General features: G+C 39.4%; 45 protein-coding genes and 2 pseudogenes (1 of these 47 running past the window's edge). 1 reads left to right on the top strand and 46 read right to left on the bottom strand.

Features of this window, described 5'->3' with window-relative positions:
- The 8 genes from ABJL82_RS01785 to ABJL82_RS01750 all read right to left on the bottom strand — a co-directional run.
- Positions 1–324 carry the 5' portion of a TaqI-like C-terminal specificity domain-containing protein gene (locus tag ABJL82_RS01785; RefSeq protein ID WP_347272976.1) on the bottom strand. Its footprint begins 753 nt before the window's first position, so 324 of the gene's 1077 nt are visible here — the first part of the coding sequence; its start codon is at positions 322–324; its stop codon lies off the left edge, out of view.
- 162 nt (positions 325–486) lie between these two features.
- Positions 487–1323 carry a hypothetical protein gene (locus tag ABJL82_RS01780; RefSeq protein ID WP_347272975.1) on the bottom strand — a complete coding sequence of 279 codons (837 nt, stop codon included), beginning with the start codon at positions 1321–1323 and terminating at the stop codon, positions 487–489.
- Between the two features lie 411 nt (positions 1324–1734).
- Positions 1735–2697 (bottom strand): hypothetical protein, encoded by a 963-nt coding sequence (locus ABJL82_RS01775; protein WP_347272974.1) that lies wholly within the window; start codon positions 2695–2697, stop codon positions 1735–1737.
- Between the two features lie 7 nt (positions 2698–2704).
- A complete protein-coding gene (locus tag ABJL82_RS01770; RefSeq protein WP_347272973.1) occupies positions 2705–4102 on the bottom strand; it encodes a Fic family protein in 1398 nt (465 codons plus the stop codon).
- The gene (locus ABJL82_RS01765; RefSeq protein ID WP_347272972.1) at positions 4103–7300 is read right to left on the bottom strand and encodes a helicase-related protein; all 3198 of its coding nucleotides are present in this window, start codon (positions 7298–7300) and stop codon (positions 4103–4105) included.
- Between the two features lie 994 nt (positions 7301–8294).
- On the bottom strand, positions 8295–8864 hold the full coding sequence (locus tag ABJL82_RS01760) for an MBL fold metallo-hydrolase (RefSeq protein WP_347272971.1): 570 nt from the start codon (positions 8862–8864) through the stop codon (positions 8295–8297).
- 57 nt (positions 8865–8921) lie between these two features.
- Positions 8922–9566, bottom strand: a complete 645-nt coding sequence (locus ABJL82_RS01755) for a pentapeptide repeat-containing protein (protein ID WP_347272970.1) — start codon at positions 9564–9566, stop codon at positions 8922–8924.
- Positions 9567–9607: 41 nt separating this feature from the next.
- Entirely contained in the window at positions 9608–10810 is a 1203-nt protein-coding gene (locus ABJL82_RS01750) for an HD domain-containing phosphohydrolase (RefSeq protein WP_347272969.1), read from the bottom strand.
- Between the two features lie 529 nt (positions 10811–11339).
- Here ABJL82_RS01750 and ABJL82_RS01745 point away from each other — a divergent pair.
- On the top strand, positions 11340–13052 hold the full coding sequence (locus ABJL82_RS01745) for a hypothetical protein (protein ID WP_347272968.1): 1713 nt from the start codon (positions 11340–11342) through the stop codon (positions 13050–13052).
- Between the two features lie 246 nt (positions 13053–13298).
- Here the strand turns inward: ABJL82_RS01745 and ABJL82_RS01740 are convergent, their stop codons facing one another.
- From ABJL82_RS01740 to ABJL82_RS01555, 38 genes and pseudogenes are all read right to left on the bottom strand, one after another.
- Complete coding sequence (locus ABJL82_RS01740; protein ID WP_347272966.1) at positions 13299–14744, bottom strand: glycosyl hydrolase; 1446 nt, start codon at positions 14742–14744, stop codon at positions 13299–13301.
- Positions 14745–15161: 417 nt separating this feature from the next.
- The gene (locus ABJL82_RS01735) at positions 15162–16724 is read right to left on the bottom strand and encodes a hypothetical protein (protein WP_347272965.1); all 1563 of its coding nucleotides are present in this window, start codon (positions 16722–16724) and stop codon (positions 15162–15164) included.
- A gap of 362 nt (positions 16725–17086) precedes the next feature.
- Positions 17087–17218 (bottom strand): hypothetical protein, encoded by a 132-nt coding sequence (locus tag ABJL82_RS01730; protein WP_347272964.1) that lies wholly within the window; start codon positions 17216–17218, stop codon positions 17087–17089.
- A gap of 118 nt (positions 17219–17336) precedes the next feature.
- Entirely contained in the window at positions 17337–17483 is a 147-nt protein-coding gene (locus ABJL82_RS01725; protein ID WP_347272963.1) for a hypothetical protein, read from the bottom strand.
- A gap of 95 nt (positions 17484–17578) precedes the next feature.
- Complete coding sequence (locus tag ABJL82_RS01720) at positions 17579–18286, bottom strand: sulfite exporter TauE/SafE family protein (RefSeq protein ID WP_347272962.1); 708 nt, start codon at positions 18284–18286, stop codon at positions 17579–17581.
- Entirely contained in the window at positions 18267–19667 is a 1401-nt protein-coding gene (ccoG, locus tag ABJL82_RS01715; protein WP_347272961.1) for a cytochrome c oxidase accessory protein CcoG, read from the bottom strand. Before ccoG ends, ABJL82_RS01720 begins: the two co-directional genes overlap by 20 nt.
- 1 nt (position 19668) lies before the next feature.
- On the bottom strand, positions 19669–20250 hold the full coding sequence (locus ABJL82_RS01710; RefSeq protein ID WP_347272960.1) for a cbb3-type cytochrome c oxidase N-terminal domain-containing protein: 582 nt from the start codon (positions 20248–20250) through the stop codon (positions 19669–19671).
- Positions 20247–20417: a CcoQ/FixQ family Cbb3-type cytochrome c oxidase assembly chaperone gene (locus ABJL82_RS01705; RefSeq protein ID WP_099325326.1), complete on the bottom strand. Its 171-nt coding sequence runs from the start codon at positions 20415–20417 to the stop codon at positions 20247–20249. Before ABJL82_RS01705 ends, ABJL82_RS01710 begins: the two co-directional genes overlap by 4 nt.
- Position 20418: 1 nt before the next feature.
- Positions 20419–22551 (bottom strand): cytochrome-c oxidase, cbb3-type subunit I, encoded by a 2133-nt coding sequence (ccoN, locus tag ABJL82_RS01700; RefSeq protein WP_347272959.1) that lies wholly within the window; start codon positions 22549–22551, stop codon positions 20419–20421.
- 74 nt (positions 22552–22625) lie between these two features.
- Positions 22626–22778 carry a cbb3-type cytochrome oxidase assembly protein CcoS gene (gene ccoS, locus ABJL82_RS01695; protein ID WP_347272958.1) on the bottom strand — a complete coding sequence of 51 codons (153 nt, stop codon included), beginning with the start codon at positions 22776–22778 and terminating at the stop codon, positions 22626–22628.
- Between the two features lie 502 nt (positions 22779–23280).
- Positions 23281–23811 (bottom strand): hypothetical protein, encoded by a 531-nt coding sequence (locus tag ABJL82_RS01690; protein ID WP_347272957.1) that lies wholly within the window; start codon positions 23809–23811, stop codon positions 23281–23283.
- 123 nt (positions 23812–23934) lie between these two features.
- Positions 23935–24357, bottom strand: coding sequence for a hypothetical protein (locus ABJL82_RS01685; protein ID WP_347272956.1), 423 nt, complete (start codon positions 24355–24357; stop codon positions 23935–23937).
- A gap of 318 nt (positions 24358–24675) precedes the next feature.
- A complete protein-coding gene (locus tag ABJL82_RS01680; protein WP_347272955.1) occupies positions 24676–25035 on the bottom strand; it encodes a HEPN domain-containing protein in 360 nt (119 codons plus the stop codon).
- Positions 25036–25070: 35 nt separating this feature from the next.
- Entirely contained in the window at positions 25071–25352 is a 282-nt protein-coding gene (locus ABJL82_RS01675; RefSeq protein ID WP_347272954.1) for a nucleotidyltransferase domain-containing protein, read from the bottom strand.
- Positions 25353–25444: 92 nt separating this feature from the next.
- Complete coding sequence (locus ABJL82_RS01670; protein WP_347272952.1) at positions 25445–26020, bottom strand: Uma2 family endonuclease; 576 nt, start codon at positions 26018–26020, stop codon at positions 25445–25447.
- 345 nt (positions 26021–26365) lie between these two features.
- Positions 26366–35632, bottom strand: a complete 9267-nt coding sequence (locus tag ABJL82_RS01665) for a glycosyltransferase (protein WP_347272951.1) — start codon at positions 35630–35632, stop codon at positions 26366–26368.
- Positions 35633–35634: 2 nt separating this feature from the next.
- The gene (locus tag ABJL82_RS01660) at positions 35635–36429 is read right to left on the bottom strand and encodes a class I SAM-dependent methyltransferase (RefSeq protein WP_347272950.1); all 795 of its coding nucleotides are present in this window, start codon (positions 36427–36429) and stop codon (positions 35635–35637) included.
- A pseudogene (locus ABJL82_RS01655) lies at positions 36426–37535 on the bottom strand (DegT/DnrJ/EryC1/StrS family aminotransferase). Before ABJL82_RS01655 ends, ABJL82_RS01660 begins: the two are co-directional and overlap by 4 nt.
- A gap of 73 nt (positions 37536–37608) precedes the next feature.
- Positions 37609–38010 (bottom strand): hypothetical protein, encoded by a 402-nt coding sequence (locus ABJL82_RS01650; protein ID WP_347272949.1) that lies wholly within the window; start codon positions 38008–38010, stop codon positions 37609–37611.
- A 193-nt stretch (positions 38011–38203) separates the two neighbouring features.
- Complete coding sequence (locus tag ABJL82_RS01645) at positions 38204–38473, bottom strand: hypothetical protein (RefSeq protein WP_347272948.1); 270 nt, start codon at positions 38471–38473, stop codon at positions 38204–38206.
- A complete protein-coding gene (locus tag ABJL82_RS01640) occupies positions 38460–38816 on the bottom strand; it encodes a hypothetical protein (protein WP_347272947.1) in 357 nt (118 codons plus the stop codon). Before ABJL82_RS01640 ends, ABJL82_RS01645 begins: the two co-directional genes overlap by 14 nt.
- Positions 38817–38916: 100 nt before the next feature.
- The gene (locus tag ABJL82_RS01635; RefSeq protein ID WP_347272946.1) at positions 38917–40317 is read right to left on the bottom strand and encodes a glycosyltransferase; all 1401 of its coding nucleotides are present in this window, start codon (positions 40315–40317) and stop codon (positions 38917–38919) included.
- 78 nt (positions 40318–40395) lie between these two features.
- Positions 40396–43797 carry a sulfotransferase gene (locus tag ABJL82_RS01630; RefSeq protein ID WP_347272945.1) on the bottom strand — a complete coding sequence of 1134 codons (3402 nt, stop codon included), beginning with the start codon at positions 43795–43797 and terminating at the stop codon, positions 40396–40398.
- A gap of 243 nt (positions 43798–44040) precedes the next feature.
- The gene (locus tag ABJL82_RS01625) at positions 44041–44721 is read right to left on the bottom strand and encodes a PIG-L deacetylase family protein (protein ID WP_347272944.1); all 681 of its coding nucleotides are present in this window, start codon (positions 44719–44721) and stop codon (positions 44041–44043) included.
- A gap of 845 nt (positions 44722–45566) precedes the next feature.
- Positions 45567–46148, bottom strand: a complete 582-nt coding sequence (locus ABJL82_RS01620; protein WP_347272943.1) for a hypothetical protein — start codon at positions 46146–46148, stop codon at positions 45567–45569.
- A gap of 166 nt (positions 46149–46314) precedes the next feature.
- Positions 46315–47049 (bottom strand): class I SAM-dependent methyltransferase, encoded by a 735-nt coding sequence (locus ABJL82_RS01615; protein ID WP_347272942.1) that lies wholly within the window; start codon positions 47047–47049, stop codon positions 46315–46317.
- Positions 47046–47738: a WbqC family protein gene (locus ABJL82_RS01610; protein WP_347273184.1), complete on the bottom strand. Its 693-nt coding sequence runs from the start codon at positions 47736–47738 to the stop codon at positions 47046–47048. The genes ABJL82_RS01615 and ABJL82_RS01610 overlap by 4 nt, the downstream gene beginning before the upstream one ends.
- An 11-nt stretch (positions 47739–47749) precedes the next feature.
- Complete coding sequence (locus tag ABJL82_RS01605) at positions 47750–48619, bottom strand: formyltransferase family protein (protein ID WP_347272941.1); 870 nt, start codon at positions 48617–48619, stop codon at positions 47750–47752.
- Positions 48619–49671 carry an N-acetylneuraminate synthase family protein gene (locus ABJL82_RS01600; RefSeq protein ID WP_347272940.1) on the bottom strand — a complete coding sequence of 351 codons (1053 nt, stop codon included), beginning with the start codon at positions 49669–49671 and terminating at the stop codon, positions 48619–48621. Before ABJL82_RS01600 ends, ABJL82_RS01605 begins: the two co-directional genes overlap by 1 nt.
- Positions 49668–50672, bottom strand: coding sequence for a UDP-2,4-diacetamido-2,4,6-trideoxy-beta-L-altropyranose hydrolase (gene pseG / locus ABJL82_RS01595; protein WP_347272939.1), 1005 nt, complete (start codon positions 50670–50672; stop codon positions 49668–49670). Before pseG ends, ABJL82_RS01600 begins: the two co-directional genes overlap by 4 nt.
- A gap of 20 nt (positions 50673–50692) precedes the next feature.
- Entirely contained in the window at positions 50693–51391 is a 699-nt protein-coding gene (locus ABJL82_RS01590) for an acylneuraminate cytidylyltransferase family protein (protein WP_347272938.1), read from the bottom strand.
- The gene (locus ABJL82_RS01585) at positions 51385–52455 is read right to left on the bottom strand and encodes an N-acetylneuraminate synthase family protein (protein ID WP_347272937.1); all 1071 of its coding nucleotides are present in this window, start codon (positions 52453–52455) and stop codon (positions 51385–51387) included. Before ABJL82_RS01585 ends, ABJL82_RS01590 begins: the two co-directional genes overlap by 7 nt.
- A gap of 62 nt (positions 52456–52517) precedes the next feature.
- Positions 52518–53156 (bottom strand): pseudaminic acid biosynthesis-associated methylase, encoded by a 639-nt coding sequence (locus ABJL82_RS01580; RefSeq protein ID WP_347272936.1) that lies wholly within the window; start codon positions 53154–53156, stop codon positions 52518–52520.
- A 343-nt stretch (positions 53157–53499) separates the two neighbouring features.
- A complete protein-coding gene (gene pseC, locus ABJL82_RS01575) occupies positions 53500–54687 on the bottom strand; it encodes a UDP-4-amino-4,6-dideoxy-N-acetyl-beta-L-altrosamine transaminase (protein ID WP_347273183.1) in 1188 nt (395 codons plus the stop codon).
- Positions 54688–54783: 96 nt separating this feature from the next.
- A pseudogene (locus ABJL82_RS01570) lies at positions 54784–55092 on the bottom strand (hypothetical protein); the annotation flags it as partial.
- Between the two features lie 20 nt (positions 55093–55112).
- Positions 55113–55394 (bottom strand): hypothetical protein, encoded by a 282-nt coding sequence (locus ABJL82_RS01565; protein WP_347272935.1) that lies wholly within the window; start codon positions 55392–55394, stop codon positions 55113–55115.
- A gap of 76 nt (positions 55395–55470) precedes the next feature.
- Positions 55471–56454 (bottom strand): UDP-N-acetylglucosamine 4,6-dehydratase (inverting), encoded by a 984-nt coding sequence (pseB, locus tag ABJL82_RS01560; RefSeq protein ID WP_347272934.1) that lies wholly within the window; start codon positions 56452–56454, stop codon positions 55471–55473.
- A 932-nt stretch (positions 56455–57386) separates the two neighbouring features.
- Positions 57387–57671, bottom strand: a 285-nt coding sequence (locus ABJL82_RS01555) for a transposase (RefSeq protein ID WP_347272933.1), incomplete at its 5' end; no start/stop codon positions are given.

Raw genomic sequence — 57671 nt, 5'->3', positions numbered from 1 at the left:
GCAAAATGTTTCAAATGACTCATAACTTGAAGCAAGCCGATTGACCAGTTCTGATATCGCAGCATCGAAAGAAAAAATAGCATTGGGGGCTGAAAGAATATTCCTGTTTGTTGTTTTTGGAAAATTCTCCGTTATAAGCAATTTGGGCAAGTCTTCAAGCGCAGCTTTCCGCAAGTCGGCAACTGGGATTACATAATCATTCTGTTGTACTTTCATAAGGCAGATAACACAAGTTGGCACGATGGCTTCAAACACATCCCCACCAAGATTGATTGCAAAGAGAATTTGTGAATTTTCAAGATAAAACTTTCTAGCTTTTGTCATGTAAATTTGGAACAGTAATTCGTTTGGCAATATGAAACAGATAACACCATTTCACTTTGATTGATTGTATGCTTCTCCCAGAAAGTACAAGAAAGTGTTTCGGATTCTTTCAACAATATGTTCGTGGCGTTTTTTTAGGTATTTCTTTTGTTCTTCCAGTAACTAGGCCCCATACGGCGGATTCGCAATGACCACATCAAACCCTCCCCTGTGATGAAACACCTCAGAAAAATAAACCTCAAAGTCAAATTCTGTGTGTCCGTTTGTAATCTGGCTTATCAGTTCATCAATCTGCCTTTTATATTCCTGCTTTTTTGTGGGGTTGGTTTCATTAAAATAGAGCGGTTTTATTTTTTCAAGTTTAGAGAAAAGATGATTGTTAAACAGGGTTTTCTCCACTCCCAAGAGTGAATTTCCGCAGACAATCTTGTAATCCAGATTCGGCAGCGGCTTGATGTTTTTTATGTCATCTTCATCCACCACAAGCGATAGCCACAGCCGGAGTTTTGCAATCTCCACCGCGCCGGGGTCAATATCCACGCCGTAAAGAGATTTTTCGATGCATTGCCGTTTGAAATCGTAGGTTGTTCTTGGCGTATCTGACCTTAACCCTGACAGGGTTTCTGGGCTCAAGCTGCCTGCCTGTGCGTCTACACACGCAGACAGGGAAGCCTGATTTACAATAAAGGGCGCTAGCGCATTTCTCGCCTTTACAATTTCGCTCATCATACCAACGGGAAAGGCGCCTGAGCCAACTGCCGGGTCGCAGACGGTGATGTCCGCCAGTTTCTGGTCAATCAATACGGCATTCTTGCGTATGCTTTCGGGCAATTGTGATTTGTAACCGGAAGATTTCTGTTTGCCTTCTAAGATTTTTTGCTCTTTGATCAATGCTATTTCTTCATTTTCACTAACCTGCTCGCCGAAGTGTATCAGGGTCTCGACGTCTTTAACCCTGACAGGGTTGAGAGGGTTGGGAGCGATCAATTCTGTATGCAAGTAATTGATCAGGCTCTGCTGGCACATATAGTGGACAATCTCACGGGGGGTGTAATAAACGCCGTATTGCTTGTTGAATTTGCTTTCTTCGCCTTTTTTACCGCTCTTTAATGCTTTTTCATATTCCGCAAAGTTGTCAGGACGGACTGCATTAAACTTTTCATACGCCTTGCCCAGAAGTTCAGGATCAATGGCAACCTCTTTTTCCAGTGGTTCATCTTCTCTAACAGTAAAATTGTAGCGATCAAAAATATCCAGAATGCCGTCACACTCATTGCCTTCTTTGGTTTTATTTTTATTAGAGAACAGGCTGTCCGGCAGACAGATATCGGTATGTACCCAGTTGTATCCGCCATTGTTGCCAATGGGATCAAAAAGACCACCGTTTAAGAAGGGGATTTTGCAGTTAAACTAGCTGTAATAGTGATCATCATGACTGCGGTCGTTACGCAAAGCTTCGTAAAAGAGTGGTTCCAGAATGTCATTGAAGAAATTTTTATAGTCGCCGTGCCTTTTTTCAAAAAGCTCCCGCAAAAAGCGTTTAGAGCCTGTACCCCATTCGGCATCGCGGGCTACGCCGAACCAGCCTTTTTTCTGTAAAAAATAGAGAAATACAATCTGTCCCAATAGTTTTTTTGCAAAGTTTACGGTATCAACTCCTTTAGATTCAAATTCATTCTTCAGGCTGGTAGAGACAGGTTTGAAACCTGTCTCTACTATTTTGTCCAGTTCTTCTTTTGTACGGATAAAAAGCCTACGGTATTCCCGGAAAAATTCTTCGGTTACGGTTTCAATATCAAATGCCTGTTCCAGTTCTTTAAGGGTTGGGTTACGCTCATCATTTGCCAACATATTAACCAACCTGCTCTGGGCAGTGTGGCTGGTTTCGTTTGCGCCGACCAGGAATGACCACCGGCGTGCAGGTGTAAACTCTTCTTTTACTTTCATTCTGCCGGTTTGAGTCTGTTCAAACTTATAGTCCATCTTGACCAGGGAAAAACGCCAGTCTGCCGAATCCGGAGATACAAAGGCAACCAGCGCCGCCGCCTTTTCATTTGAACTGCCATATTTGCCCTGTAAATACCCGGCAACAAAGTTTCGCTGCATAGTGCGGGCGCGTTCAAGGGAGGTCTCTTTCTGAAGTTTTATGATAAGGATATCAATTCTGTTTTCATCGTCATTGAATTTGCCGATGCGCTCCAGACTGCTGACGTATGGCTTGTAAGCGTCGGGAATGAATTGGCCATGACGTGGAGAAATGCGGTCTTCTTCAATATGGTTCAAAAGGTCTTTGATGAATCGGGTAAACCTGCCCTTATCAAAAGGGTTTTCAAATGTCTCCTGAATAATTTGTTTTGCCTGTTGTTTGTCCATAATATATCTATTTTCCCAGTAGTTTCTTAACGTACCTTTTGCCTTTATCTGTCAGCCGGTATTTCTGGAGCTTACTCCGAGGCTTTTCCGGGATAGTCATTTCTATTAGCCGGTGATGTATTGCCGGTCGTATATAACTGTATAGGAATGTAGGGCGGTGTGACAGCCCCAGCTTGCGCATCAGTTCGCTGCCGCTCAATGTATATCCATGCAGCGATGACAACAACCTTTCTACTTGTTCGGTAACTTGTTCGGTAACTTGTTCGGTAACTTGTTCGGTCTTTTTGAAAACAGTAACCATAAAGCCGCTGCTCATTTCCCTGAATTCAGGAGTTGGAAGTCCGTATTCTTTAAATCCGTTAAGTATTCTTTTGATGCCTGAGCCGTATTTCTCTATCAAACCAGCAGATTTAAAGGCTTCTGCTATCTTCTTGTTGCGGGCAATTGAAACATAATCACCTTTTAAAAGCCTGGTTATAGTAAGCCCTTCGGGCAGATTGCCCGGGTTAAAAAATTCGATTTTATCATCATAAACCTTGATTATAGAGTCCGATGGACTTGTGTAGTCCCTGTGTATAATTGCATTAATGACTATTTCACGGATTGCATTAAGCGGATAATCCCATCGTTCTTCCCGCTGCGGCCTTCCGGTAATAATGTATGCCTTGTTGATATGTTTTTTAATAAAATGCATGACGCCCTCTACTTCTGAAAAGAGGTCGGATTTGAGAGTGGCGCCATCCTTGATAATGGTATCTGTCTGAAACCTGCCGAGTTCTATAGTGCTGATACCTGATTCTCCAGTCATAAAAAGGAGAAAACAGGCGTACGTTATTTTGCCTTCGCGCATCAATTCAAATTTTTGTAATACCGTCAGCGGGTCATCCAGAATAGGATTTTCTCTGTTCGCATTGGTACACTCAATAAATCTCTGAACCTTATCAAGCGAAATGTTTTTTTCGGAGTGATGCTCATCAATATGGAAGTCCCAGCTTGAGTTGAATGTCCTGATGTGTAAATTTACCACTTCTGACACTGATAACTGGTGGTTTGCATTCTTGATGCGTTTGTAATATCTCCCCTTGCATGCAACAGGCTTTACCGGTGATTCCTGTACAGAAAGGATTACAATATTCTTCTTTTTGATTGTTCCGGTTTCAACATCAGGTATTATTGTATGAGATGTATATTGTTTGACATGGTTAATCCAGTTTTGGACAGTCTCTTTGCCGACTTCTGTTCCTTTTATCTCTCCCTTATCGGATACGCCAATAAAAACCTTGCCACCGCTGGTATTGGCAAAGGCGACAAGGGTTTCTATAGCTTCCCGGTCAAAGCTGAGTTTGAATTCAACCGTCTCTGACTCGCCGGCAGTAAGCATATTTTTAATTTTTGTATCTATCATTTATTCCCCCGTCAAATACATAGACAAAATGACTTCCCGTTTGCCAGAGGATTGAGTATGTCGCTCAGCATAATGTTCTTCCAGAAGTTTTTTCGGTATATGCGTCTGAAGTACTGCCAGCACCTTGAGCGGGTTAACGATTTCATTCTTCAGCGCATTCAGGGTTTTCAGCGTTTGCGTTGTAGTCTGTTTGGGCAGTCCGCCTTCCTCAAGTTGAGCAAGGACTTTTTTGAGGTATAGTTCCTGGTCTTCTGTCAGTTTTTGGGTATTCTTCGTAGTTGCCTTTAAAATTCTCAGAATACTTGCAGTGCTGTCGCGTCCGCCCCTTTGCCCGTGATGCGGCATTTCTTCTATTGTTGCCAGGATGAATGCCTCTTTGTTTTTATCCAGAAATTCGTAAAAGTGTCCGGGAAGGTCTTTCTTTTCTTCATCAGGGGCGCTTTCCAAAATCTTTGCCGCAGATATGAAATCCATTTCTTCCGCCGCATTTTTACTGCCGGCTTTGAAAAATTTCTGGAGTTTTCCCCGTCTGAAGTAGGTAATTAACCCTGACAGGGTTGAAAACCCTGTCAGGGTTTTGGCAGTACGTGCCTTTTTGGGGAGGCGTTTTATTTTTTCAAACAGGTCGGGGTCTTTATCGCAAATCTCTTTAATGACCTGGAGGTATTTCAATTCGCTTTCCTCTGCGCCTTCCTCCCCTTCCAGCGTCTGTCTGGAAATTAACCGGTTAAAGAGTTCATGCGAACCAATGGGTTCACCTTCAGTCAAAAGTTCTGCATCACCGCCAAGCAGTGTTAAAAAGGCATTGATTTTCGCCTCCGCTGCTTCTTTCAATTTTATCTGGTCGTTTGATTGTCTGGTCGGGAAGAAATTAAAGGTATGAATCGTGTCAAATGGCGTATCCACGCGGTTGACACGCCCTACGCGCTGCATCATGCGGGTAGGATTCCAGGGGATATCGTAATTTATCACTGTATTGGAACGGTGCAGGTTGACGCCTTCGGCCAATACTTCCGTGGAAACCAGTATCCGGTAATCTTCTTTAGGATGACGTGATTTGGCGTCAAAATTTTCAATAACCTTGTCTCGAGTTGCCTCACCCGAATCACCGGTAAAACACAGCACCTTATCCGGATAATGTTCATTTATGTTTTTGAACAGATAGTTTGCGGTTTCCTTTGATTCCGTAAATATAATCAGATGATTCTCTTTTAAGACCGGGTTTTGGGATAATTCCCCCAAAAATTTTAAAAGCTTTGGGTCCCGGTCAATGTGATGCCACAGTTTTTTAATCTCAAGCAGAATGTCATGGTCGTGCTGTAAATCCTCCCTGAAACCTTCTCTAAATTCACTGCTTGCGTATCTTTCCGCCTTGCCTTCCTCTATCAACTGCTGGACGGCTTCATCATCGTCGCTATCAAGCAATTCAAATATTTTACCGGTGTGTTTTTTGCTTATATAAACACTTCCGTCATCAAGCTCTTTTATAAACATCTCATAAGAGCGGAGGAATCTGTCCACCGAATTTTTGAATGCAAAGAAGCTGCTTTCAAGGCGCTTAACAAGCAGGATTTTCATAAACTTGCCCATGTTTCTCTGTGACTGCTTTTCAAGCTGGCCAACTTTACCTTCATAGTAAAGCATGGGCATATAACGGGCGTATTTGAATTTTTGCGCTATCAATGCTATGGTTTTGCTGAATATTTCGTCCTCCGTATCATTGAGTTCATAAAAAAGGGGGACAGGCTTTTCAACATTGGGGAATTTAAGGTTTTGGCTCTTTATATCTTCACCAAAATATTTTTCAATTTCTTTTCTGGTGCGGCGAACCATGAGATATTTGAGGACTTTTTCCCGCAATTCCCGTGCATTTTCTTTTACCATATTTATGTATTTAACATGATCTTTCTGCCTGTCCAGTTTTTTTAACCTTTTGTCTAGCCCATTAAAGAAGCCTTCCATATCAGGAAGATTTGGGATAGTGCTTTTTTTGGCTTTTTGAAATAATTTTAAAAGGCTCAAAATATCTTTTGGCGCATTGTTATAAGGCGTTGCCGTTACAAGGACAACCCTTTTGCCGCGGCAGATCTCCGCCAATTTCTCATAGGTAACCGTTGTTTCTGTTCTAAAACGGTGTGCCTCATCAATGATAATATTGGTGTATTTCTCCGTCCCCCTGTCAATAAGGTCATCCAATTTGCCGAGTGATTCAAAATCCGCCGGCACCCTGAAATCGGAAAATACATTAGTCCAGGAGCCGGGATTCGATCTTTCAAGCAGCACAGGAGGGGCAATGACAAGTGTTCTGCCGTCAAGCTGTCCTGCCAGCATTGCCGATATGTATGTCTTGCCTAACCCTACAACATCAGATATAAAAACGCCGCCGTATTCCAAAAGTATCTTCCTGGCGTTTAAAACTGCCTGCTCCTGATATTCCAGTTTCTTAAATTCATGGGGAAGATATTTCAAAAACACCTCATCTGCCTGACTGAGTTCGTCTTTAAAATATTCATATAAAAATTTCAGATACAATTCGTAAGGGGTAATGGTATTGTTCAGCCATGTCTTTATTTGAATCGTATCGATATATCGTTCCCTTACATCAACGGCGTCTTTCCATAGTTCATTGAATTTTTGGAGTGCAAATTCATAATCAGCCCTCGTCTTTAATTCCACATTAAATTCAAGGTTATCAACAAGGCCTGATTGGGTAAAATTACTTGACCCAGTAATGACCCTGCCAGTATCCCTGTCACCTTCGACAAAGGTCATAATGTAAAGCTTTGCGTGAATATTTTCGGTTGGGTAAGCCCTGATTTCCAGTTTTCCGTTTTTCAGCCATTCAATAAACTTAAGGATTCCACCTTCAACTTCTGTTCTATCCTCAGAATTTTCTACTTCTTCCGTGACAGACTGTTCGAATTGTTCTTTTACTTCGGCGTGAGAATATGGGAGTGTTGATTGGTGATTGTTTTTTGCTTTTTGAATAAGTTCTATTGCCTGTTTGTTTGTACTTATCCCGATAAGAATCCTGACCTTTTCGGTATTTTCTAAGGATTTGTAGATGGCATGAAATCCGCTGGTATAGAAATAACCAACGAGTACATCGAAGAGCCGGGTGTCTGCAATAAGGACCCTGAATCTTTCCAGGAGGTTTCTGTTTTCTTCATTGGTAATAAAGGTTAAATCTGAGTTCACAATGCGGCTATTCCCCATCTTCATTAAGAAGTCTTTTTAACATGCCAATTCCCCGCTAATTTATGTAATAAACCAAGGATCAGCATTCATTTGTATGCATTGAATACCACCAATGGCTAGCAATGTCAATACTGAAATTGTGGGTGGTACATTACGCGCATGGGAGAATGTTTTGGATTTGTTTTGAATTTTAAGCCTTGCAATTAGAAGGTGTTTAGTCATTGGTCATTGGTCAATTGTAGGGACATGGTGCTCCGTGTTCCTACGTTTTTTTAATCTGTACAATCTCTGTAATCTGTGGGATCAATAGAGGATCAATAGAGGGACACTTCCCGTATTTCAAAAATTAATATGGGAAGTGTCCCTCTATTCTCTCTATTCTATTATTATATAATTGCCCTTCTTTCCATCTCGACCATCAATAAGGTTACGGACAGGTGCAAAGATAGTTTTTGCCCAACCATTGCCCATATCCTCAACAAGAAAATTAGGGACAAATAACCTTGGAACATAATCGGCCAGTTAAGAAAAATATATAAAAACATAGTATTTAATATGCAAGCTTGCAAAACAAGGCAAATGAAGTGGGAGTGTCCCTAGCATGTAAAACCAGAGGGATTAGACACCGGAATGCACGAATAAAGATATATTACGGGAATTTTTAGACCTGATACAAAATAAAGTGTAGAAAAAAATTACTCTATACTTTTTAAGCCGAATATACACCATCGCTGAAACTTTTATTTGACTCAGTCTGAGGAGCGTAGGGACGAGGGGTGTAAAATCCCGTAATGGTAATGCCTTCTCTTGAATTCCTCCCTATCCCACTGTAATTAATCGTAACACTTTAGTTTTTTGAAACCGTAGGGGCGAATCATTTGCAATAACTGGAATACATGCGTTCATGCCCAAACATGCAAATGCTTCGCCCCTACATCATGAGTTCTGAACTTACAAAAAAAGAGATTTTTACAGGGTGATACCATAAACCCATTTACTGGCAAAATGGATTCGTGTATTTCTCTATACCTACCGTAGTCATTGGCCCGTGGGCGGGAAAGACAAGGGTTTCGTCAGGCAGGGTGAAGATGTGCTTGCGGATATGTTCTGTCTGGCATTGAGCGGCCTTTGAAGAATTCGTACCGCCAACTGAACCGCAAAAAAGCGCATCTCCCGTAAACACACCACCGGGGATATAGTACGACATTCCATGAAGAGTATGGCCCGGCGTGGATAATGCTTTGAATTGCAGCGAACCAACCGCAATTATTTCGCTGCCCTGCAACATGTTATTGGCAGAACGTACCTCTTCCTGTCCGGCATAACTCCTGACGGGATAACGGCGGGAAAACTCCTGCATGCCTTCGGTATGGTCCCAATGTCCATGTGTAAAAAAGAGATATTGTAAGAGGATTTGCTGCTCCCGGATAAAAGCCTCTATTTCATCGCTGAAACCCCCGGGATCAATAAATACCCCTACCCTGGTTTCAGGGTCTGCAACAAGATATCCGTTAATCGGGTAGCCTCCCACGGTAAAACGCCTGAATATCAGATTGCCAATCATGGCGTGGTCTCCTTTGAGTAATTCGTTTTTTTCAAAAAATGAACGGCAAACTCCATATTAATCATAGCGCACCTCATGCAGGTTTGCTGCCTGATTTATATCGGTATCAACCCACTTTGTATCTACAAAATGCGCCTTATGAAACACCGCTTCATCAAGCGTGCATTTCTCAAAACTGCAACGGATAAAAGTTGCTGCCCGAAAAATAGCCTTTTGCAGACGGCACTCCACAAACCGCGTATCAATGAAGGTTGAGGATGGAAAACGGACGAAAAAGGAATCCTCCCGCTCAAACAGGCAATCATGCCAAAATGAACCACTAAAGGCGACCTCGCTGAAAGAGGAATCCCGGAGCTGGCATTTGTGAAATGTGGAGAATCCGAAGGAACTCAGTTTTGCCGTGGTCATTTCCATCGTACATCCGGAGAAATGGTTTGAGGTAAAAAGGGCGTCCTGTATCATCACCTTTTCCCATTTACAATCCAGATAAAATCCCCCTTCGCAAAGGGCATGGTCGAAGGAAACATTTTGGAATTTGCTGTCCTGTGCCCGGAGGTAACGGAAACGCCCTTCCCAAAACCGGACAGACTGAATATGGCTTTCAATCAGGCGTTTGCCGGAGAAATCCTCTCCTGTGAGGGCCATATCCGAAAGGGCATCACAGATATAGATCTTTTTTTTCTGATTTTTCTCTGTTTTCATTGTTTGGTATATCCCTTTTTACTCTTTATCTTAAACGCCTGTTAAAAAACGCATTGTATCGTTATATCCCTGCCCTCTGCGCTTAGATCTATAACTACAGGGTTTATTTTCTTTTTGTTGTTATCATAAAGAATTTTTATAATGGGTCTGTTAAGTGAATCTCTGTTTAGAGAAAATACAAACCCGGTAAACCCTTCGTATACGCCGTTTTTAATCTTTATTTCTGTTCCTACCGGGTATTTCGGCAATAATTCCAGAAAATATCGTACTAATTCCTTATTAAAATGTGTCTCTGCCCCGTTTTTAATAAGCTCATATACGATATCATGAGGAATCGGGGGACGAAAAGGCCTGTTTGCAACACAAGCATCATAAAAATCCGCAATAGCTGCAATTTCTGCCGGCAGTATTATTTTCGCTTCATCGCTGTAACATATCTCATTTACATTATAGATGTCGAAGGTATTACTCCCCTTTAACCCCCGTGGATATCCGGAACCATCCTGCCACTCATGGTGCTGATAGGCGATGTGTGCAGCAACAAATCCCACATGTTCCATATCCTTCAGTAATTCATAGCCGAAAACAGGATGTTTTTTAATTTGTTCATTTTCATGTTCTGACAACTTTTCCCGTTTATTGAGTATTTCCATATCAATAAAAATGTTCCCGATATCATGGAGCAGTTTCCCGATAGCGATTTGTTTTAATTTATTTCTGTCCAGGCGCAGTCTCTTTGCAAAGAGTAAAGCCACAATCGCAGAATCAACGGAATGCTCATAGGTATAGTTGTCATGTGTTTTTATGGTATTCAGTCCAGTCAAAACCTCCTTGTCCATAATCTCGTCAATGAAAAAGCTTATATCGTTATTTAATTGTTTTAGTTCGATATTTTGCTGGAATGTTTTCTTGAACTTTTCGGAATTGATGCTGTTTATGATGGATTCACAGGTACTTCCTTTCATGCTGAGATCTTTAAAAGAATCAGAAATCTTTTTGTATGTTCTGATGACGCTTTTCGTTATCATCGTATGCACTTTTTCAGAAATAATCTCGGGCGTTTCTATATCCGCAGTGTCTTCCTCCTCCACATACACGCATACAATGCCTCTTTTTTTTAGGCTCAGAATATGATCCTGCGTAATTTCTATACCCTTTTTAAGGAGAATTTCATAATTATCTCCGTAAATAGTCTTACCAAGCACCATTCCGGGCGTAATGTTGTTTACATGTTTTCTTATCATAAATTTTATTTTATAACGGTTACCAGTAAAACCAATGAGATATAAATGTATAGAATATATAATATCTTATAAAAAATATTTTTTCCAGAGATTATGCAGGACGCACCTTCAGGTTTGCCTTTCTGCAATTATTTGTTTGCAGCCTGGCTACGCTATGAGATAATCGATATCCACTACTGAAGGTCTCAGTATAACATTTTGCACATTGCTTTTTTAGTACCTTATTAGTAATTTTTTTACATTTTTTGGCAAAATTTTTAATGGTGAAATCCGAAACTCTAAATTCGAAGCAAATTCTAATGACAAAATGATTTGAAATTCTAAACAAGTGTATCTTTCGGATTTTCGTGCTTCATATTGTTGCCTGCCTGTGCGTGATCGCACGCAGACAGGGATGTTTTGGATTTGTTTTGAATTTTATGCTTTGTTATTCGAATTTGTTTCGGATTTCGTACTTCGACTTTCGTATTTTTTATTTCTTGCTTGTTTGGTTCTGGCTATGCCGGCTTAGGAGGTTATTTGAGAAAAAATGAAAACCATCAGAAACGGTAGTTTTATTTGTATTGCAGCGTTGTTTTTTTTGTTTCCATGCGGCAACCTGTCGTATGGACAATCCGGGCTTCAGACTTTGCAGGAAGAGGAGGCACAGGGTGTTCCGGAAGAGACCGCTTCCCTGACGGCGTTGAGAGGGATTATTCAGATAATGGAAGAAATTCAGGGACAGATTGCCGTCAAAAAAAATGAACTTGCAGGCATAACAGAACAGGAACAAAGAATAGAAATTATTAAAGAAATTGAGAAACTCAAAGAACATTTGAATACATCAAGAGAAAATTTTGAAGAAATTGCAACCGGCCTTGACCTAAAAATGTTCGACGCAAAACCACAGAAACGGTTTGAGTGGAAAGAGGAAGTTCATGTGCTGATTGGGCCTATCATTAATGAGTTGAAGAGTGTTACCGCCCGACCAAGATTAATTGAAAATCTCCGGACGCAGGTGGCGTATCATGAAAAAAAGATTCAGTTTGTAAAAAACGCCTTAAGGAATATACAAGAATTTACAGCACTGGTGCAGGATGAGATGTTAAAAAAGCAATTAATTGCACTGGAGCACGAATGGTACAATAAAGGAAAGCAATGCTCTACGGAACTCACAATAGCCAAATATCAATTGGCGGAGAAAGAAAGTGAAAAGAAATCTTTGCTCGAATCAAGCCAGAAGCTGGTAAAGGGGTTTTTTAAGAGCAGGGGGAAGAATTTTATCTTTTCAATAATCGCCTTTTTTTCCGTTTTCTTCCTCCTTCGTTATATCCACAGGTACGTTTACCGAAGCAGTTCTGTTTACAAGTCGGTGAAGCATTCATTCTACGTACGCCTTGCGGAGGTATTTTACCATATTGCAACATTTGTTGGCGCTACAAGCGCATTGTTGATCGTGCTTTATATTTCAGGGGATTGGGTTCTTTTGGGATTGGCTTTCATATTTATATTCGGGATGATATGGACGGCAAAACAAACCTTGCCGCGCTTTTATGGACAATGCAAACTTTTGTTAAATCTGGGAACGGTAAGAGAAAATGAACGGGTAATATATAATGGCTTACCGTGGAGGGTTGCCTCCTTAAATCTGTACACCTATCTTGTAAACCCAGAATTAAAAGGAGGAGTGCTCCGGCTTCCGATCAGAGAACTCGAAGGGATTCGTTCCCGTCAATTTCATAAGGATGAACCATGGTTCCCCTCTAAAGAAAATGATTGGGTAATTCTTGCGGACGGTACTCTGGGTAACGTGGTTATCCAAACTCCGGAGATAGTTAAGCTTTTGGTTATCGGCGGAAGCGATAAAACCTATTCAACCGTGGAATTCCTGCAACAAAAACCTATAAACATTTCAACGGTGTTTTGCCTCCATATTACGTTTGGCGTTGATTACCAGCACCAGGCAATAAGTACTTCAGAGATACCGGGCATATTGAGGGAAATAATTTTAAAAGAACTTTCAAAAAGCGGTTACGAAAAAGATATCAATAGCATTGTTGTTGAATTTAAAGAGGCGGGGCCGTCTTCACTCAATTATTCAATCCTTGCCAATTTCTCAGGACGGGTAGCCAGGGACTATTACAAACTTTCCCGTGCCATTCAAAAAATAGCGGTTGATGCATGCAACAAGCATGGCTGGACAATTCCATTTACGCAAATTACACTTCATAGCGCAGAAAAACCGCAACCAAAAAGAGTTTGACTACAAAACACTAAGCACGAAGGGTACTAAGAAGAGAAACTTACAAAATCATGTAGTGCGACGAACCTCGTCGCACTACAAATGACAATTTCCAGGCACTTTTTGTCAAAATATTTATTGCCCCTTCGGCAAATTGCCGATTGCCGATTGGGGACTGTTTTCGTGCTTGTTCAGTTCTGGCTATGCCAGCTTAGGGATTAGAGATAGGATTTGCTATTTTCCGCAACCCCTCACATCATTTTTGTATTACTCCTTGCCAACCTTTACCTTGAGCGTTGCCTTTAACCCCTCTGCGGTGAAGAGTACTTTTGCATTGCCTTTCTTATTTCCGGCAGTGATGGTGAATGTTGCCTCACCGTTTTTATCGGTTTTTGCCGTTTTCGCCGGTATTTTTATAAACTTCTTCCCCTTTTTTATTTTTGCTTTTACCGTAATGCCCTCAGAGAAGCAATCATTGTCGCCCTTCACCGTCACGATAACTTCTTCACTTTCTTCCCTTGCGAGGTTTAATTCATACGCCGCCGCTATAGATTTCGCATCACATTCACCTGGCGCCGGACTTGGTGTTGGAGTTGGAGTTGGTGTTGGGGTTACGGTTGAAGATGGGGTTGCACTTGCATCTGCATTTATAAGTTCCTGTACTGCTATATATGATGGCTTTTCAATAAAAGTTACTTCGCCGGTGGTTTGGTCATTTATGACCTGTGCGAGCAATCCTTCTGCAACATCTGCCGCCTCTAATTCATCATTATCCCTCAAGGTGACAAATACCTTATCAACGCCATTGTCCAGAATGTCATTTATGGAGGAAGCATAGTATTCCGCCTGCGATATGAGGCCGTTTTTATAATTCTTGTCCGTTTGATAATTAGGGTCAGATGTGTATCCATGTTCCGATACCCATACCGGACCGTTGAAACCTATCGATGAAAACATCTCTATAAACTCTGCAACCATATCGGGCAATTTATCGAGATCATCACGAACGTGAATGTTGGCAATGTCAAATTTATCCGGGGCATTTTCTGCCACTTCTTGCAGCCATTCAGAGAGATCATCATGGTTTAGGGGCATAAAAACGCCCGCAATAAGCACGTTTGCAGAGCTGTCCGCCACCTTAATAGCGTCATATGTTGTGGAGAGCAATTGTGCATATTCCGAAGCATCGCCGTAAAAGAATCCTTCGCATGCAGTGCTGGTGCAAGTATATTCATTGGGTTCGTTCCAAACTTCCCAGTAATGAATATCGCCTTTGTATCGTCCCACAATCATGGCAATCCATTTTGCCCATTGATCATAATCTGCAGGGGGACAAAAATTGGGGTCATAGGTGGCCTCTCCTGACGGACAATTCCCTGCCCAATCTGGCATTGAAGTGAGTGTTCCCAATATCTGTATGCCATATTTTCCCGCCAAATCTACAATAATATCCATTGGCTCCCAGTCCGGAGGTGCGTCTTCCTGAACAAAAATAGAAGACAACTGAACATCAAGCCGCAGGTAAGCAACCCCCAATGCCGAACTTTTTGAAAAGAGTTCTTCGATGTCAACTTCCGGCATATCCGGGTAAATCATGGAGTGGGCGCCGTAATTCTCGCGGCTGTATGAATAAGAGTCGTTAACAAAGGAGATGCTTAATATTACCAGGAGGAGGAGGCCTCCAACTGTTTTTTTAATCCAGTAATTATTCATTTTCCCGATACCTTTCCTTAGACTAATGTGTTTTGGCGGTTATTAAATTGGGTTGGGTTTTAAAAGACAAAAACCCAGCGGCATTCATTTTTACCCATCCCGCACCCCTCCCAAGAGGGGAATTTGATGTAGAGACGCACGGCCGAATGAAAATTTCTATACTATCAAGTCAATGTATAATGCATGCATCATAATCCCCGTCGCAGAAGAATGTCTGCAAACGTCAATTTCCTCGCTGAGTAATATGGTGCGGGACTTCTGGTACGACTACACGAGCAATTCCGGACATAAACACATCTTAAATATTTTAAAAACAAAGTCTGTAATTAAGTATGGCGTCCCCTGAATTAATAAGGTTTGTTGAATTACTGTCCAGGTGTCCAAAAGATTTTTATATTTGTATGCGTGTGTTTTTACTTACTTATTTATTTTTAGCTGTGGTATATCGACATTTTTAGGCGCCTCCACGAAAACAGGCGTCTCGTCCAGAGCGATTTTTACAATGCCCCTTCTTATGGGTCTGTTATAAACGGTAAATGCCGTATCATAATCGGTTATTTCTTCCCCATATTCATACTCTGGAACAACCTTTGTAACGGTAATAAAGTTTCCGGGAATTCCTCTTAAACGCAGATCTCTCGTCTTTCCCGGAAAATAATCCGGATCGTCAAAATAATCCCACCAGGCAATATAGAGTGGCGTATTATCTTTTATGATCCTGAAAAGATATAGTAAATCAGTATCGGCGCCATCATGTAGCATTTCTAATGTTGACCAATCGGCGTCTTCTAATGTTTCAGTCATTTTTTTGTAAGAATAGTATCCGAGTTTTTTCACTCCAAGTCCTCTGTCTCCGGAATTTTTCCCTTCATAAATTAAGCCCGTGTGGTCAAAAATATCATCTTCATCTTGCCAGCCTTCCATCATTCCATAGGATTGGAAAATTTTTGATATGCCTCTTGATAATCCGTAAATGTAGCGCTTAAAATTATCAGTTGCATGCTGATGTTCCGTTTGATAAGGCAACCCTTCCGGCAGCCCTGAATATGTACCCATTTCAGTTGACCAAATAGGTATATCTTCAGGAAAGCCGCTTTTAACAAGAAAATCACGTACATGGTCCAAAATGTCGTCACCGGTTGTGTTGTCTTTCAAACGATAACCACCATCAGCTTCTTCATACCAATGAATATCAATAATATCTATAAAATTGCCATTTAATTCTTCAATAACGGATCCGTAATGTTCATCAAATCGGGACATGTAATCAAACGATAAACTTGATATCCCACCAAGCAACACGGCACAATCAGGACACGCATCTTTGATTGCCTGATAAGATATTTTTTGTAATTCTGCGAAATCTGACCAGCCAGAACCCCCAAACTCATTTCCCACCTGCCAATATTTGATTGGGTTTCGCAAACCCGGCATATCGTTGATTCCATCCCCATCGTATCGCTCTACAATTGTTTTTACAAAGTCAGTGTATTGTCCTTCATCAGTTGGGAACCATGAATCCTCCAATGTTCGTCCGCCACCAGGAGCAAGGCATCCCATAATACACATACTTGAAGGGACATTTCCCCATTGACGGTCATAAAAATCAAAATCGTACTCATCAATATCTACATCTGGCTGAACTATTGACCAATATGCCGGTGTTGCCTGGCGGGTCCATTTGACTCCAATATATTCAGCATCAAATAAGCCGTTGTTGGGATAGCCGTTTTCCAATACTGCCGCGGGATGATATCCAAAAACAGAATCCTCCGGATCTCCGGCTCTTGCAATTGATGCTAAAATGATAATCGTTAACGGAATAACTAATCTGGGTATATTTAAGGAAAATATTTTTTTAAAGAGTTTAAAAAAAGTGTTATTGCAAATAATGTTGAAATCTGCAGGTAAAAAAGGTTTGTTCAGGGATAAATTCCGGATTAGATTGTTTGAATATTTTGAGTTAAATAACATGATCATTCTCAACCTCCTCATTTTTGAAAAAGTGGTAACATTTTAGCTTTTTGAAAAATTCATGGGATAAAAAAAATACCCTGTAGCCCCGTTAGGGGCGATCTGTTTGTAGCGCAATAAAATTCAATCGGGTAAATAGCTCCATAGGAGCGGCCTGTCCATATTCTGGCAGACCTGTTTAATATGGATTTAAAAGAGACAGGTCGCTCCTAATTGTAGAGACAGGTTTCAAACCTGTCTCTACGATCTGTTATAATATTTTAATTTGCTACAAACAGGCTGCTCCTACGGAGCTTATAGGTAGTAATACGTTTTTCAAAAGACTAAAATGTTACAAAAAATGAAACAATTCAAAATATGCTCTGCTGTTAATTCCCGGCGGGTTCAGGTTTGCAACCTGAACCTATGAGTTTATGCGTATAATGGGGCAATGTACTACGGCAAAATTCCAATGCCCAAATCCCAAAATCCCTGTTTAGAATCTGGAATTTATTTGTCATTTGTTCTCCTAATAGAAGGCTGGATTGAAAGTATAAAATGTTTGGTTCAGGTTACAAACCTGAACCCGTGAATGTAGTTCCCAACTCCAGCGGCATTTAGAGGGGAGCAATTCCTTTATTATGCCTGCCGTAACGTTTCCACCACTTTCATTAAAACCTCTTTTTGTTTTTTCAGCATTTCTCTGAAATCCAAACTATCAGTATCTGTGATTTCCATGCGGAGATCGGAAAGGCTGTCTTTCAGTCTTAAGCTTATTACTGACACTATTTGACTCCTTTCAGCCTTTTAGTAGCATCATCTATTATTCCATAATTAAGTATGGTGTTCCCTGAATTACAAGACAACGTCCCTTTGGATTTTTAATGGCAACAGTTGGAGTTCATGCCGGTTAATTTTATGATTACGCTTGATATGCCAATAAAAATCAAAAATACGCCCACAAAAGCCTTTGCCTTATTATTAAGGAGTTTTATAGGTTTTTTTGCCAGGTAGGAAATGCCTGAGAGTGCGGGGATAGTGCCTAACCAGAACGAGAAAAGCAATATGCCACCCCATAGTGGATTGTGCGTAGCAACGGCTATAAGGATAAAACCATATAACCATCCGCATGGCAGTAAAGGGCTGAGTATCCCTATTAAAAAACCAGTTCTCTTGGGCGAAACCCTGGCTTCTAATAAACGCCCTACTCTTTTCTGGTAAAATAACCGTAGAAAATACGGTTGTTTTATGTGCAAATTGCCCTCTTTCAGAATACGGAATCCGATAATAAAGAAGGTTATCCCCAGAAAAATCGTTGATACAAAAGAGAGGTATTTCATTTCTGAATGGATAAATTTCGAGCCAAGAAGCCCCGCCAGGGCGCCAATGCAAAAGTATCCCAAAAAGCGTCCTATATGGTATGAAATCAGACCTGCCTTGCTGTGAGCGCTTGCGGCTAATGCCAGGCCGCCGCACATTCCTACACAGTGGACACTGCCGATAAGGCTTGCGGCAATTACTGCAAAAGGAACAAAGAAGGGTGACATCTCTCCAATGCGTTGTATTATATTATTTGACAGGTCCGGCAAGGGTTAACTCCTTTATGTAATTTCGGGTTGTTTTGTTGTTTGATGTAGCGGCAATGTGTAATTGAAAATTCAGTTGCCCTTTTTCGCTCAAAAGCGATTTGGGAAACGTTATGAAAAAATGGTTTTTTGTTGTTTTTCCCGGCGCAATCATTTCAGGATACGTCGGCGCTATAATTTCAATCCCTTTATTCCTGCTGTCTTCAGCGTGTTTAATATCCACTTCTATCTCATGAAAGCTCTGGTTTTTCAGATTCAGCGTGTAATGGTTTGAGATGAGGGGTTCTTCCCGGGATTTGGTAATTACCCGATAAGGACTTTCCTGCGCTCTCAATACGGTAATATCCAAATCAGGCCTGTTTGAAATATAGGAGGCTAATCCTATCAGGCAGGCGGAGACTAATCCCAGATAAATAATGTTTTTAATGCGCCAAAAACCTGAGGGTCTTCCTCTCAGGCCGTTTTCCGACTCATACCGTATAAGCCCCTTCGGCTTTTTTACCGTTGCCATCACCGTGTCGCATGCGTCAATGCAGGCAGTGCAGGCAATACATTCCATTTGCAGCCCTTTGCGGATATCTATTCCTGTTGGACAAACGGCAACACATTTATAGCAATTAATGCAATCTCCCGCCTCTTCCGTCTTCGGTTGCAGCCCTTTTCGCGGTTCACCTCTTTTTTCATCGTAAATTATTGCAAGGGAGTTTTCGTCCATTAATACCGATTGCAATCTTCCGTACGGGCAGATTGATATGCACAACTGCTCCCTAAACCAGCCAAAATTCAACATTACCACAATGGTGACAATACCTGTGGTCAGAAAAACCGCCCAGTTTTTAAAGGGGGAAATGGCAATCATTGAGACGAGATTTTCTGCTCCGGCAAAATATGCAAGGATTGTGTGAGAGATAACCGTGCTTATCAGAAAAAACAAAGACCATTTAACGGTTTTTTTGATTAATTTCTCTTTGTGAAAAGGCGCCTTCCGGAGTTTGATTCTCGCAATATGGCCTCCCTCCACGAAAGATTCAATTTTTCGGAAAATTGCTCCAATAAAAACCGTTTGCGGGCAAGCCCATCCGCACCATACCCTTCCCCAGGCAGAAGTGGCAAAGACGATTCCCATGGAAAAACTTGCCATCACGAAGAAGAGCATGGGCGTGTCATGCCCCCAGAATTGTAAGCCAAACAGCGAAAATCTTCTGTGTGGTATGTCAATGAGAATTGCAGGAAAACCGTTTATTTTTATCCATGGAAGCAGAAAAAATGCGATGAGCAGCGCTATTTCAACAATGGTTCTGTACTTTCTGTAGAATCCGTAAACTGCCATAGGATGGGTTATGCGAATACCCTCCTGGGGCGGATTGTAGAAGTTTTTCGACATATTATTCTTCTACAAGTTCTCCTTCCGGGTCTCTTGGGTTTTCAGGCATGGAACCGCTTAATGATTTTATATAGGCGGCTGTTCGCTGAATGTTTTCATCTGTAATTCTTCCTCTCCATGCAGCCATGCCGGTGTCGGGAATGCCCTCGCTGATTATGCTTGCTATTTCGCGTATTCCCCCTCTGCCGTGCAACCAGTAATTATCCACCAGGTTTGGCCCGATCAGTCCTTCTCCCTCTTCTCCATGGCAGGAAGAACATTTTGAGGCGTACACCTCTTTCCCCTTTGCCAATGCATCCTTGTCCGCCAGCAGCGTAGTGAGCTGCGCCTCAGTTATTTCAGGCAGTTCCAGCAGTACTTCTTCCGCCTGCGTCATATTCGCAGGTGGAACAACAGTCGCGGCTACATGCAATTTCCCGCTCCTAACGCTTCCGAAATGGTACCCAAGGTAGAAGACGGCAAAAAGGATCGTTGTATAGAAAATATACATCAGCCATGGCGGGCATGGGTTGTCATATTCGGTAATCCCGTCGTATTCATCTCCTGTCACAGGAACATCTTTTACATGAGTATCCTTGTTCATGATCGTTCCTCCTCGCGAAGCGGCAAATGGGACATATAATCATAGTGTTTTGCAGCGCCCTTCCTTTGAATCCAAAAAAGGATGCCCAGAAAAACAAAAAAGAATAAAAAAAATCCAATCGCCGCCAAATACGTATCGGTAAAATGCGCTAAAGCCTGTTGTTTCATATTATTGAACTCCTTTCTGTCCAAGCGCCTGGAGATATGCTATTAATGCAGTGATTTCCTTGTCTTCCACATTTTCTTTCACGCCTTGTTTTTTAAGAGATTCGGCAATTTCATGCGCCTGTATTTCCGCCATAATATCTGCGTCCGCCCGTTCTTTTTCTGAATAGGGAGCGCCCATTTTATGGAGGAGGGATATCTTCTTTCTTATTCCGAAAAAGTGAATCTTCTTCTTTGCCAGCCAGGGGTAGGCGGGCATAATTGATTCCTTTATGACGGCGCGGGGATTTATCATATGCATGTAATGCCAAAGGTCGGGGTATTTTTTCCCCAGTCTTGCAAGGTCTGGCCCCGTGCGTTTCGACCCCCATTGAGAAGGCCTGTCGTACATGGATTCTTCAATAATGGAAGCGTGTCCGTATCGTAATATTTCCGGAGGCATCGTCCGGACCATTTGCGAATGGCAATTGTGGCACCCTTCTTTAATATAAATATCCCGCCCTTCCAGTTCCAAAGGCGTGAATGACGCCATTTTGTTCTCCGGTGTAATGTATTTATGAATGGAAAGGGTGGGGACTATTTCAATGACAGAGCCTACCATGATGGCAATAAGCGCCAAAACACTAAACGTAACCGCCATTCCTTCAAGCCTTCTGTGTCCGTGTTCTGAAAGGAGAACGGCCTTAGGGGATACAATTATTTGTATTGTATCATTTTTTAAATCGCGGGGCGATAGTCTGATGGTCTTGCAGATGTTATACAGCAGCAGTAAGAAACCGCCCAAGAACAATACTCCCCCTATTGCGCGGAAGTAAAAGAGCGGAATTATGCGAATAACGGTTTCAATGAATTCCGGATAGACAAGATTTCCTTTATTGTCCATTTCCATCCACATCAAACTTTGTGTAATTCCTGCGGCCAGCATTGAAATGTAATAAAGAAGTATGCCTAAAAGACCTGCCCAGAAATGTATGTTTGCGAGTTTTTTGCTATATAATTCTGTTTTCCATAATTTCGGGACAATATAATATATCATCGCAAACGCAAGAAATCCGTTCCAGCCCAATGTCCCCACATGAACATGTCCTATAATCCAGTCGGTGTAATGGCCAATAGCGTTTACCGGCTTCATGGAGAGAAGCGACCCTTCAAAGGTTCCCATACCGTAAAAAGTAATGGCCGCCACAAAAAATTTAACGATTGGTTCAGTGCGTAATAAATGCCATGCCCCCCGGATCGTTAACAGACCGTTTACCATACCGCCCCAACTTGGCGCCCATAACATAACGCTGAAAATTACACCCAGGGTTTGCAGCCAGGCAGGCAGCGCCGTATTCAAAAGATGATGAGGACCTGCCCAGATATAAATAAAGATAAGAGACCAGAAGTGTAATATAGAAAGCCTGTAGCTGTAAACAGGCCTGTTTACGGCTTTTGGCAAATAGTAATACATTAATCCGAGAAAAGGCGTAGTAAGGAAAAAGGCGACGGCATTATGTCCGTACCACCATTGAACAAGCGCGTCCTGTATTCCGGCAAATACAATATAACTTTTAAACAAACTAACGGGCAGGCTTATTGCATTAATAATGTAAAGCATTCCCACGGTAATGACCGTAGCAATGTAAAACCAGATGGAAACGTACAGGTGTTTTTCATTGCGTTTCAGCAAAGTGCCAAAAAAATTAATGGCAAATATCACCCATACCAAAGCGACAAGAATATCAATAGGCCATTCCAGCTCGGCATATTCTTTCCCCTGCGTTAACCCGAGCGGTATTGTAATGGCAGCCAGTACGATAATACTTTGCCATCCCCAAAAGTGCAGCCTGCCTAAGGTATCGGAAAACATGCGTGTCTTTAATAACCGCTGAGAAGAATGGTATATGCCGGCAAAAATGGCATTGCCGGCAAATGCGAAGATGTTTGCGTTGGTGTGTACCGGCCTTAGCCGTCCGTAGGTAAGCCAGCCGGTATTAAAATTTAATTGCCAAACCGCAATTTGAAATGCCACAAATACCCCTATTGTGAAGGCGATTGCCGCCCAAACGATGGTGGCTATGGTGAACATTCTGGCAATTTTGTCATCATATTCAATTAGAATACGATTTGAGGTATCAACGTTTGATGCGCCCATGTTTCTTCTTTTCTCCAATTAAATTTAATAATTTTTTTTTTGCAACACTTCAGTTGTTTAAAGTGTTGCACTTCTTATGTTTTTTTGTTCCAGTCATCAATTAAAATTTTATGTGCTGGTGTTTCAAGATCGTCAAATTGTTCGTTTTTCACTGCCCATAAAAAGGTATATACAAAAAATGACGCTAAAACAACTGAGATGGGAATCATTATGTAAAGTATTGTCATTGTTAGATATAGTATTATTCTGTAAAAACATGTTTTTTTATGAAGTTTTTTGCCGCCCCTTCGTCCCCTCATTGTATGGGGAAGGGAAAGAGGGGTGGTCTTTAATTGCGGCGATGCTGCGATATGTTTTATCTATTAATGAATGTGAAAAACCACAACAGGGAATTATAAACAAATGTTTTGTTAAATCAAAAACAAACTTTGCCTTTCTTGCTACTGCTGGATTACTACCGGAACCAATGCCAACTTGATAGAAGAAGCCAAGCTCAAATACATCTTGGCATTGGATAGAAAGCAGATACCCTCTTGCGGTGTCAGTTAAGGCATGGACAATTTTTTCAAAAAACTAAAATGTTACGTTTTTAGAAGTAAATATTGTTGGCTTTGGGGGCGTTTTAAAATTTGTAACAGTTCATCGATGTAATTTTTGGCAATATGTATGTTGGTAAGTTTGGTGCGGTAAGCGGCGTTTACGGTGAAGGGTTGATGCTAAAAGCCTTTTTCAAAGTAAATGGAATTGCCTTAAAACATTTGCCAGTTTACTATCTTCTTTTGCAAGTTCACGCAGTACTTGCAGAAGATTTGCCGATAATCCCTGTTTTTCTATCTCTGCTATTGTCTCTTCCTTCGCCTTTTTGATTATTGTCCTGCGGTCCCAGTAGGCAAACCCTATTACACCAAGGGTAAGGGAGGTGAATATGCCTGTTATTATCCACAAAAAGCCAAACATCTGCTCAAACCTCTTATCTACCTGTTCAAACCTCTGGTTCATATCATCTCTTAAGGATTCAAACCTCTGGTTCATATCACCTCTTAAGGATTCAAACCTTTGGTTCATATCGTCTCTTGAGGATTCAAACCTCTTGTCTATCTGTTCAAATCTTTTATCCACCGAGTCCTTGAATTCGTGCATTAACACTTCAAGCCTGATCAGCCGATCCCTGTCTTCCCGACCAAAAGTTGCCTCTTCCGCAACGACTGAAGCTGAACAAATTAATAATATCAGAAAGGTTACTATGGTTAGTAATTTCATCAGAAATTCCTTAAATAACAATTAAACCGTATCTTTCCTCAAGCACTTTGGTTTTTCTGGAAGCAGGCGCAGCGGTCATCCTGTCCCAAAGTACAAAACCAATTGTTTGAGCTACTACCGCTTTCAAAGTAAATGAAACTGCCTTAAAACGTTTGCCAGTTTACTATCTTCTTTGGCAAGTTCACGCAATACCTGCAGGAGATTTGCCGATAATCCCTGTTTTTCTATCTCTGCTATCGTCTCTTCTTTTGCCTTTTTGATTATTGTCCTGCGGTCCCAGTAGGCAAACCCTATCACACCAAGGGTAAGGGAGGTGAATATGCCTGTTATTACCCACAAAAAGCCAAACATCTGCTCAAACCTCTTGTTCATATCATCTCTCAGGATTTCAAATCTTTTATCCACCGAGTCCTTGAATTCGTGCATTAACACTTCAAGCCTGATCAGCCTCTCCCTGTCCTCACTGCTAAAAGTTGCCTCTTCCGCAACGACTGAAGCTGAACAAATTAATAATATCAGAAAGGTTACTATGGTTAGTAATTTCATCAGAAATTCCTTAAATAACAATTAAAAGGGGCTTCCTTTGCACAGGCATGTGGCGGCGCAATTATTACGGAAATCGCTAAAACGATTGTAATTATTGCAGGTATGATAAAAATCTTATTTCCTGTTTTCATGGCCTGAGTCTATCAAAAACAGTAAAAACTGTCAAAAGGTATATGTAACTGTTGCGGTAAACTATTACCTTTCTTCTTTTTTCAAAAATGATGGGAGAATATGTTCAGTTAAATCATAGTGCAACGGGATTTACCTTTCTCTTAAAAATCCCAAAAAGTCCCATACAAATAATCCTGCAAAGGCTCATCATGTTATTTCTTTTACGATCTTTTGGATGCTTTCAATAAATATCGTTGCCTTTTCAAGGGTATCCAGCGAATCATCACAATTAAAGGATGCTTCCGGATAATAGTCCGCCTCTTCTCTTAGCTTCATGAGTCGTCCAATAATCTTTCCTATATCAATACTAATTTCATTTACTTTTACATAATACAAACTAAACATCCTTACTACCCCTTCGCGGCTTTGGGGAGCTATTCCTTTTAACAGGAGTGCGGCCTTTGCCGCATGATATACAGAATAATATGCGGTCGATACACTTTTATAATAAAATTTATTTTCGTGTAATACCCTTGCAGCGTTAAGTTCATCAATTGCCCTTTGCAATTCACCCTTAGCAAGAAGTTTGCCTTCTTCCTTGCCTATTCGCTAAACCATAGTATTATTCCCTCTTTTCTTATCTTCATGAAAAGTGTATTCATTTTATTATTAAAATCCGATTCGGACACAAGGACAATTGAAACTACAATATCATGTAATAATTCATACTTGTAAACAATATCAAATATCTGATACTTCATCTGCATCGGGACACTACCTTCCGTAACGAGGAGTAAATCGATATCAGAATTTTCGAGAAAATCGCCTCTTGCCTTTGAGCCATAGAGGATTGCCTTTTTTATAAAAGGATATTTTTTCGTCAATTCGGCAATGATATCTCCAATCCCAAGCCGTTCAGGATAATTTAAATGGAATATATTTATTACATCAGTTTTTTTTTACCTGTAGAGAAGCATTAAACGAATATTGCGTCTAACTTTACTTTAAAACCAATCAGGACAGATGAATTTATAATTTCGTCTTTTTGTCCCCTCCCAATAAGGATAAATTTGCCGTTCTCGTTTTTATAAGATTCAACCCATTTTTCTATTGGATCGACTATCCAGTACTCTTTTACCCCGTGTTTTGCATAAATATCTTTTTTGTGTACCAGGTCGTAATAGGCGGTAGAAGGAGACAATATTTCTATAATAATGTCCGGGGCGCCTTCTATTTTTTCTTTTTTTATTATCCCAATCCTGTCGTTTGAAATAAAGATTATATCAGGCTGATATGTTTCCTCCTCTTCAAAATATACATCAATTGGCGCATCAAAGACTTTTCCCAGTTTTTGTTTAAGCTCCGCATATTCATAAAGTAGATATTCGAGCCGTTTTGATATCTCCTGATGATAAGTGGATGGCGCAGGCGTCATGATGAGCTTTCCTCCTATTAGCTGGTATGGTGACCCTTCAGGAAGTTTTGCATAATCCTCATAGGTATAGATTTTCTTTTCATGCAGGACGGCGTCTATTTCTGCTGTTCCTTTCATTGGAATTTACTCCTTAACAAAAAATAAATTGTTTTGAAGCAATAGTTATATCACAAATAAAGAATACCATTAACAGAAAGGGAGGGGCAATGATTTTTTAAGTTACACTACAGGTATCCTTTGTAATCTTTTGTGTTTCTAAAAAACCTGTGGGGAAAAGGCTCGTCAGATATTTGTTTGTTTATTTCCCGTAAAGACATCGGGTGCAGGGTGAAATATACGGCACTGTCCGTCAGCTCTGTGTATGTCATAATATTTCACATTATAGTGTCATAATGACACTGTATCAACCACGAGTCTGTTCATATCCTTCGCGTTCTCCGGCTTCTCTGCGGTATATCAGTGTTATGAATTTTTAAGGCTGGATATTTTTTCAAGATTTTGTTTTGCTTCTGCGTAATTAGCATCTATTGCTAATGCCTTTTCAAAACAGTGCCTTGCATCGTCATGTAATTTTTTCTTGAAATACAAAACGCCCAAATTGTTATAAATAGTGGCGTCCGCATTATGTAATTCAACAGCCTTTTGGAAAGTGACAATGGCATCGTCTAAATTTTGGGTATTTACGTATGAGAGGGCAAGATTGTAGTATGCGTCATAAAGGCGGGAAGTTTCTTCCGGCGATAATTGTTGATTGGGAGAAGGGCTTGTTTCGATGGCTTTTTTATATGTGTCAATTGCTTCGATGTAAGCACCACTTTGGAATAAGGCCTCCGCTCTATTGAATAGCTCTCTAATTTGTTTTCCCCGGTAAATTTTTATTCCCCGTTGTAAAACTACATTCCTTGTATAATCCATTTCCTCTTTTTTACCAACGGTCATAGACGAACCATCTTGTCTCCACGAGAATTCGCAGGTAATTTTTTTAATGTGCGCGAATTGAAATTCCCGTGACATTCTCATCCACAAATCCCAGTCCTCATGAGACCTAAGGGTTTCGTCAAACATTCCCACTTTTTCTATGCATGACTTTTCATGCATAATGCAGAGTACGGGTATAAAGTTTCCGGTTAATATACGGTCATAATCAAAATCAAGGGAATAAGGCACATCCCTTCCTTTCGTAATATACTTTCCATCTTCTTTTTCCTGATGTGCGCGGTATGCATCAGTATAAGCCACTTTGTAGTTCGTGGTCTCCAGGAATGTAACCAGCGTTTCTATGTGATCCGGGTGAAATATATCATCATCATCGAGGTAGGCAATATACTTCCCTTTTGCAGCGTTGATTCCCGTATTTCTGGAAGCTGCGAGTCCTTTATTTTTATCGTGAACGAGGTATTTGATGGACAGTCGATCGTGGAAAGTGTCTATAACACCCGATACATCTTCACCTGCATCATTAACGACAATAGTTTCAATATTTTTATATGTTTGTGCTGCAATACTATCGAGAGTTGTTTTTAATGTATCAGGCCTGTTGTATGTGGGAACAATAACAGAAACCAAGGGATTTGTTTGTAATGTATTATGAAAATATTGAGTATCATGTCTGGTAATCTTTGAGTGATTTCTTTTTTTTGCTTCCGAGATAGCAAGGTGCGCATAATATTTTTGTTCTGCTTCTTTCTCAACAGATATGCCTGACTTTGTTACTCTCCACTTATAAAGCGGTTCGTCTATGTTGGCTACTTTGTGGCTTTCCGCAATTCTAAGCCATAAATCATAATCCTGGGCAAGTTTGAATCTTTCATCGTATCCACCAACCTGCAAAAAGACATCCTTTCGCATCATCACGCTACCATGTCCGAACCAGTTTTGTTTTGTCAGTCCTTGTTTTATCAGTACATTATCGGTCAGGACATTTATTAAAGTGTGTATCTTGTTATCTGTATCAATCTGATAATAGGAACTACCCACAAGTGCATAATCCGGATTTTTTTCAAGAAAATTGATTTGGGTTTCGAAACGATGTGGTAAAGAAATGTCATCAGCATCCATCCTTGCGATATATTTTCCTCTTGCAGTTTTGATACCTTTATTAAGAGATTTTGTCAGACCAAGATTTTCAGGATTTGTAATTATTCTTAATCTGCAATCTTCGATCTTTTTAATTATTTCTAACGAATCGTCAGTTGATGCATCATTTACAATTATAAATTCAAAGTCTTGATAAGTTTGGGTAAGTATGCTTTTTACAGAATCTTCCAGATATTTACCACCATTGTAAACCGACATTACAACGCTTATCTTTGGGTTATCAATATCTATTGGGATATATGCATTCCACTGATTGCCGTAAAATCTTCTTACACGCTCATTATGCCCTTTCAGGTACAATAACCCCCTGTCATCTGCGAATTCATAGAGTTTATTCTTTTTTACATATTGATAAAGCTCACTATCAGGTATTCCTACAAAGACGTTGTACCAGGTTACAGTCGGTTTAATTTCTTCTACCAATCTGATTGTTTGTACAATGTCATCTTCTGTTTCAGTTGGAACTCCGACGATTACGCTTGCCGCTGTCTTAATGCCGAATTCGTGGCACAGGTTAAAGGCATTTCTGGTCTGTTCAATAGTGATATCTTTTTTGAAAAAATCCAATACCTTCTGTGAACCGCTCTCTACGCCGAAATAAAATGCACGGGCGCCTGCACTATGCATCAATTCTACAATCTCCCTGTCTATGGTGTTTACCCTTGTCTCGCATGCCCATGGTATATTTATTTTCTTTTCGATAAGCAGGTTGCAGAAGGTCGTTAATCTTTTCTTGTTAAGGGTAAAATTATCTTCTCTGAAATAGATTCCCTTTGCCCCGTAGTTTTTGATCAAATATTCGATATCGGATACAATCCTTTCCGCACTGAAATATGTGTATTGTTTTCCCCAAATAGAACCTACTGAGCAGAAAGTGCATTTGAATGGGCAGCCCCGGCTTGTGTTCAAAGTAAATACAGGGGTTTCCTTGAACCATTCAACGCCCCATTTGTATGGCTGGCGTATGAAGTAATCCCATGCAGGCATGGGTAATTCATCTAAATTTTTAATAGTAGGATAACGGACAACCCTGTCTTTTACTTTATCTTCGACTATGTCGAGGATAGCCCGTTCACCCTCCCCCTGGACTATATAGTCCACAAAATCAGGAATCGTATGTAATGCCACGGTGGTATGAGGTCCACCGACCATTATCTTTCCGCGCCATTTTCCTGTTCGCCGTAAGTAGTCAAGTTTATAAAACATGCGCAGGGTGTCACGATAACAGATGGTATTTGCATAAATGCCAACATAATCTATCTTATTTCTCTGAAGATAATCTGTTTCTAGAAAGTTGTTAGGTTGAAGGTAATTGTCAATAAAAAAGACCTCATGCCCCGCATTTCTTAATACTGAGATAAGGAATCCCAATCCTATTGGGGGCCTCTTTTCTACAGTTGAAAAAGGAGATTGAGATGGGGCGGCGGAGGTGGTCAGGAGCACGCGTTTTCCCGTAGAAAAGTGTCCATTCCTTCCGGTATCTGGGCATGCAGGAGATTTTACGGGTGCATATGATTCAGGAGAAGAGTATGTCCTCTTGATTTCAGCGATCTCCCTTTGCCTTTCTTTCTGCTTTCTTCCACCATGCTCAAGCCCCTTTTTATTGTAGTAGTATAAACCCAGAAGTTCCGGTATATGGTAAATGGTATATTTCGTATTAAAAACTACCCTGAGCCAGAAATCCCAATCGCCTGCGACCTCGTATGCAGGGTTGAAATATCCAACCAGTTCGTGGAGGCTTTTTCTCCACATTACCTGCGGGCCGCATGGGTTTCTTTGGACAATAACCTCCCTCGAAAAATCGGGTCTCCTTAAGAAACCATCTTTGTGGTGATAGGCAAAAGTCTCGTTCGGATGTTCCGTCAATATTTGATCGATATAAACTATACCCACATCACTTCGGCATTCCAGCACTTCGGCCATACGTTCCAGTGCATCTCTTCTCAGTCTGTCATCAGTATTTGTATTGACAATATACTTTCCGGAAGCTGCCTGTGACCCCCGACTCCATGCCTTGTAAATAGTTTCGCGTTCTTCCGTCCTGATATATTTTATATGAGAGTACTTCTGCTGACACCGCACAACAACAGACTTCTCATCCTGCTCCGAACCGGTGTCAAAGATAATAATTTCGAGCAATCCTTTCTCATATAACGTCTGTCCGATCAGGGTTTGCAGGCATCCATGAATAAATTCATAGGAATTGTACACGGATACTACTGCAGAGACCAGATAGTTATCTTTCCTGATATCTGAACTGGCTTTTTTCTCATTTGTTAATGTCTCAGAAATTTTCTGGTTGAGATATTCCTGGTTTTCCTGAGCAATTTGATTTGAAGGATCAAGTTGAAGGACTTTTTGCAATGTCTCTTGCGCCGATTTCCAGTCTTCTTCGAGTATTTTTGTAACGGCAAGGTTGTTAAGGGCTTTTATGTTATTTGGTGATTGGTTGAGGACTTTTGTTAATAGTTCTTTTGCCCTTTGAATGTCATCATTTTGTAAGGCTTGTTTGGCTTGTTTATTTAATTCATTTGCGTTTTTTAGTATAGATTGATGCTTTTCATATAATTCTTCATATAATTTGCGGTAATTATTTGCCTGGATTTCAAGTGCATACAGTTCCTCTACCTTTTTGCGGCATTTCTTTGATAAATTTAATTTTGTTTCTTCAGAAGAAGATATAATCCAGTTAATTCCTTTTGTAAGATCATCAATGTCTTTTGGTTTTGCCAGATATCCTGTTTCTTTGTGCTCTATCATATCCGGAATGCCACCGATATTAAATCCAACAACAGGTGTTCCGCATGCCATAGATTCTAAAACTGTGTTTGGAAGATTATCTTCAAGTGAAGTGATAACAAACAGGTCGGCCATGCTATAGATAATGGAAAGTTGTTTTTGATCTGAAACATGACCAAAATTTTTAACGGGATATTTTATATTTATCAAAATGTTATCGGGAATATGTCCGAATGTGATAAGGAGAATATTTTGTTTTTCATTGTATATGAGGTTATTCAGAGACTTTAAAAGATATACAAAACCTTTTCTTTTATTAACTACAGAGTCTGCTCCAAAAAGTATTACATTTGCGGACGTTGCTATATTGAAAAACTTACGGGCTTCTTTTTTAGGGTAGGGTTTGAATTTGTCAATTGGACAACCATTTGGGATAACACTAACAGGAAATTGAGAAAACAGACTGCTTTCTGAGGCGCATCTTGCAAGCCATTTGCTCGGTGATGCAACATTTATATTAAGCAATGGATATGCAATACTTCTTTTTTCCCATACTATGCTTGAAAGGTCATTTTCTTTTCCCGATCCCAGTTGTGGACATTTCCCGCACGACGTTTTATAGCGGCTGCAATCTCCTGCATAATGACATCCACCGGTGAAGGGATTCATATCGTGCATTGTCCAAACAATAGGCTTCCCTGCCATGGAAGACGGCGCTCTTTTACAATCAAATACACCGTTCACCCAATGTAAATTTATGATATCCGCCCCCTGAACCTCTTTGATAAGATCAAGTCGAACGTCAGAATCTGCATCACGAAAGACTTCTAAACCATCAGGCCTTTTTGGATAATGAGCTAATAACATTTCCCATCTCTGCGCATGTTTCTGCCATGTTAAAGAATCATGTCTTGGAGTATCAATGCATGAAGTCATATGGCCAGAATATGTATCAGGAATCACCTTTACGCTTGGGTCTTCACTTTTTTTATTCAGGACAACCATTGTAGAATTTACGCCTATAGAAAGAAGTCCACGGTGAAGCCTGTATGCCGCCCCGCCAGCCCCGCCAAAGTCCTGCATGCAGAGGTGGACAATTTTTATTGCTTTTTCCCCTTCAGCCTTAACGAGTTTTTCCTTTTTAATTGCCTCTACGAACAATGAGTCAGGTTTACGCACCGAACCATCAGGTTCGATATCCATAAAGTAGGAATTGAAATCAGGAATACGGGATTCATCAGCGCTGCATATCCTGATTTCATCAAACCCGGCTTCTTTCAGCAATTTGGATAATGAATAACGGTCATACATCCACTGATGGTTCTGACCGGAAAGTACAAACTGGCCTACTTGCTCTTTCGTCAACGCAGACTCCGAAGTTACATGGTCTTCAGACTGGGATAAATTTGAATGGCTTCTCAGATGATTTATTGCATTGAGCACCTCAGAACCACACCTTTCTGTGACGAACGACTCGGCAGGCATAGGGTTTTGTTTCCAATATTTAAGCATCTCTCCCCCCGATACCCTTCGTACCATCTGATCAAAAAGCTCCAGCATAATCCATTCGTATCGTTTTTGCGCCTCTTGATCACCATTAAGGGATTTTTCCAATAATGTTGAATACCACTTAATTATCTGCTCAAGATCCGGAACAACCACACGAATAATCCCGCCATCTTTCAGGACGCGGTGACATTCGCTCATAAACCTTTGGGCACTGTTTTTAGAAAAGTGTTCAAGTAGATGAGAATGGTAAACTACGTCAAGGGAACCGTCTTCAAAAGGAATGCCACAGTTTAGATTGTAGGCAATTACACCAGGCCCGGTTGAATTAAAATCAACATTAACCCAGCCCTCTTTGTAATGTGAGCCACAACCGAGATTGAGCAGTTTAAGGCGTTTGTCCTGTTTGACGTTTGATATCCCTTCTGATGGTCTTTGAAACCATACGCCTGTTCCATCTATCTTTTGTATATTGAAGTGAATGCCCTTGTTTTTTTCAAATTCATGGATGGCCTTCCGGCATCCTTCCCAATAACCGTAGTCATCAACCTGGATAAAACCATTGCCGTCAACCAAGTCGTATATATTGGTCAGTATATCACGTGTTGATTCATACCAGTCGCCATCCATGTGTAGAAAAGCAATGTGGTTTATTTCGTTTCGTGTTGCCGGCAATGTATCTTTGAAATAACCTTTTACTGTTTTTACAACATCAAGCACCCCGAGTTTCCGGAATAGTTCCCGAACACATTCTTCAGGAGCAGCGCAAGTTCCTGTGCCCCATCCTGTACTATCTGCGGCAATTCCCCCATGGATATCTTCTTCAGTTGGCACAGGCATTCCCTCGAAGCTGTCAAGGGAAAAGAGGATGCGTTTCCGTTTGCTGTAACGTTTCAAAACCATTGCCAGAAGGACGGAAGACCCACCTCCTGCTACTCCACATTCGACAAAATTTCCCGGAATATCCATTTCACAAACTTTTTTTGCCAATTGATAGAGTGCAAGGAGACGTTCTTCTCCAACCATCGTGTATGGCCTGACGGTATCCAGCAGTTCCTGAAATTCGGAGTTATATTTAGTAGGTTCTGTCGTGTGGGATGTTTTTATTATATCTTTCAGCAATAATTCTGCCTCAGAATTTTGCGGGAAGTAGCGCAATTCTTCTTTTAATGCCTCAACAACGGATTCTTTTTGTCCCATACCTAAAAAGGAGAGAGCACGGGTGTAATCTAGTCCGTAAACTGGCATTTTGAAGTATTTTGCCATTACAATTAGACGTAAGGCTACTTCGAACTGATTTTCTTTAATTGCTTGTGTAGAAATATTTATTGTACTTTTGACAAAAGAATCAAATCTTTCGTCTGGCTTGGGAGAGTTAGTTTTTCTTAGATTATTGAATTCCCGCTCTAGTTCTTGTTCAATTCGTGATAGATGAATCAATTTTTTCGTTTCTTCATAGAGGGGCAGTGCTTTTTCTTTAATATATTTAAGAGTTGTTTCTTTCAACTCTTCTCTGCTTGATCCGATAATACCTTTTCTATAAAAAGTAACCGATTGGTTTTTATGTTTCTGAAATTCCTGGTTTTTTACTGCCCTTACACACACCTTTTTGTTTACTTCAAGGTCAAGAAATTCAGTTATTGATAAAAGCGCCGTAATAGGGTCTTCGTGAAGTAGTTCATATGAAACAAAGAGAATTTTAGCTCCTTTTAATGTATAGGCATTAACATAAGAATGAACGTGTTTATACCACTCACCGAGAGTATTAATGCAAAAACTATCAATATCCGCCAGGTCTTTTTTGTTACTAATATCTTTTAAAAAATGATAGTAAGAGCAAAGAGAATCTGATGCTTCTCTAAAAATATAGATGGTTTTTTGAACGAGAGGATTGAAAATATCGTGTGTTTTGATGAGTCTGTATGGAAGCTTTATTCGTTCGTCTATGTTATTTAATTGTTTTTGATGTATGTCAGGAACAATACGGTCAGTATCCTCCCAGCGATGTGTATCAGTATTTATACCATGTACCTGTAAAACGATATCTGCTAAAAGATTCCGTACCCAGGTATTGCCTGATCGGGGATAAGAAGCAACAAGGATGTCAGTGTTGCGAAGAATATTCTCATCCATTGATTGAAGTCTGTTTTGACTGGCAGTATTATTGAGGGGAAGCATAGCCTGCGAATCTTTTTTCATATGTTGACTACGCTGAATTTCCGAAATTACTCTATTAAGTAGTTTTTCATAGCATCGGCCAAATTCATATTTGGGAAAGTTTTCCATGCATCCTTTTTTTAATACTTCATATTGATCCATTAAATTATGTAGTACATTTCCTATCTCTGATGCATTATTCACAACTATTCCGCAACCGTTACCCTCCAGCAGCTCTGACATACCAGGAATGTTGTTGCCAATAATAGGTACGCCTGCTTTCATAAAATCAAATATTTTCCCTGATGATCCGGCGGCAAATTTCAGGTTAGTATCGATGGGATTATAAAACGCCAGCCCAATATCGGCAGACTGAAAAACCTTATGTTTTTCTTCCACGCCTAATATTTCCGTTGATAGAAAGATTTTATCTTTTTTAGTTTCAATTTCTTTCAGGACTTTTAATTCAAAATTTTTATCCGGTATCCAGCCATGCAAAACGAGAACGAAGTTACCTGGCCAACTGCCTACTGATTTAATGATCTGGTCGATGCAGGTAATAGGAAGAAGGGTTCCAGTGGCCAAAACTATTTTTTTGTCCTTTTGTATCTTAAATGTATCCCGAAGAAAGTCGCTTTTTTCAGAAGACGCATCTCCAAGAGAACTGTTATAAATTATCTCTATTTTATCTCTATCAAGACCATTAGTTTGGGCAAGAATATCAGCCCTTGCATTATCCTGTATCAGCGTGAACAGGGCTTTTTGTGAAAATATTCGTTCGATTTCTTTATAGGGGTCTTCCTGGCTGCATAATTCAAGGGAGTGGTAAATAAAAGGAACATTCCATGCAGAAGCAAGAAGAGCGGCCCGTATCAATCCTGCCGGATCAAAACCGATTATCCATCCATATTTTTTAGGCGATGAAGAACTATACTTTGCCGCAAATTCTAAATCTGTTGTATAGATTTTTAATCCCGAAGAAGTAGTAATTATTTGGTGGCTGTTCTGTGTTTTATTTTTATAAATTTTAATATTCTTACTCGTAATGTCTGGCGTTGCTATTCCCAGGTTATTGCAAAGTTCATTTTCCGTCATGTATATATCAACAAGATACCCCTTACTGGCAAGGTACTTGACCGTCATGACAACAGGAGTTGAAACTCCAATCCAACCGTGTGCCGTAATGAGAGCTACTGCCTGATTCTTGTTCCCGTTTGTTTCTTTACTCATTTTTACCTTAAATATTTTTGTTTAGTGTCCATTTGAGGTGTTGCAATAAAATATATACTCCATGTATCAAAGCCAGGCGACTTATTGGTCATCCACTCTGCGCATTCAACCACCTTAAGTCCTGATGCAAACAATAATTCATCTATTTCCGGCTTAAATAAATACCGCATAGGGTGAGTTTCCCTGATTTCTGTAATGTTATTGGTGACTTTGTCCACGACAAGCAGACGGTAGTTTACGTGAACCTTGTTTTCATTTGGGAATATTTCCGGTTCTGCAATCCTGATAATACGGGTTCTGTTGTTCTCAACCTCTTTTATTCTTATTTCAGGCCGCACATGCAATACAGCAGGTCCATACCAGCAATCAAAAATAAAAAGCCCGTTTTTATTCAGAGGTATCTTTACAGTTTCAAAAACAGATTTCAAATCCTCATTAGTAATTTGGTAACTGATTACATGAAACAGCGAAATAACAATGTCATAGGTTTTGTTTGCTCTGTAGGTGCGAATATCGCCATTCTGAAAATCCAGGCAATTTTTATATTCACCGACGTCTGTAAGTTTTGCGTTCGCTTTTTTGATGTTAGATTCGGAACAGTCTATGCCTTTAATATTGTAGCCTTTTTGTGCTAAGAGAAAATCATGGCTTCCCGTGCCACACCCCAGATTAAGTATCGTTTTTGCTCCGGGGTGGTGTTTTTTTATTAACCCGTCAATAAAGTCTGCCTCGGCAGCATAGTCTTTATCTTTGTAAATGAGGTCGTAATAGTCTGCATACTTGTCGAAAACTTTCATTGAAACACCTCATGCAATACTTTGGCAACGGTTTCCATTTGTCTGCCAGTTAGGGCCAAACCACTGGGTATATAAAATCCGCGGCGGGAAATCCTTTCAGCAACAGGGTAAGACTCTTTCTTAAATAATCCCATTTTCCTGAAGACCGGTTGTTCATGCATTGGCCAGAAGAATGGCCTGGTACCAATGCCTTTCTCACCCAATCGTTTCATGACTTCTTCTGCATCAAACGGGAATTCATCTTTTAGCACAATGCCATAAACCCAATAAATATTTTCTGCATAATCCGTTCTTTGTACCGGCAGGTCAATTGATTTGATATCTGATAGAAGTTCTGTATATTTTTGTCCTATTTTCCTTTTTTTTGCAACGAACATATCCAGTTGTTCTAACTGGGCGATTCCAACGGCTGCCTGGAGGTTGGTCATCCGGAAATTCCAGCCGAGTTCTTCATGGATAAACCTTTTCTTCGCCTGAAAACAGAGGTTTCTCAGTGATCGGCACTTTTCTGCCACTGTATCGTTATTGGTTAGTACCATTCCCCCTTCACCAGTGGTTACATGCTTGTTAGGGTAAAAACTCATAGTACTTATATCGCCAAAGCTGCCGCAAGGTTGTCCCTTGTAAGTCTGTCCGAGCATCTCTGCCGCATCTTCAATAATCAATAGACGGTATTTTTCTGCCAGTTCTAATATAGGATCCATGTCCACAGGAAGACCGTAGATATGAACAACCATAACCGCCTTTGTTTTTGGTGTGATTCTTGCTTCAATCTGTTTGACGTCCATATTCCATGTGATAGGATCAGAATCTACCAAAACTGGTATTGCACCTGCACGAACGACAGCGGCAGCACAGGATATTATAGTTAAGGCAGGAATAATAACCTCGTCACCTTCGCCTATGCCGAGGGCTGCAACCGCCATTTCCAGCGCAACAGAGCCGTTGCTTACAGCGATTCCATACCTTCTTGATACACGTGCAGCAATACCCTGTTCAAATCAGCGGACAAAAGGCCCTTCCGAAGATATCCAGCCGGTATCGATGCATTCTGCCAGGTATTTTTTTTCATTACCGTTTAACAGTGGTTCGTTAACGGGGATCATAGTTATCGCCACCATACAGGCACTTCCCTGAAACTCTTATACATTTCTCTACCTCAATCTCAATCTCTATTTATTAAAATCTTTCCTTATCCTCTTCACCGGCATAAGGTCCTTGTTTAACCTCAATCATTTCTGTATCTTCAAGCATCAAAAAATCATGACCGCCCGAAACAAGCAGGATTACATCACCTGTTTTCAATGTCCTGGAACTCAGATATTGTTTTTCTTCATTATAGAAATTTATTTTAACCCTGCCTTTTTTTATAAACAGGGTTTCCTGTGTATATTTAACATTTCTTGGAACGGGCTTGTGGATATGCGCCTGAATTGTATATCCGGCAGGACGTTTCATATATGCAAGCTGCTGTGAAAAATTATCAGGCGTTAAGAATTCAATGCCCTCTTTTTCATATTCGGCATAGATGATAATTGCTATCATGCGATAGTCGTCGAATATTTGTTCTATTTTATTCATGTTTTTAACATATCAAACCAGCATATCAGGGGATATAGTATTACTAGGTAAAAACTTCTTTTTTTGTAGGTTTTTCTTTGTGTCCTTTGTGGTTAAACTCTTTTTGGTTGCGGCTTTGCTGCGCTATGTTGCAACTGTCTTTCTATTTTAAACTTGGTTGTAATATAATTTAGATGCCCATTCACCCATTTTATCAATCAATGATTCCCTTTTGTTTTAAAATGTTGATGTAATTGTTGTAATTCAATGAACAATCAATTAAGTCTTTGAAATCCTTTAAATATAGTTTTAACTGCCCTCTAATCTTAGATACAATTTTATCGGGAATTTCCCCTTTCCCATGAGAGTAATGAACCCTTAATATCTTCTTATCATTTACAGTCAACCACCCATAATTATGTCCCGTAGACCGCGTCTTCAATTCCAGTTTTTTGAATAACCTTTCTACTTCATTTTTCTTCACTTTTTACAATAACCTCCTCTAAGAAGGTTAACCATTTTTTAGGGAATTTATCTAAATTGTCTCTGTCCGCCTGTAAGTCTTCATAGATATTGATTATTTCTTCACACAACCGATTAATTGCTTCAAATTCTGTATCAGCATAAGCAAATGCCTCTATATCATCTAAGGATGCTATAAAAATGTCCTTTTCCATTTCAATCGTAATATAAATAGGTTTTCTTAATATATATTTATAGTGTTTTAAAGTATTTAACGGAGTTATCTTAAAATGCCTTTCTATGCTATTAATCAATTTTCGGGAAAGCATTTTATACTGTTCATCTGTCAATATATTTGTTTGCATTTTATCCTCTCCGGGTATTTTTAAAGAATATTATGAAATTAAACACAAAATATACAACGTATTTATTACACGTTATTGACCGATTATTTAATACGTTTAATCAAACCTGGTTAAATCTGGACTTTAGTACACGTTCAACAAACTGAACTGTTGTCCGGGATGCAGTCTTCATCTCTTCTAATAACACCTGTTGATTTTTCAATAATATATCTACTGCCTGTTTATTATCCGGCTGAATAGTTAATTCAGCAATGGCGGCACGTACTGCTTCCTGCGGGCGGGCAAGCGCAGACAGACACAAAGCACGGGTTAGATTTACTTTTGGCATGTTTGGATACTGATGTACAATGGTATCTAATTTAGATAGAGCAGTAACTATGTCGTCAGAATTGATAAGGTTAAAGGCTTCCTTGAACATATCCTGAGCCGTAGCCTGCGGCCATTGTGGTTGTGTGGAGCGTTTTTGAATGTGGTCACGCACCTCTTGAATTTGTTGTTGTTCTTGTGGGTCTAACTCCGGAAGCCGGTAGTTGAAATAGTCTTCCTTCAAGACCCATTTCAAGAGTGTCTTGCTCTTTCGCACTGCTTCCTGATGGAAAAGAAACCCGTCAACGTAAGCATTATGAATCCGCTTATAAATAATTTGTTTATATTGATCATAAACAGGGATGTTTGGTGAGAATTGCTCAAATATGTGGTAGTCAGGGATTTTTATATTTGATAGACCATTATTTTTTCTTATTTGTGTATAGGAATCACAAACACCCTGATAATAATTACGTCCTTCAAAGAAGGATACGGTTAACCTTTCTCTGGGGATATAGTGCAATACTTTTACTCTAGGGTCATAGGCAGCCTTGTATCCCATCTCTTTAATTTTTAGACTTAGCCCTGTTTCTCCATCTCCTTGAAAGTGTTGCAATTTTTTAGGAATTACACATGGGTGAAAACCACCTGCTTCAAAAAACGTTTTTTTTCGTATGGCAAAGTTAAGGCTCCAGATATATATTGAATTTATATCAATTTTTTTGTCTCCAATATCCAGAAGGCTGAGATGTCCACATGTAACCCGGCCATTTTCTACTTTGCAATAGTTACTTATCCAATCAGGCGGGGAAGTGTCAAATTTGGGAATACTTGGTCCTCCAACAAGATGAACAGACGCGTCTCCAAATGCTTCTGATATTGCAGTAAGCCAATCTTCTCCCACTTCAACATCATCATCAATGAAGATAAAAATGTTTCCTTTAGCCTGCAATGCACCGCAATGTCTAGCAGACATTGAACCTGGTTCTTTTTCATATAAGTATTTTATATTATAGGAAGGGTGTTTTAAAATAAGTTCCTCTATGACTTCTTTTGTATTATCTTTCGAGCCGTTATCTGCAATAAGAATCTCATATTCTGAGGTAGGACATTCTTGAGCAATTATAGATTGAATGGTGGTGTTCAGCCACTCGGCTCGATTACATGTCGGTATAATTATTGATGCCCTAATCATTTCCACGAACTCCTTGTCGGAAGAGACTACCGCTAACCTTAGACTTGTTTTAATCCACATTCTCTTCCATTATATTCTCTAATGGACATTGGTTTGGCTATAAGTATCTTTTATTTTTGATATCATTTTCAAGGCCTCTTGATTAGACTTTTCGAGAGTTAACACATGCTTTATGAATTCAAGAGACGACATTAAATGCCCTTCACTATATTCAATAACAGCTAGCTTATTGAGCGCACCAATATGATCCGGTTTAATTTTAATTATTTCCAGGAGAATATTTTCTGCTTCATTTTGTTTCCCTATATGTGCTTTAAACTCAGCTTTGAGGAGACGTAATTCAAGTGAGTCAGGGTACTTGTTTAGAGAAGCGTCTAATGCCGTTTCTGCAAGCGATACTTTTCCTTCCTCTCTTAACTTGTCGATGTAAATTTTCATTGCATCGATATTAATTTCATGGGAACAATGAAGATCCTCTTTTTGTCTATTGGTGTACCAATTATCTTTGATCTCTGCCTCAGAATCTTTTCCTGTTTCCCAATTATATCCAACGTGAAGCATCGTTGCTTGAGCAATCCGAGAAATCGCATGCAAATCCTGTGATGACAACTCATCCTTCCATGATCCCGGTTGACCTTTGCGGACAAAACCTTCTGGTTCTTTTGTTACCGGTCCCAAGAGAGAACCTAGTTCTCCCCTGATGGGGATAGGCGTTCCTCCGTCTTTTTTCGCCTTTTCAACCCGGTTGTCGGAAATAGCAATTCTGAGCGATTCACTAGGCCACTGCAAATTTAGAAAAGAGCTTACATCTATTAGGATATTTTCAGTATCGTTTACGAAGTCTTCATAGCGTAACTCGTAAAATTGTGTGCTCGACAATTTTTTAGTTGAATCACGAACTGCCTGAACGTGTTGTACCCACATGGTTGCCGCAGAATGGGCATCCTTTGGTGCCCAGTATTGTCCCCACGATTTAGATGCTGCCAAAAGAGACGCGACAACATCTCTCACGTCCCTTAATACATGAATAATTTTGCATTCGGGAAGCATCTCCATGATTTCTGGAATAAAAAGTGCATGAGATGGAGTTTTTTCAACAAATACCTCTCCTTCTTGAAGATTGCCTATCATGGGCTCTAATAAATTCATCATATACTGCCTTAAAGCGGAGAGATATTCACTTTCGCGTAAATAGCTTGATAGGCCCACAGGGCGGCCACTCTGTTTATAGTCCAAACAATATCGCCATGCCCGCAACTGAGGTCCTATGAACATATCAAACACATCCGATTCCTGTCCCGATCTAATTTTGGGATGGCATGCAAGAAGTCTCTGCAACCATGTGGTACCGCTTCGTGGGCAGCCGACAATAAAAACAAGGTTATGTCCTGTGTAGTCACCTTTTGTTTTTGTTTTCTTTGTTACCACATTTGTGATGTCATTGGATTTTGAAACCTTGGAGTCACCTTTATTAGGTTGAATGCTATTTGTTTGCCCAATCTTAAATTCGCAGGATGCCTCAATTCTTTTAATCCAATCACAGAATCCCTTTTCCCTTTGATTTTCGGGTATTTCAGTCAGTTTCAATATAAGACGGGAAAGCCGATTGTTGGACTTTCCATCACACCCGTTCAGTAATTTTTCGAAATAAGGTTGTGCCATCACCCTTACGTCTTCTTTTGAGACCGGGTTATTGAGAAATTTATTAATAATATTGGGCAAAATCTCAAAGTTATCTGCGATTTTTACCGCATCACAACAGTAATGATCCAGTTCAATAATGGAAGAAAGCGCTGTTAGATAAATTACCCTAACGCCGCTTAACAAAGCTTCTGCTATGGCGCTAGTGTGATGTGCAATTACAAAGTCGGCAGCCTGAACAATGTCTGTGAAAAGAGGTGAAGGAGAAATCTGAAAAATGAATCCTGGAATTTTTGTATTGTCAAAGATTCTTTTCATAAAATTACCGCTACTTAAGCCGTGGTGAATCCTGTAAACAATTTGCAATTCCGGAAATATATTTTTTAGTGCCAATATTTGTTCTATGGTTTTAAACACTGAATGTCGTTTTTCAAACGCATGAGACCAGCCACTTGAGTCACAAAATATGCATACAGGGGATTCAGGATTCAGGCCAAAAGCCTTTTTTATTTCCTTCATATTTGAGTTGGTTACTTTGATTTTGTCAAACCTGCAATTACCAACAAGTGCGATGGAAGCATCTGAACAACCTTGTGATTTCATTAACGCCTCTTTATACGCAATCCCATTAACGGCATAATATTCAGATGAAAAAGTATCTATTGGTGCTATCATTGAAGCTGAAACCCCGTGTCCTATTGTTAGCGTAGGAATACCATACTGCCTCGCAGGAAGAACATCCGCGGATTCCCATGGATGCCAGGCAAAATGCGCAATAACCACATCAGATTTAAAGGTTTCAATGATATTCTCTGAACGTATAAGTTCTCTTACTGTGTAGGGAATATATTTGGTAAGATTCGCTTTAACAGCCTCCATTGCTAATCCCGTACAACAGCTATCACACGTCTCTGAAAAATAATCATTCAACGCCCTGTTTTGGGAAATACTTTCAAATGCACGTTCGCCTTTTCTTTTCCATTCGAGTAACAGCTCATCCTCGTTTTTTGTGTGCCAATCAGACTTGTATGTAACGTAGATATTTTTCCGTTCAAGTGAGCCCTCTTCATCGGGTATCAATTTACCACCTACAATAACCACGCCTATACGTGAACTGTTTTTCAGTAAATAATCAAACGTCTCAGAAACCTGTTGAAAATAGTACCCACCCCAGGTAAAAAACAATATTTTAGGTCCTGCCAACTTTGAGGTACAGGCAATTTCTTTTGGCAAAGACATGGAATCAACCGCAACAGTTGAGGCAGCCGTGTTCCAGGCGTTTGAAGGTACGGCCTTTACAATAACTTCAATATTCCGGCTTAAGGCCAAAGCCTTTATTACTTCATGTTCCAATCCATAACTCGAGGTCAATATATTTAACATGATACTGTTAAAGGGTGGTTGTGCCTCATTATCAAAAGGGTTTTCATACCTGCCGGTTACAATTCTATCGGGACTTTCCTTTTGAATAATCTTTGTTATAAATTCATAAGACTGGAAAATCTCCTGAAATGCCTGGAAAAAGGTGGGATGGTGCATCACCAATAGTGGGTAACCTTTGAATGCTCTTACCGCCTCCAGATGAGGATTTGATTTTAATTCTGGAAGTTGATGCCAGTAATAAGCTTGCCAGCGTGCATGGTCAAATATTTTGGCTTTGTCTATCGCCCAGGCATATTCCTCATAGCTTTTGTATGGGATGTTCAGAGACTGCGCTGTTATTCGCCCTTCAAAAGAGGGGGCGACGACAGATATTTCTTCTTTTCCAATGTGATTATTCCAGTATTCTGCTAACCAGTTAGCGTCATGCTGATTAATTACAAAGCAGACTGTTTTCATGAGAATTCTCTTTCAAAACACAATATTATCAAGTTCATCCAGGTAGGAGTCGATTTTCTAAAGATTATGTGAGTATACGTTTTTAAAAAGTCTTTACTTTGTAAATCCCAAACCAAGTTTAGTAGACATCTTACATTTTATTCAAAAGAATTTAATAATCTGAATAATGCATTCATTGCATTAACTAATTAACTAATGAAGCATCGGTAATTCGTTTAAATTAAATATTGCCCTTTTTGCTAATTATCTTATTATTCTCACCACCTTAAAAGCCTCAGCATATTTCAATCCAGACTTTATCCCCCATAATTGTGCGTTCTGTTTAATTCCTTCTAATGAGCGTGGATGCGGATAATCTCTAAGCTCCGATTTATATTCAGCCATCGCTTTCAGCTTTGAATCTATGGCTTCTGAGACGTCAAAAAAAACGTCTGGTGAAAAACTTAATGGATAATTCCATTCCGTGGAGGAAAGTACCTCAAACGAGTATATTTCTTTTATAGTCTCATCTGGCAGAGGTCTTGAGGCAGTTAAAACCGCTCTATAGGTAATCTGATGATCAATATTTAAATCCTTTTGATAATGGGTGAAAACTGTATCAGGTTTTATTTTCCCTTTAATATCTTCAATCACTTTCACAATATCCAGTAATGGCACTGAATCAAACCTATTGTCAGGAAAATCAAATGTAAAAAATTTTTCAACTCCAATCGTTTTGTTAGCTTTTTGTATTTGTACCTTTAAATTTTCTACATCCTTCTGTCTTTTAGCCCTGTCCCTTTTTTCGTCCCTTGAGGTTATGCCCTCGCCTAATATAAGTGTATAAGCCTCATTGCCTTCACGAACCAACCTCGCAATAGTTCCACCACAACCAAGGATTTCATCATCAGGATGTGCAGCAATAATAAGAACCTTTTTGTTCATTTTTCTTCTTAACCTATTAGGAAGTTAAGCCGTAACAGAGCATATATCTGATTTCCAGTTTGTAATTTTTCGCTTAACAAACTTAGCAGGCATATGAACTACAGTAACTACATTTATTTCGTTTTATACATGAATTTTCCATTGAGGGATAACGCTTTGTTGAGCCGCATGGCCTTGAATAGAACCAGCAGTTTTCAACGACGTTTCACAACGCTGGCCAGAATAAAATACATTAGATACTGTTTCATTCTCGTTTTGCGGAACCGCGGTGTATATGTTTGCTGAGTGGCTCCAGACACTCACGAATAGTTTTCCCTGTTCTTGGATCAGTAATTCTTTCGTGGTAGCAGTCGTTCTTTCTGTCAATTAGACGATACAGATAGTTCCACTTTCCAGTTTTTCGATAAAGGTCGTGACCTTGTATTAGCTCTCTGGCTGCTCTACCGGATGTAGCACGCTCAACACCTTTTAGTTTCATTTTATGTCGGTCTTTGACTTCTAATGTGTCAGATTGGATCAAAACCAGGTTCCAACACTGCGAGCTGCACTTCGGGCAAGGTAGATGCTCATATTCGGAAAAATTTTTCTGCTCGTTAGGTTTGTAACCGCACGAAGCACATTTGATTTTGATCATGAATATTTTCGGTATCTAACTAATAAGTACGTAAAACTCAAATAAAATTCTATCTATCACAATATCTTTTGACTTTTACATGAATTTCCAATTCTTTCAACCTAACCTACTGCCACCGCATGAAAATCAAATGCTTAAAACCGATTTATAAGTAGCATCACAATGCAAACTGGAAAAGTGTTTTTCGTTCAAGTACACATAGTTGTTTACGTTACTTTGCAAAAAATAATGCAGTATCTCCACCCATTGTATGAGAAATATTTGCCAGTTCTTTTGGTGGCATGAATATCGCGGGAGCAGGCACAATTCTTTCGATTTTTGCCGTTTCACGATAATAGTAAATTATCAACAAAAGCAATCCGGACATTGCATTCAGAACATTCTTTAAGTTCGCTTTTTCGAAATGGGAGTTTCTTTCATGTTTGACTTTGTTATACCCGACCCACCAATCAGGAGTTTCGTCGCTTTGCCAATTACTCCAAGGTATGAGTTCTAATCCATAACGAGGGATAGTAACAATAGAAGTTCCCATGGAAGGGATATGCATCTTAATTACATTTCGATATTGTCCAATTTTTTCAGCATTCGCTGAAGAGTCTAACTTCCGGCATAATTGTTTAGCCACTACGTCAACTTCCGATGATGCTGCTAATAACAGATGAGCAATTTCAATTGAGAATGTATCGAAATTTTTTGTTGTAAATTCAACAAACCTTGCTAATCGCGCTATATCTGATTCAAGAGCTATAAAATAATTCCAGTGAATAAGACTACTTGATTCGTAAATCGCCATAATTTATTAACTCTAACTATTTAAATACGCAAAACAATATTCCATCTATCACAATATCTCTGGACTTTCACAGAGATTCTATACGCTCCGGTTTTTCGCAAAGTTTTAACTATCCTATAAGAATGGATAATACTCAAACCTAATAAGCGGAAAAAGTAACTAATTTTCAATCTTGCAAAGTTATAGCGTTATAAGGTTGGTTGAGAGAAGCGAATTCAACTATTGCTCGTTTTTTCCCCTTTGCCACAACATTATAGGATGCCCAACCAGACTCTCTGTCTGGGATTATAGTACTATATGTTTTGTGTTCTAAGTACATAATATCAAAATCTTTATAAAAGAGGGAACACAACTCATCTTCTGTGAAAAAGTGTACTGTTCCAGCGTTTTTGAAGGTTCCAATCGGGATATCAACCCTTGTGTTAGGCTCAACTTCTACGCCATATTTTGAGTAAGGGTGGAGGGTGGAATACCAATCTATTCCAATATACATTCCGCCGTTATTCAGAATAGATGCTGATTTTTCTATTACCTTTTTTATTCCATATATTCTATTGCATGTAATTGCACCCCGATCTATTATTAAATCAAAGGTACTTTCTTCATATGGAATGAGAGAAGTAAAATCTCCTGCAATCACTTCTATATTATTACCAAATTTATTTTTCATATATTTTACTGCTGTTTCTGATCCCTCAATTGCATGATACTCAAAGCCTTTATCTAAAAAGAAGGGGATATTTGCACCAACACCGGGACCAAGTTCGAGAACTTTTACTTTATGATCATACTTTTTGGGATTTGCATGGCGCATTACAAGCGCTACGAGATCACTCCAGGGATAGTGTGAAAAGTGTGATCCAGCAGCAAACTGTGCCTCCCATTCCTTTGAGAATGTCATAAAATACCTTCCTCTCCCATCAGTATGTTTTTTGACTTATCACCACAATTCATCAATAGATCAATAGCAGACATAAAGGGCTCAAACCGTTCATATGTTTGCGGATAAACAGGGTGCTTATAATCATGATACAATACCTTTATTCCATTGGCTTCAAATAAGTTCTCACGGATATAAGTTCTGCCGAAAGGCCCGGATATATATGTATCTGCACCAACAGCTTTACATAAATTCAGTAAAAGCTCATCTTTCTGGCCTGAAACGTTCATCTCAGCGCTGGAAAGAAAAGGTTTCTTAATTTGTAAGGCATCAAGTAGATATCGGGTTGTTTCATTTGCCAATTCAGTGAGTAGTTTCCATTTCCGGCTATACAAATCAATGAGATATGTTTCATGTCTTTCATAAAAAAAGGACTTTGAATAATTATGTCGTATAACGTTTAGATGTTTTTCACTCCATCTCTGATTATTCTCAACCTCAATCTGATTAAGGTAAAGATTTCCGAACTTTCCTTTGGTCTTTAATGGAACAGTAATCCATCGCCAACCATCTTTGGTACGTACCCTATTACGGTTTGCAAATTTTGTCCTGCTGTTAAGGTCTATCTGTACATTGTCAAGTATAATAAGCATATCACTTATAGCTACCCGATGAAACCATCCAAGCCATGGCCAGTAAGCAGGTTGCATTATTGTCAATCTCACCTGCCACGCTCCGGTAGTTCTATTCCAATTTCTTTTATAAAGTTCATAGCATTAAACTGTATTTCTCCATGAATAGATATTTTCAACAAATTAAGATAGCCATTTTTTAGTCTCAGGGTAACAACATCGCCTTTAGTATCTACGTTCATTGAACATGTACCTTCAATAACAAAAAACTTTTGTCTATCCAGGTTGATATAAGGGAGGGCATATGGCTTAACAAAAGCCTTTAGTTTTCTTGTGCATTCTTCTACAGTATCTATTCCTATGCGAATCTCTCTATATTGTTCCACATCAATACTACGGCCGCTTTTCATTGGTATTCCTTCAAAACCTTCTAGTGCAAGTTCAGTAGCCTTAATAATATCTGATGGCTGATAAGATATCATAGTTCTCATAATGTCAACAGATGTTTCCTGACCTGAAAGAGGAATTTTCCTCTGAAGGAGAATATTTCCACAATCCATTTCAGGAGACATGTAATGAATAGTATAGCCTGTTTTTTGTTTTCCCTCCAATATACACTGTATAACAGGAGTCCTTCCTTTATAGTCCGGCAAGAGCGAGCTATGAAGGTTTATTGCTTTGTAGTTTTTAAGAACTTGCTCCGGCAATAGATAAAGGAAATTATTAGAAACTAACAGATCGGGTTTATATATATTAAGCATTTCAAGAAAATCATTTCCCTTTACTATTTTGCCATCAGCGTAGTGCAAATTATGTGTTTCACAGTATTCTTTTAGAACATCGCTCCTTTTATCTCCTAAGCAAATTTGTACGTTGTAACCTTCTCTTATTAGTCTTGAGAGTGATAATAGACCCTCCTCTAAGTTCCCTAGAAAAATTATTCTTTTATTTTGTAACATCAATCAAGGTGTTCAAGTAATATCAAGTTGTTTTTATTAATGTTTGTTTTTAGCCTTCTGCCTAATATATACGGGGCAAATTTCGGTGCAATACCCGTCCCCGGCCTCTTACTTGCAATGTCTGTTTCTGCGAGACGGAGACCCTTTTTAAGGTTTCTCGCGGCAACGAGACTTCTTCTGCATATTTTTCTCATATCTATCTCTTTTGTAGTTGGAATCAGTTTTGGAAAACCCAGTGCTTTTTCTATAAATCTGATTGACTTTACAAGTTCTTTAAGTTCCTGTGGGTCAGCAGAGAACCAATGATCCGGCCCTTTCATATTTTTATCAAGAGTGAAGTGTTTTTCTATAACCTTAGCCCCTGACGTAACAGCTCCAACAGAGGCAGTTATTCCAATGGAATGGTCAGAAAAACCAATAATAACTCCAAAGGCATCCTTTATTGTCCCCATCTTTCTCAAATTTATCTCTTCTGCATCAGCCGGATAAGAGGAAACACAATGTAAAACAATAATACTGTCGTTTCCTGTATTTCTTATAGTATTAACCGCATCTTCAATTTCAGAAGCATATGCCATACCTGCGGATATAATCATAGGTATTTTTTGGGCGGCATAATACTTCAATAGAGTAATGTTCGTCAGATCGTCTGCACCAACTTTGATAATAGGAAGATGCGTTAAACCAAGAATAAAATCAAGATCAGATGCATTCTGTGGCGTAGTAAGGAATACAATATTTTTCGTTTTACAGTAAGCAATTATTTCTTTCCACTGTTTTTTAGAGAACTCATATCGCTTAAACATCTCAAGCATGGACTCAACAACCTTTTTGCCCTGAGAATAATATGTATATGTTTCATCATGATCTGCTATAAACTCATCTGCCTTAAATGTCTGAAATTTTATAGCATCAGCGCCACATTCCTTTGCGACTTCAATCATCTTCCTGGCGATATCAATATTTCCGTTATGGTTTATTCCAGCCTCTGCAATAATAAAACATGGACATCCCTCACCTATACGTTTTTTATTACCAATTTGAATCTTCATTGCCATAATGCCTCAATTACCCTTTCGGTTCCCATACCATCAACAATTGTCTGGCATCTGTTATTGAGTTCTTCCCGTAAAGATTTATTAGCAATGAGTTTTTGTAAAATACTAACAATATCCAGGTAATTGTTTTGCATTATCCATCCTAAAGACAATACCATGCCTTTTCTGTTTAACGAATTTACTATATCCTCCTGGTTGTCCGTAGTTATGCATAACACAGAAGGCACACCCATAAAAAGAAGCTCCCATGTAGTTGTGCCGCCTGCCGAAATAGCAACATCAGCCCATTGCATAAAGGCAGGCATATCTTGTGAGTCATAAATAATTTCTATGTTGTGTTTACTTTTATCTGCAATGGCTTTTACCGAATTGAGATGAGGATTGTTGGCGCCAATTGGAACTTTTATGCAAAGCGATACATCCACCAGATTCAATGCATCAAGCATCTTTGAAGTATGGTTTTCTGCGTCTGCGCCACCCATCGTAACAAGGATATTTTCCGCCTTATTCTTAATTTCTTTTTTATATCCTCTATAATTGAAAAATTCGCTTCTCAGCATAGCATAATCCGTCCCAAGCAGAAATTTTGTTTGAGGTAATGCGTTATATTTAAATCTATCTGCGCCAAAATTCTGATTTAAGATTATATCCGCATAATATTTATCAAGATGAGCATAATCATCTATAACAAGCAGTTTGATGCCGCATTCAGATATGCCTTTCTGATATTCAGTATCAAATTGATAACCGTCAAGAACAATACAGTCGGGAGATTCTTCACCAATAATGTCTATTGTTTCTTCTGAACTACTATACCTGCTCAATTCATATACTTTACTACTGTTTTGTTTTATTCTTTCCAGTATTTTTTTAGTGTCGCAGTGCGTTACCCATGCTATTTCCCCCCCCTGTTTCTTCCATGAACAAGCTAAAGCCAAACATCTCATGACATGGCCGGTGCCGATATCCCGCGTAGCGTCTGCTCTAATCAACATCTTCGCATTCATGCAAAATTTTATTCAGTACCAACCTTCATAATAAATTCTGCAAACTTCAGATCAATTTCATTATCAACATCAATAGACCTTTCCCACGGCATTATGTATGAAGCCATTGGATAAAAATGGTAATTCTTTTGCATCTTAAACTCGGTAATATCAAGTATTGTAACCGCTCCATTACAGATATATGCCTTTGGCATCTTCTGGCTTTTTAGATTTATAAGCTTAGGGAAATAAGGGCTGAGATAACCTCTGTCGTCAGCTTTTAATGCTGCAAAGGGGGTGTGCATGTACTCTGACACACTCATGAGAACCTTGGCATCTGACGTGGCAAAATTATTAAGTGCAGATATAATATCTGCGTCAGTTCTTAAAGGCGATGTGGGAAGCAGAATAAAAAGAGTCTTATAAAACTTTCCTATTCCTTCCAGATAGTTAATCATATGCAAACAGACCTCTACGACACCGGCGGGATCTTTAGAAAGATATTCTGGTCGTATGTAAGGAACGATTGCCCCATAATCTTCAGCTATTCTTTTAATCTCATCATCCTCTGTAGAAACAAATATCTCTTTAAAAATACCTGTTTTTTTAGCTGCATCAATGGCGTACGCAATCAAAGGTTTTCCGTTTAGCATAGCTATATTTTTTCTTTTTAACCTATTGGAAGTACCTTTTGCAGGGATAATACAAAGAAATTCCTCACTTAACATATGTCATCCCACCTAAGCATCTCATCCTTGCCGACTTTTCTCTTTAATCTCTTTCCTATTACATAATCAATCTCATCAGGGCCTATGCCAAAACCTGGCCTCCTGAAGTCAATGTTTTCATTCCTAAGAACATCACCCACCTCCATTTCCTTTGTTAAGAATATACTTCTTCTTACTTTCAGTCTTCCCTTTTTTGCCTCATCAGGTATTGTCCTTCTGAAATTTCCCAGCGCCATCTCAAGTTCTCTTATGGATCTCACAAATCTTCTAACTTCATGAGGTTCAAGTGAGAACATATGCTCACAGCTTCTTATTGTTCTGTCTGTAGTAATAGTTTTTTCTACAAGGTTGGCGCCAAGAGCTACGGCTGCAATATCCATTTCCCAACCCGGTGTATGGTCTGAAAAGGCAACGGCATATTCACTAAACATTATCTTAAGAGTAGTGATCATTCTAAGATGTATGCTTTCGAGCCTGGCGGGATAACCTGTCGGACAAAGATGTATAAGAATATTTTTATTGCCCTCAGATTCAATAGCGCCAATAGCCCTTTCAATTTCCCATAAATCTGAACTGCCTGTATCTATTTGTATATTTACACCCTTTCTTGCGGTATGTCTGATAAGTGGAAGGTGATTAATATCTCCGGAGGCAATCTTAATTGAAGACGTCTCAATCTCGTCAACAAGAAAATCAACTTCCTCCGGGAAAACAGCAGTTGAAATAAATGTAATCTTTTTTTTATCACAATGCAGCTTAAGCGCCTTCCATTCACCCTTGGTAAGTACCCGTCTTTTCAATATATCGTAAAGGGGCTCTTCTACCGTATCAGTTATATTTTGGGCCTTATCAGAAAGGACTTTATAAGAGAAGATTACATCCTTCTCTCCCATCAGCCTTTCAACATCAAGCATCTGGAACTTTATGGCGTCTACCCCTGTATCAGCAGAAATATCTACAAGCTTTTTTGCAGATTCAAGGCCTGTGTGCGTCGGGCCTGCCTCAAGCACTATGTAGGCAGGTTGACCATCTCCTATTGTTCTTCCGGCAATTTCAGCAGACATTCCATATTCTCCTTTATTGTATTTACCTCAAATCTTTACAAAAAACTTGCTATTTGCTTGATCTACTTCTCGTACAAAAACATCTGATCTACAAGATTATTATCATCAAGATAGGTATATTTCTTTTCCTTTATTAGCTTGATGCCTGGAAAAGCATCCTTATATAATTTTGCAAAATCAGTCTTCCATAACAGATTTTTATGTCCTCTGTATAACACTTCCTGATAACTTTCTGCATAATATTCGAAACCCCAAATATATTTTCCAGAGCATCTGTGTATATTTGAAATGGCCTTCTGTATATCAGCAGGATGTATGTGTATTAGAACGCCTGATGTAAAAACCATATCAAAAAAACCATCCCTGAAAGGAATGTCCAATACGCTGCCTTTGATAAAACTTATACCTTTTGTTTCAGTCCTTTTTTTGGCAATTTCAAATGCATAATCGGATAATTCAATACCATAGAGTCTTTTGAATCCCATATCTGCAAGCAGAATAAGCTGATTACCAACGTTACAACCCACTTCCAAAACTGCAATATCTTTATCAAGGCCGGATAAAAATTCTTCATTCATCTGTTGCCTTGTAATACCAAAGTTTCTTTTATAAATGGCCTCCATTTCAAATCTATTGGCCATATTCCTGTCAGTATATTCATGACCGAAAACACCAGCCCACCTGGCAATCTGATAACTCAAGTTTTTCTCCCCTCTCTATCTTTAACCATCTTTGGTAACAGTTAGATTTTCTTAGACAGGATGAACAGGATTTACATGATATTTAGAAATTTCAATATTTTAAGTTAAGAATGAATAAACCCACCCCTCAATCCCCTCCCAAGAGGGGAATTTTATAAGTCCCCTCTTGGGAGGGGATTGAGGGGTGGGTAAAAATTAATGCCGTTGGGTTTTCGTCTTTTAAAACCCAACCTAATATAAATAAAAGCCACCTTAATTCATCCTGATTATCCTGTCAGAAATTACTTTATATCATGTCTATCCTGTTATCTTGTCAAATCTTTCCCCGCCAGTGAACAATTAGTCATTTTTTGAATGCTTCTATAACAATTTTCGTTAAGCGTAAAGCATCTGTTTCGCTAAGACCATGATGCAGTGGGATGCTAAGCTGCCTTTTATAAAATAACTCTGCATCAGGGCAAATGCCTTCATCATAGCCAGTTTTTTTATAAAAGGGATGGAGATAAACAGGGATATAGTGTACCTGTACTCCGAGCCCTTTTTCTTTCAATCTTTCAAAAATATTTGTCTTCTGTCCTATATATTTTCCCTTCAGTTTTACCGCATAAAGATGCAAACTTGAATTGACATAATCTTTCTCCACAGGAAGGTCAATATAAGGATTTTCAGCAAATTCCTTATTATATATGTCCCGTATGTTTCTTCTTGCCCTTATAAAGGAATCGAGTTTGTTAAGTTGAGATATGCCTAACGCTGCATGGATATCTGTCATACGATAGTTATAGCCCATACACTGCATTTCATAGTACCATTCACCATGAGGCTCATTAACAAAGTCTGTTCTGGTAATACCATGGCTCCTGAACATTAATAGTTTTTTATAAAAATCTTCGTTGTTTGTCAGCACTGCCCCACCTTCTCCGGTAGTTATTGGTTTAACAGGGTGAAAACTGAAGATCGCCATGTCTGAGTGGGTACAACTACCAACCTTTACCCATTTTTCATTGCCATCATTATCTTTTATCTTGTGCTGTGCACCGAGGGCATGGCAGGCATCCTCAATAACAATAAGCCTATTCTTATCAGCTATTGAGTGTATCTGTTCCATATCAGAAGGATGTCCGCCAAAGTGAACCGGGACAATGGCTTTTGTCTTTGCGGTAATAGCGCTTTGTATTTTTCTCGTATCTATATTGCCGGTATCCGGCTCTACATCAACAAAAACAGGTCTTGCACCCATATAGATGGCTGCGTTTGCGGTTGCTGCAAAGGTTATGGGACTTGTTATTACTTCGTCGCCAGGACTTATACCAGCCGCAAAATAAGCTGCATGCAGGGCTGCGGTACCACTGGAAACGGCTACAGCAAACTTTGCCCCACAGTAATTAGCAAGTAGCCCTTCAAATTCTTTAATTTTTGACCCCTGTGTTAACCAGTCGGAACGGAGCGCTGAACAAACTGAAGCTATATCTTTTTCATCTATTGATTGACGGCTATAAGGAATAGTTTTTGGCTTATTGGCTTGGCTAATCTTACTGGTAGTAAAAGGGTTTACTACAGAAATAAATTTAAACTTTTTGAAGTCTTTTGTGTTTGCGGTGTATATTGTTTTAATTCCATTGGTCTTTAAAGTATAGGCAATTTTCAGATCATAAACATCATTGCGTTTAATATTATTTTCTTTTGCATAAGAAAACATATTGTATAAATTTTCCTCAAGAAGACTAAAAACTTCAAAACCCTCGGATTCGTAAAAGTCTTGAATAATAGCTCCCGCTTCAAAAGGAGCTAAAGGCGTTTTGACCTTTCTTCCATCGGTAATTACTGAATAAAATTCAAAAAGAGTAAATTCTGCGATAGCAATCTTTTCTTTTTTTAAGCTTTCCGCAATAAACATCTTAGATTCACTTTGATATACAGATGCAGCATCAAACATGTAAACTAAGATATTAGTATCTATTCCGTACATGGAAATTTCTCATCAATTCTTTCTTCGGCTAATTTTGAATGGCTGAACATTCCAGGATCATCTGGTACACCAATAGGTTTAGGATTATTTATCCTGTCTAGAATTCTTTTCGTTGCCGGATCTAATTCTCTTCTTTCTTTTGATTTTTTCCCTTTGATATTTTCAAGCCTTACTTTTACTTTTTCTCCAACATTCAGCACTTTTAGAACCTTCTTTTCTAAAGATAAATGTCCATCAGGAAGGATCTCTCCGATATATTCTATTTTCATATTTCAACCTCCCAACAAACAAGATTTATGTAATAACCATTATTTCATATTTATATGTGTGCATTTTTAAATTCCTCTATTTTATACCCTTTATCATTTCACTCATTTCCTGAATTGTTAAAAACCAGTTATTTGTTCCGGAATTATATTCAAAATCCTCAGGCACGGGTACTCCATGATTATTTTTATAACGCCGCTCAAAAAATTTAAAAGTGGGTTGGATCATATAATAATTATCAAATTCCAATGTCCTTATAGCTTCGTCTTTGGAGATCATGACCTCGTGTAGTTTTTCACCCGCACGGATACCGGTGACTTTTGTTTCACAACCTGGGGCTATTGAATTGGCGAGGTCCATTATATTCATACTTGGAAGTTTTGGTACAAACAATTCGCCGCCTACCATACGTTCAAGACATTCCATAACAAAATTAACGCCTTGCTCAATGGTAATCCAGAATCGTGTCATGCGGGAATCGGTAATGGATAATACACCTGTTTCCTTTTGTTTTAAAAAGAGTGGTATAACGCTTCCCCTGCTTCCGATTACATTTCCGTAACGGACGGTACTGAAGGATGTTTCGTTATATCCAACATAAGAATTTCCTGCTATGAATAGCTTTTCGGAGCATAGCTTTGTTGCTCCATAGAGATTTATAGGGCTAACGGCCTTATCTGTACTTAACGCAAGAACTTTTTTTACTCCCTGGTCAATTGCCGTGTTAATAATATTTTCTGCACCAAAGACATTGGTCCGTATTGCCTCGAAAGGGTTATATTCCGCAACGGGAACTTGTTTTAAGGCTGCTGCATGGATTACATAATCAACGCCTCGAAAAGCACGAGAAAGCCGCTCCTTATCACGAACATCTCCTATGAAATATCTCATGCATGAATATTTTTCGAAGGAGAAAATCTGTGCCATCTCAAACTGCTTGAGTTCGTCTCTGCTGAAAATAATTAGCTTTTTAGGCTTGTATTTTTTGAGGATAATTTCCGTACATTTTCTCCCAAATGTACCTGTTCCGCCGGTAATTAGTATTACTTTATTGTCTAACATTAATAATATCCCCGTTTGCTACATTCTTTTGTATAGTAACAAAGAAGCTGTGCCTTTTGATAAATGCCCGATATTACTCCCAACACAATATCTAAATTGTCCTGTGCAATATAGTTGTATTTCACCTTCTGTTATTTTTTACATAGTTTCATAATCTACCATTTTCACAATCCAAAGTAAAAAATAAAGACTTGAGTAGGGGTAGGTATATTTATAAAGCATTAGACGGCCGCCCAATGCAGAGCGAAGAGGCTCTTCGCTCTACAACTAAAACCTTGAAATTCTAAACGAAAGATTAGGTTAGCAACTTTAATACCAATGTCTTCGGCAAAATGGCTGCGGAGATATGAAGCAAGGAGTGTTGAATCCATGATGGAGAGGATGAGAGCTCAGAGTCCAGAATGCATTAAGTAATGTAGTAAAGCCGCAAACAAAGAGAGTTTAACCGCGAAGGGCCTGAAGCAGCCGGAAATTTGTAAAAAAGAAACCACCTGTCTGTGTGCATCGCACAGGCAGGCAGATTTCACGGCGTGGCCTTTGGCCGCAACCAAATACGAATATCGAAATACTAAACAGCCCTTCGGAGTGAGAGATAAAGCCAGAGTGAGAATCTCACTTTCACTTTATCTCTCACTCCGAAGGACGGTTATGCATTTGAAAAACGCGCATAAAAAACAAAAAGTTGATGGATAGTAGTACAAAGAACAAAGAAGACAAAGGACACGGAGAAAAAACTTAAAAAAAGAGGTTTTAACTGGTTAATACTGTAAATTAATTAAAATATTTTTATTATAAAAAGGAAAATTTCTTCATAAGCATAAAATGTCACGATAAAAGTGTATAAAAAATATACATGATGTTAAAAAACAGAAGCCTGGACAGAAATTTATGAGAAATGGGGTATCTATTCAGCGTATTTTCACCCACTGTCGTTACGAGCTGGCAAAAGCAGGCAATTCACCACGGAATAGCATCTGTAATGCCCGGCTCAAATTTACCCCTTGTTTTCGACAGGTCGAGAGATAACTCCGAATGCGGCAGAAAATTTTCGCTCCATCCAAAGAACGAAAACTGCCCGATATCTTCTGCAGAACCTTCGTCATCCTGATATCGTTTTCTGCCAAATTGTTCGTAAAGGGGACATTTTTATTGTCCATAAACCTCAGCACATCACCCTCATACTTCCTCAATCGTTCCAGAAGATTCCGTGCCTTTGT

It is taken from the genome of Candidatus Kuenenia sp. (assembly GCF_039794105.1).
Classification (GTDB): Bacteria; Planctomycetota; Brocadiia; order Brocadiales; family Brocadiaceae; genus Kuenenia.
Note: the sequence above shows the minus strand (reverse complement) of the source record. Positions and strands in the feature narration are given on the sequence as shown.

Excerpts from the sequence above, each read along its gene's own strand:
- ABJL82_RS01775 (WP_347272974.1), bottom strand. The coding sequence starts at position 2,697 with ATGGACAAACAACAGGCAAAACAAATTATTCAGGAGACATTTGAAAAC.
- ABJL82_RS01770 (WP_347272973.1), bottom strand. The coding sequence starts at position 4,102 with ATGATAGATACAAAAATTAAAAATATGCTTACTGCCGGCGAGTCAGAG.
- ABJL82_RS01760 (WP_347272971.1), bottom strand. The coding sequence starts at position 8,864 with ATGATTGGCAATCTGATATTCAGGCGTTTTACCGTGGGAGGCTACCCG.
- ABJL82_RS01755 (WP_347272970.1), bottom strand. The coding sequence starts at position 9,566 with ATGAAAACAGAGAAAAATCAGAAAAAAAAGATCTATATCTGTGATGCC.
- ABJL82_RS01750 (WP_347272969.1), bottom strand. The coding sequence starts at position 10,810 with ATGATAAGAAAACATGTAAACAACATTACGCCCGGAATGGTGCTTGGT.
- ABJL82_RS01745 (WP_347272968.1), top strand. The coding sequence starts at position 11,340 with ATGAAAACCATCAGAAACGGTAGTTTTATTTGTATTGCAGCGTTGTTT.
- ABJL82_RS01740 (WP_347272966.1), bottom strand. The coding sequence starts at position 14,744 with ATGAATAATTACTGGATTAAAAAAACAGTTGGAGGCCTCCTCCTCCTG.
- ABJL82_RS01735 (WP_347272965.1), bottom strand. The coding sequence starts at position 16,724 with ATGATCATGTTATTTAACTCAAAATATTCAAACAATCTAATCCGGAAT.
- ABJL82_RS01730 (WP_347272964.1), bottom strand. The coding sequence starts at position 17,218 with ATGACAAATAAATTCCAGATTCTAAACAGGGATTTTGGGATTTGGGCA.
- ccoG (WP_347272961.1), bottom strand. The coding sequence starts at position 19,667 with ATGTCGAAAAACTTCTACAATCCGCCCCAGGAGGGTATTCGCATAACC.
- ABJL82_RS01710 (WP_347272960.1), bottom strand. The coding sequence starts at position 20,250 with ATGAACAAGGATACTCATGTAAAAGATGTTCCTGTGACAGGAGATGAA.
- ABJL82_RS01705 (WP_099325326.1), bottom strand. The coding sequence starts at position 20,417 with ATGAAACAACAGGCTTTAGCGCATTTTACCGATACGTATTTGGCGGCG.
- ccoN (WP_347272959.1), bottom strand. The coding sequence starts at position 22,551 with ATGGGCGCATCAAACGTTGATACCTCAAATCGTATTCTAATTGAATAT.
- ccoS (WP_347272958.1), bottom strand. The coding sequence starts at position 22,778 with ATGACAATACTTTACATAATGATTCCCATCTCAGTTGTTTTAGCGTCA.
- ABJL82_RS01690 (WP_347272957.1), bottom strand. The coding sequence starts at position 23,811 with ATGAAATTACTAACCATAGTAACCTTTCTGATATTATTAATTTGTTCA.
- ABJL82_RS01685 (WP_347272956.1), bottom strand. The coding sequence starts at position 24,357 with ATGAAATTACTAACCATAGTAACCTTTCTGATATTATTAATTTGTTCA.
- ABJL82_RS01670 (WP_347272952.1), bottom strand. The coding sequence starts at position 26,020 with ATGAAAGGAACAGCAGAAATAGACGCCGTCCTGCATGAAAAGAAAATC.
- ABJL82_RS01665 (WP_347272951.1), bottom strand. The coding sequence starts at position 35,632 with ATGAGTAAAGAAACAAACGGGAACAAGAATCAGGCAGTAGCTCTCATT.
- ABJL82_RS01660 (WP_347272950.1), bottom strand. The coding sequence starts at position 36,429 with ATGAAAGTTTTCGACAAGTATGCAGACTATTACGACCTCATTTACAAA.
- ABJL82_RS01650 (WP_347272949.1), bottom strand. The coding sequence starts at position 38,010 with ATGAATAAAATAGAACAAATATTCGACGACTATCGCATGATAGCAATT.
- ABJL82_RS01640 (WP_347272947.1), bottom strand. The coding sequence starts at position 38,816 with ATGCAAACAAATATATTGACAGATGAACAGTATAAAATGCTTTCCCGA.
- ABJL82_RS01635 (WP_347272946.1), bottom strand. The coding sequence starts at position 40,317 with ATGATTAGGGCATCAATAATTATACCGACATGTAATCGAGCCGAGTGG.
- ABJL82_RS01630 (WP_347272945.1), bottom strand. The coding sequence starts at position 43,797 with ATGAAAACAGTCTGCTTTGTAATTAATCAGCATGACGCTAACTGGTTA.
- ABJL82_RS01625 (WP_347272944.1), bottom strand. The coding sequence starts at position 44,721 with ATGAACAAAAAGGTTCTTATTATTGCTGCACATCCTGATGATGAAATC.
- ABJL82_RS01620 (WP_347272943.1), bottom strand. The coding sequence starts at position 46,148 with ATGGCGATTTACGAATCAAGTAGTCTTATTCACTGGAATTATTTTATA.
- ABJL82_RS01615 (WP_347272942.1), bottom strand. The coding sequence starts at position 47,049 with ATGACATTCTCAAAGGAATGGGAGGCACAGTTTGCTGCTGGATCACAC.
- ABJL82_RS01610 (WP_347273184.1), bottom strand. The coding sequence starts at position 47,738 with ATGCAACCTGCTTACTGGCCATGGCTTGGATGGTTTCATCGGGTAGCT.
- ABJL82_RS01605 (WP_347272941.1), bottom strand. The coding sequence starts at position 48,619 with ATGTTACAAAATAAAAGAATAATTTTTCTAGGGAACTTAGAGGAGGGT.
- ABJL82_RS01600 (WP_347272940.1), bottom strand. The coding sequence starts at position 49,671 with ATGAAGATTCAAATTGGTAATAAAAAACGTATAGGTGAGGGATGTCCA.
- pseG (WP_347272939.1), bottom strand. The coding sequence starts at position 50,672 with ATGTTGATTAGAGCAGACGCTACGCGGGATATCGGCACCGGCCATGTC.
- ABJL82_RS01590 (WP_347272938.1), bottom strand. The coding sequence starts at position 51,391 with ATGTTAAGTGAGGAATTTCTTTGTATTATCCCTGCAAAAGGTACTTCC.
- ABJL82_RS01585 (WP_347272937.1), bottom strand. The coding sequence starts at position 52,455 with ATGTCTGCTGAAATTGCCGGAAGAACAATAGGAGATGGTCAACCTGCC.
- ABJL82_RS01565 (WP_347272935.1), bottom strand. The coding sequence starts at position 55,394 with ATGAAAATAGAATATATCGGAGAGATCCTTCCTGATGGACATTTATCT.
- pseB (WP_347272934.1), bottom strand. The coding sequence starts at position 56,454 with ATGTTAGACAATAAAGTAATACTAATTACCGGCGGAACAGGTACATTT.